Consider the following 56,601-nt stretch of genomic DNA (forward strand, 5'->3'; position numbering starts at 1 on the left):
ACCGCGAGAAAAACGCACGCAAGCATGAGGCATATGCCGAGCGCTACGGTGCGCGCCAACAGACCGATAGCTACTCCAGCAGCGACCCCATCTGAACCGCCCACGACAGCAGCTTCGTTCGTGCGCCGGTCATTGAATAGGTGACAGAGACAGCCGAGCGGTTCGTCGATGGTGACGTATTCCCATCGCCTTCGCACACGACCTGCGTGCTGGAATGGCCGTTGGCGCGCTCCACCTACTTGCATCGGCGCAGTCAAAAGCTGTTGCCCTAATCCGAACCGGTGTACTCCAATTCGCGCAGACCCCCACGTCCGTAAGGAGTCCAGCCGTTTCTTAGGACAACGATCGGCGCCGGTCAACAAGTCCGCCAACCGCCCCCAGCCACCGCAGCCGTCTCATGTAGAGCGATATCAGGCAGCGGATCCAATGGGGCTGCGAAACCAGGAGCTGAAGGTGGATCCGCCCTGTCCGCTCAACACCACTCCGCCAATGCAGTGCAGCTTGGCGCTACGGATCCGGATACCAGCCGGCCAGTACATTCATGCCCCCGCCTCTCTAGCTGACCGCCTGCTGCTATCCGCGGCCCAACGAACTCGCGACTTAGCCCTCGCAGGCGACGCCGTCGTTGTCCCGGTCCAATTTCGGGCGGTATCCGGGGTCGCCCTTCTTGATGTTGTAAGCCCCGTCGGCGTGTGCTTCCTTGCAGCTGCCATATGGCGGATCGGCCTGTGTCGGTGTGGCCGCATTGGCGCTGAAAGGTACTGATGCAGAGATGATTACGCCCGCCAAGAGTGCCCCGATGATTGCATGATTGACCGCGAGCTTCATTGCCCCGCCTACCCGTGATTCGATTGTGGTCAGCGGAATGTACGCCCACTCAACTTGATTGCGGGTGTTTTCGGGGAGAAGTGTTTGGCGCCGTTCGTGTGCCAGTTTGTTCGCGTATCCGTCCGGAAGCCCACAATTACCGGCCTCAACGCGGGTCCTTCAGCCACGAGTCCGCTACTTACTTCTGGGTCTCGGTGCAGATTGTGAACTTGCGCACCGCGTGCGGGAAACCGCCGGTGGGGCAGCCTGCATTGGTGGTGGTGTTCAAGATGACGCTCAGTGGCTTCTCGCGGTTCGGGTGCGAGCGGTCGTCGCACCTGACGCGGGTTGCTTCGTATTTGCCGATGCTCAGGCAATTGCCGCGAGCCCAGTAGTAGTCGAGGCAGGCCGTCCACTCTCCGCCATCGGCGGTGTTGGTGTCCCAGTATCTTTGCTCGGTGTCGCTGACACAGTCGGTGTGCTTTCCGAACCTGTTGTATCACAAAGTAATTGTTGTCCGGTGCCCCGCATTCAGCCTTAGACAACTGCATGTGAGTCGCCGTCGTATGCAGGTGAACACACGTCCCGGCAGGGTAGTCCGGATTGACAGTTAGGGTGTCGGCAGGAAACCGGCTGTCGATCTTGGAGAAGTTCGTATTGACCGTTTTGGCGGCGAGCTCCGAACGGAATTCATGTCGCACCTTCGCATAGACCAGAAGTCCGAAGCTCGCCATGGCGCACAACGCCAGTGCTGCCACGACACTCAAAGCTGCGATGCCCAGCACTGTTGGCCACCGACGACGACCGGGCGCACTCGCGGTACCCGGCGGCCCGTTCCAGGAATCTGCCACTCACTTCTACTTCTGTGTTTCGGTGCAGATCGTGAACTTGCGCACCGGATGCGCGAAACCACCGTGTAGGCAATCGGTATTCGTCGTCGTATTCATCTTATGGGCTACCGAACGGGCTGGTGGGCGAGGTCGATGCTAGACCTGACGGGGTCGTAAAGGTGCGAATCCTGTTTGTTTCCAGTAAGTCTGGTGAATCCACCATCTTGGGCGAGCTTGCGAATGTCATCAGTGAGCACGCTAGGCGGGGTTGTGGCGATCAGGATTTTCATGGGCTGGCTGCTGGAGAAACACACGCCGAGCACCGGCCAGTCTGGCGGTGGCGGGTCGGGCATGTCCCCCGTGTAGCTCCGTGGATATGTTCCGGATAACAGTATTTCGGGTTGCCAGGTACCGGAGTGCAGCAGTTTTTCGGCATCCGCGTACGGCTTAAGGACGAGTTGCTCGCGCGTCACTACTAGTGCGTCGTCAATGCGGACGGTGCTCGATGACGCGGTGACGGTGACCGTCTTGGCCGCTTCCGCATGCGATGAGCGGGAAGAGCGACAGTGCTACCAGGGCCTTACGGTCGCGTCACCCTAAAGATTCTTCACTACGTGCTCGGCGGAACGCGACTACTACTCGGGCGGTACTCAAGGCCCAGGGAGAACCCACCGTCTCCGGGGACAGCCGAGAAGACGCCAAGAACATCTTTGCTGGCTATTAATAGTGTTTGCGCGGTAGCCGGCAACGTCCGTCAGCGGAGCTTCGTCGGGCAGCGAGCCAAGGACTGCCGCGGAAACGTGCCCAGCCTAACTGAGAGTTTTCTGCTAGTCCCGACTTTGGCATCAGAGGCACAAATGATAATCGAGGCACTTGCCTCAAATTGCCCAGTGGCAGAACAGCTTATGCCGAATCCATGATCGGGGGTGTTCGCATCCCCATGGACAGTCTGGTGATCGAATCTTTGCGCCAACAGCGTCGAGACGACGAACTTTGGATAAAATTTGAGGTGGTCAACATCGGACTTGCTGTCGCATTCACTCCCTATGATTGCAGCAACAGTCCAAATGATCCTTGAGGAGTCCCATGGGCGCTAAGCCATCGAGATGGATAGATGCGTGGGACGTTGCGCTGGGTATCACGACGCTAACCGCATCAGCCGTCGCGGCAGGTCTTTCTCAGTTCGCGAAGGACACATCCGGTGTGCATCCGTGGTGGCTTGCCGGCCAAATTCTGGCGGTGTTGGTGACAGCAGGCGCCCCCACGGTGTCTGCGATTCGCGCGAAGCGCGGGGAAGCTCGGGCTCGGGCGAACGATAAAGACACACGCATCCAGAGTCGAGTGGAGATGAACTCTGGAATCGAACCGATTGCGCGAAAGTTGGGAGAGTTCGCGGCGGCAACGACGAAGCGGGACAGGGACTCACTCCGAGGGCAGGTAATCACGTTGACGATTGCGGCGGCAGATCAACTCCTCGGTAGCCAGCATGAAACAAGGTCGTGTTTCTTCAAGTTGGTTACTGGACCGCCTGAAGAATTGCAGCCAACCAATTACCACCACGGAAGGATTGGTTCGACGCGATCGGTGTTCATCGCGGGGACCGAAGAGGGCGACTCAGCCATCAACATCGTGAAGAACAACACCTATCGACTCTGTAGAGACGCGCGCAGTGATCCTCCGCCAGGATGGCGTCGCGATCGGGAACGGGACTATCTGTCGTTCATTTCTGTGGCCGTGGTGGCTGACAAGAATGCATATGGGATGTTGACAGTCGACTCTAGACTCGCTGACGATCTTCATGAGGATGATGTGAACGTAGTGCGGGTGCTCGCGGCGCTCCTTGCGGTCGCACTCGCACGTGACTGATGACCGGTGCGCGGTGCGCGGTGACTGATGACCGATGACTGGCGCGCGGTGACTGATGACCGGTGCGCCGAGCGCGTGCGCGGTGACTGGCGCGCGGTGCGCGGTGCGCGGTGACTGGCGCGCGGTGCGCGGTGCGCGGTGACTGATGACCGATGACTGGCGCGCGGTGACTGGCGCGCGTGCGCGGTGACTGGCGCGCGGTGCGCGGTGCGCGGTGACTGGTGCGCGGTGACTGATGACCGATGACTGGCGCGCGGTGACTGATGACCGGTGCGCGGTGCGCGGTGACTGATGACCGATGACTGGCGCGCGGTGCGCGGTGACTGGCGCGCGGTGACTGATGACTGATGCGCCGAGCGCGTGCGCGTTGACTGATGCATCATTGTTGTCAGAGTGTTCCTATACGTTTGTGGAACATAGAAGCCGTACTCTTAGACGGTGGAAGGAGCGCAGCATGGCAGTCATCATCGACCCGCAATCGGATAACCGTGCCGAGCGCATGTTGGAAGATCCCGATGCCTACTTCGCATCTGAACGTGAGCGCATAAGGCTTCAGGTTGAGGAAGAGATGCGACGGGAAGAACGCACCGGGCGCCGTCGCGTCCGTCGTACTGGACCGTAGATCTCGCGCCGAGTCGTCGTATGCGTCGCGGTTGCAACAACGCATGTCTGCTCGTTTTCTTGATGTATCTGCAAATCCTTTGCACTCTACTCACGGAAAAATGTCGGGCGAGTGCTGCACCGTGACGGTCGGAGTTGTCCGTCGCACAGTCACTCGTCGTGTTGCAAGCGTCGCCAAACCAGGAAGTCGTCTCGCCGCTGACAGCAGCGGCACGGCAAGCCGGGCACCGATCGGATCGGTTTAAGCCACGTATTCGGCAGCCTATGACGCTGGTGTCTGACACCTCCGCGGCGCTAAAGAGTGACTCGCTGGGCGAAGCAACCACCGAGCAATCGCGAAGACCGCTCACCATCAAGAGGGGCACGTAAAAGAAGCGCGCCTAGCGCGATTGCACTCGCTGACGACTTTCTTGGGATGCCGTCAACCAGGAGCAGCTTTCGCCACCAGGCTAGCCTTCACCGATCTTTCGCTACCTCCGCTGTGGACCCTCGCGTGCGAGACAGGCAGTTCGAACGTGTCTGCCAGTGGTATCGACGAACGACCCGCAGTACCGGAACACGCTTCGGCGAGTCTCGCTCTGGGACTGCCGGCTGGGCAGCTGGCGCGCAGCTGCCGGTATCGATCTAGTCACCCCGAGGCCATGCGGGGTAGTTCTGGACCATCGAAGCGAAGGCGTACGACCAGCGATACGTGCGTCACCAAGGCCGACGTAGATGCACTCCTAGTGGAGTCCTCCAGGGCTCCTGCCGGCTGCTGATCGCCGACACCGACAAACTGAGCGCCAACGCTCGCCGCGTGATCAACGCCGAGGAAAAGCCGGCTGGGTTCGTCGGGCCTAGCGATCTGCTCGCCGCTGGCGTGGGCTGGCCTGCACGTGACTACCAACGCGAGGCGATCGACGCCGTAGTAACCGGGTTCTGCTCCACCGACAGCGGTCGATTGATCACGGTGTGCGACACGGGCAAGACACTCACTGCTCAGTTCATCACTATGGCGCCCAATGCGCAGCGCCCCTCGTCCTAGTGCTTGTCACTGTCTCTTCTGAAGCAGTCGATGCGGTACGCCAGACCAGAGCCAAGCAGAGAGTGAGGTGCTGCCGGTGTGGCTCCTGACGAGACAGCGTCGCGCACCGAGGGCACCACGGTGTGAGACCCGGTGAAACATGTCAGCGACTTGGGACTGCCGATCACTACCCTCCCACCGACATCGCCGCGTTTCTACACAGACGGTCCGGCCGCCATGCCGTATTCAGTATCAGTCGTCCCCGCGGATCACCGAAGCGTCGCATCGACCGGGGGCCTGCGTTCGACCGCGTGGTCACGAACGAGGCACGGCGGTCGGATCAAGACGGACCGGCGGTGGTTCGTGACCGTCACACCGAAGGTCTTCACCGCGCGCGTCATCAAGACGGCCAACGAACTCGATTTTGAAGTCGCATCGATGGACGACGGAGCCAAATTCGGCAGGATGTTTCATCGGCTCGGATTCAGCGAAGCCATCCGTCACAACCTTCTCACTGACTACCAGGTGACTGTTGCGTCGATGACAGCACCTGCAGTGCTGTACGTGGAGGCGGGCACACTCCTCGCGCACGACAGCACGGAGATCACCGACGCCCGAGCCTAGCCGGACAGCTCGGCCGGACGAAGGCGATGCGCAAGTACGATCTCCGGCGCCTCATTAGCTTCCATTCCGGGGTGGCTCGCGCTCGGGAGTTCGCCTCCGAAACGTCCGCCGTGATCGATTGGAAGCCTGCCTTCGGCTCGATGTCAGCCGGCGAAACGCGCGCTCTGCTGCACCACCTGATTCACTTCGACGACGGCGAGCGCGGTCCGTTCGCCGATGGGCGGTATTGGGCTGAGGGAGTGGACACACCCGCTCTCGACGGTCGCGCTCATCGACCCGCGGCATTCCGAGGTAGACATCGCGCAAGCCGTCGGCAGTGAGATGCGCAAGACCGACGACACAGTGGTCGGCACTGTCGTCATGTCTGTGCTCACTGACGCCGAGGCCCCACCCCGAAACCGTGCTGGATGCGTCCGTCTTCAAACCAGTCGGGACGTGATCAAAGCACTACGGGTGCACCGCACCTACGGGACAAGATCCAGCTCGACCTGCCGGCGCATCGAGTCCTAGCTCTAGCCGGGCAGGGCGTCCAGAAGCGCTTGCCGGGCAGCACCCAGGCGCCCCTTCGGTCCACAGGCTGCGCTGAATCGTGACCCACGAGCAGCGCCGGTAACCGTCGAGCGGATGCGACTGCTACCGACAGCTCGTCGAGTACGTGGAAACGAACAGGAGCGCACAATGTTTTTGCTCGAACGTCGCCGACGATGAGCACCAGATGCGAAAGCGGGGCAGCATCCAGCGGCGCGTCTGGGACAAGCTCAGCGAGGAGCGAAGCCGCGCCTCGCAGCTTCCGAGGTTGACGTTCGATGCGCGAGGTGGCTGGCCCCGGGGGACTGAGTCCGCCGCTTGAGTAGTACGTGGCTGCACATGCGACGCGCTCATTCCCCATGTGTACGTATCTCTAGACGGCACCGCGCTCGGGCGTGTGTGGCGCTGCCTGGACGATGCGCGACGAACGCTGGTGCCGACTGGAACAAGTTCCGGGATGGACGCAACAGGCTGGGCCAGCGCTGAGCGCAGCGCCAACGTGGCTTGCGGTGACCGCGCGGCGATCTCCATCAGATCTTCATCACCGACGACATCGGCCTTGCGGGTGGACGCCACGGGCTATCCGGATTGTCGCCATGCCAGCGCCTGTCACAGCTTCGAACGCATCGTCAATATGACCGCGCGCTGTGTGGCTGTGCCAGTCATTGACCGCCACGAGGTGCTCGAGCGCCTCGGTGCCGCGCCCGCGCAGCCTCGTGAGCCCAAAATGGGTCACTTCATGGCACAACGTGCACAAGCAGATCAGCCTCTTGAGGACTTGGACGTTTCCGGCCAGGAAGATCCATCGCTCATGGGCTTCAAGGTAAACCCCTGCGGCCGAATCGCGTTCGCCCCCGCATGCTTCGCATCGGTATCCCGCCCTCCGATAGATCATCAAACGAAGCCGCTCCTAATCACGCGGTGAGACACAAGAGCGCACATTCGTGAACCAGCACGAGGACGGCACCAGATCGACAAACAGCCCGGAACCGAACTCTCGGTCCTCGCCGGGAAGCAACTCCGGTAGCGGCATCCATCGGGCCAGATCCTTATCGGAGCCAGTTGGTGCGTACCAGCTGCGGGCCCTCTGATCCCACCGTGCCCCTAGCTTTTTCGCGTCATCCTTCTCCGCAAAAGGCACATCGAGCCAAAGCCTCGAACTATCGCTGACAGCAGGCATCTATCCGCCTCGGGATCACCACTGCCAGCGGGTCGGTAAAGGTGCCCTCGGCCATGACAGCAGGATAGTGAACACCAGCGCCAGCCCACGACTTTCAGACCGCCTTGGCGTGCAGCTCGGGGTTTAGCTGGATAGGCCCAGAAGTCTCCGGGATTTGGTCGCCGCGTGTGGGGTGTGAGGGTTTCAAGGACACGATCCGCGGCCAGCTTGCCGCTCCCAGGCTTGCATCTGGGGTGTGTTGCGGCGTTGGCGCAATACATCGGCCCGTATCCATAGTTTTCCCTGTTGACCTGCGTAAATGGTCAACAATAATGACGATTTGTCTGCCTTCCTGCAGGTTTTCGTCGCCGCCTCGTAACAGGGGGGTGCCTCTGCGCGCCCGCCGCCCTATACGCGTAAAAACATAATGTTATGTCGCGATACATCGATAAGAGCCTATACGTAAAGGGCTCATCATTAGCTTAGCTAAATACATATACCTACCTGCTGTTTCCTTGAATATGCAGATACTCAGATTGGGGCGGCTGTGAGGGCTCCGCAGAGGCACCCCCCTGTTACGAGGCGTGAGCGCTTCGCCGCAGGTGTACATGGAAACTGTTCGCGAGGTTGACCATTTACACAGGTCAACAGGGAAAGTTGTGGGTTCGCACCGGCACAATTACGGAAACGGCGGCGCCGAGATGGAGAAATTGGAGATGGGGCAGAAATAGATGCCACAGGGGGACTGGGCGGACGGGGACAATGACGGGAAGACCGCGGCGAGGCCATTCATGAACGGTTGATCAGCCTTGGTGGAACTCCTGCGCGGCCCAGTATCTGCATACCTGACAAGCGTTGCCAGTGGCGTGGATGCGCTTGATGCTGAGCTACTCACAGCTCCCTTCTGCGAGGCAGTCGTAAAGGCGGTCCGCAAGATCGTTTGGTTCTGTCAACTTGAGATGGTCCCGGCGGAGAACGCGCTGGGACTGCGTGTCAGCGCGCCGTTGAACGACGTTGCCCTGTCGTTGATGTTGCCGCAGGTGGTTAAGGGACGGTGCGGGTGTGGCGGTAGGCGGTGGGGGTGGTGTTGAACCAGCGTCGGCAGGATCGGGTGAGCACGCTGTGTTCGGCGTAGCCGAGTTGACGGCATATCTGGCTCAGAGGCAGATCGGTGTCGAGTAGTAGACGGTGGGCGATGTCGCGGCGGGTTTGATCGAGCACGTCGGCGAAGGTGGTGCCTTCGGCGGTTAGCCGGCGGCGCAGGGTTTTGGGGTGCAGGCCGAATTGTTGTGCGGCCAGGGAGGCAGTGAGGGTTCCGGTGGGCAGTAGTTGGCGGATGACGCTGGCCAGGGTGCCTGTCAGTCGGCGGCTGTGTTGGCCTGTGGTCGTGGACAGGTAGCTCAGGGCGAGTTGGTGGGCGAGGGGGTCGTGGGCGAGTGGCCGTTGCAGATCGGTTGCGCGCACGGTGAATCCGGCGATCGGTTCGTTGAATTGTGGTGGGCAGCCGAAGTAGTTGCGGTAGTCGGCTTTAGGGCCCAGCGCTGGGTGGGGCAGGTGCACGGCCACGGGTCGGTAGGTGGTGCCCAGAAACAGGTGCAGCGCGCGAAGTGTGACACCGAGAGCCAGTTCGATGGCCTGGGCTTGCGGGGGTCGTGGGGTGAGTAGGAAGTCGAATTCGAACCGACCCAAGGTCGAATCGGGATGGGTGCTGATGCGGGTGGTGATGCCGGGACTGTAGGCGCTCATGTAGGTGTCCAGGACGGTGAAGGCGTCGGCGACGGTGGCGGCGGTGCGGGCCGCGAACCCGACCGGGCCGAGGATGTCGATGCTTTGGCGCCGTGCGAGCTGGCGACCGAAGTCAGTCACGTTGAGGACTACGGCCGCGTCCTCTACGGCTGCGATCGCGTTGCGTAGCGGGATGTATCGGTCGCGCTGCCCGATGTCGCTGGGGTCGAGGTTGGCCAGTTTCAGCACGGCGGCGGGGTCACCGCCCAGGGTGCTCACCAGCGGTAAGAACCCTGTCAGTGACGACCCTCGGACCAACAGCATGTCCATGAGAGTCAAGAAGATGTCCAGATATGTCAAGACGGCGCGGGTGGCGTGCGGCAAGGATGGTCGGGGCCCGGTTCACCGCCGACGGTGACATGGACACGGGCCGGTGGTGTTTCGGCGCACCCGGTCAGCCGAGCGGTTTAGGTGAAGGGGTCCGAATTTGAAGGTTTCTGGTTCGTGGTGGCGGTGGTCGAGTGTGGTTGCCGTGTTGGCGCTCTCGGCGGCGATGACCGCATGCAGCGGCCATGACGGATCCGATAAGCGTGGCGAGGTGAGCATGGAGCAGGTCCGGGAGATCGCGAAAAAGGCCTACATCTATGGCTTCCCGATGGTGGACAACTACCGCATCCAGTACTCCTACTTTGTCGATCGGCAGGATCAGAACTACAAGGGCGCCTGGAACCAGGTCCATAGCATCGCTCGGGTCGCCACCCCCGCTGACACCGCCATTCAGACCCCCAACTCGGACACGCCCTATTCTTTCGTGGGCGCGGATTTGCGGGCAGAGCCGTTGGTGCTGACCATCCCGCCGATCGAGGCAGGCCGCTACTTCTCGGTCCAGTTCATCGACGCCTACACCTACAACTTCGCCTATGTGGGCAGCCGCGCCACCGGCAACGGCGGCGGCACATTCCTGCTGGCCGGGCCGGGGTGGCACGGTGAGAAACCTGCCGGTATCACCGAAGTCGTCCAGTCCGACACCGATTTCGCGTTCGTCGCCTACCGCACCCAGCTGTTCGGTCCCGACGACATCGACAACGTGAAGAAGATCCAGGCCGACTACCGGGTGCAACCCTTGTCGGCGTTCCTGAATCAGCCGCCGCCGGCCACACCGCCCGCGATCGACTTCATCAAACCTCTAACACCCGAGCAGGAGAAGACCTCACCGGAGTTCTTCAACATCCTGAACTTCACGCTGCGCTATGCCCCGACGAAGCCCTCGGAGAAGGAGCTGCGAGCCCGCTTCGCCACTATCGGCATCGGAGGGGAGGCCACCTTCAACCCCGACACGCTGACACCGGAGACGCGGACCGCCATCGAGGACGGAATGGCCGACGCCTGGGCTGAATTCGACACCCTGCAGAAAGACAAGATCAACACCGGGCAGGTGACCACTGCCGATCTGTTCGGCAGCCCCGAGGAACTCGGCGACAACTACCTCTACCGGATGGCCGGGGCGGTGCTCGGGATCTACGGCAACACCAAGCAGGAGGCGATCTACCCGTACTTTGCCACCGACTCCACCGGGGCACCGCTGGATGGGGCCAACAACTACACCTACAGGTTCGCCCCCGGACAACTGCCACCGGTCAAGGCGTTCTGGTCGCTGACCATGTACCGGCTGCCCGAAATCCTGCTGGTGGCCAACCCGATCAACCGATACCTGATCAACTCACCGATGCTGCCCAACCTCAAAGCCGACCCCGACGGCGGATACACCCTCTACATCCAGCACACATCACCGGGTCCGGACAAGGAATCCAACTGGCTACCCGCACCACAAGGCCCGTTCAGTCTCGTCGAACGGCTCTACTGGCCCGAGCAAGCCGCTCTCGACGGCACCTGGAAAGCACCCAAACCGCAGAAGGTCTAGAGTCCGTGTCGCGGCCATCACCGTTCGGCATCCAATGTGCGGCGACGCTGGAATCAGGGCTGTTCCGTGTTCACGTTCAGCGCACCTGAAAATCGCTATATTGTGCGAGTTTCGCTGCCAGGCAATCAGTATGAAACGGCATATTGTGGCGGTATGAGCGCAGTTCGGGGGTATCGCATGGCTGACCTCGTCGGCGGGGGCGTGTCCAGCGCAGAATTCACTCCTGTGGGCGACGGACGATTCCGGCTGGGAGTCAATGACGAGGACGGTTACGTCACAATCGAATTCGTGGAGCCGCTGGCATTGCACGCTGAATGCATGCCCGAGGTGTGGCCCACAGTCATCGACAGCGACGGCTATCTGACCAGAGAGGCCGCTAAGCGGGTGGCCGAACGGCTCCACAAGCTGCTCCCGTTGCCTAACGATGGAGTCGAGCACACCGACCGCCTGGAGCACGAAAGTGAGCCCACTCTCGGGCTGAGCATCTACAGCCCATACAGGCGTGACGAGACATTTGGGTCTTGGTTCGATCGTATTGGGCGGCAGTTGATCACGAGTGTCGTCAACCTCACCGAACCGCAGGCTGGCCAGTCTCCCTACCTGTTCCGGGTCTTGGACAATCGCTAGCCAACAACTAATTGAACGGCCCCTCTACCTGGGCGGGCGGGTCACGAACAAAGAGCCCCGCCTGACATTCCGTTGGTGGTAGACAGTGGACACCACGAAATCGTCTCGCGCCACAAGTAGATATGCACGCAGACACTGAGTCATAGTTGGTTGACCGGGACTCGCCAACTTATCCGTAGTGCCGGTACCGCCTACGCGTGGCGGTGGCGTCGAGTTCGGCGATAGTGGCGGCCCCAGCTGTTTTGGCAAGACATAAGGCAATCTTGGCAGCGGCGAGTGCATCGGAGCCAGCTTCGTGATGGTTGCCGAGTTTGATGTCGTAGTGTTCACATACGTTGGGCAGTCGGTGTTTCGGCAGCTCCGGCAGCAGTATCCTGGACCACTCCATGGTGCAGTAGTGGGTGGCGACATCAAGACTGCGGCTGCACGCGGCCAACGCTTGTCGCAGGACATTCATGTCGAACTTCGCGTTGTGGGCGATGACCGGCAGCCCATTGCTCAATAAAGCGAGCAGATCCGGAATCCGGTCCTCGAACGTTGGTTCCGCGGCAACCGTGGCTGCGGAGATTCCGTGGATTTGGACGTTACGAGAGTTGAATTGCCTGTGCCCGGCCGGCGGGCGACACAGCCACGAACCCTGTTGTTTGATCCGCCCATCGCGTACGGTAGTCCAGCCAATAGCGCAGACCGAGGCATAGTTGGGGTTGGCGGTCTCAAAGTCAATAGTAGTGAAATTCATTGCGGTCTAACTCCTTTTGCGTTTCAGGACGAGGCGATCAGCTAGATGGTTGAGTCGCCGTCGTCCCATGACAGTGTTGGTGTGGGGCAGGGGAGGCCGAGTTCGCCTGGGGCGGCGAGGATATCGAGATTGCGCAGGCACACGCCAAGTTGGCCTTTGTAGGCCAAGACCCATCGCCCGACCCCGACCATGGGCGCGGAGGTAGCGACTACAGCGGGTCCGATCACGTCAAACCAGCCCGCGTAGTCCTCGAATGTCGCGCGAACAACGGTCCCGTGCTCTAGTTCACGGGCAGGATCTGGCGGCCCCTGAGCGGGTGTTGAGCGCCCAGAGACGTCAAAACGCAACACATCACTGGCAGGGCGGCCATTGGTTTCGATTGAGAACACACTCAATACCAACTCGCCATGACAGGCGCGGCGGATATTCCCCCATGTGCAGTACACCCCGAACATGGGACTCTGAAATGTGGCTCCTATGCGGGCGCCCACCGTCATCTCGCTGATCTGCAGCTTCATTTCGGCTACCGGCCGGCGGGCAGGTGGGGTAAGGAGCCGGGCAACCTCTTCGTTGGCATGCGTCACGCCGCAGAGTATTTATGGCCTGAGCCACTTTTTCGGGAAAATGGCGAACATCACGGGCAACGTTTCCATCTTGCACATGGCGCGTACCACATTGGGCCACAACGAATTTGAAAGTCAAGTAGTTAATTTGAAAGTTCAGATGCGGGTTCGGCCGAGCTGAGCAGCAGGTACCTTGGGATGAAGTGGGTGTGATTGAAGATCCCTGTAGCGCCCAGGCAGCACGGACGCATCGTCAGCGTCGTATTGCTTATGGAGTTGAGCTGGAACGCTTTTCATGGTGTAGACGTAGTCGGCGGACATCGCGCTCAACGCAGCCAACGCGGTGGGCGGCCACCGCCGCCGGAATCGACCGGTCCAGCAGCACCGCCAACTCGTCGGATGAGAACTTGGGTTCGTCTTCCCACGGCGCATGGTCCCAGCCAGTGTCGTAGGACCCAAGAAACGGTGCCTGGTCCATTGAGCTTCCCGATTCTTTGTACCGTGATGCCTAACAGCGCCAACGCAAGTTCTCGTCAGCTCGCTATGGACCTGACGAGCGTCGCCAACGTTGCCCGCAACGCTAGCGGGTTACGGGGCATCGGCGGTGGCGGTCGTGTAAACGTCGGGTGTCAATCGGCCTGTCGGCCCGCGGGCAATTCGGTTCCGCCGGATACGTGCGTAACAAGCAATAGTTGATTTTCCACAAATTTCTCTTGTGAAAACCAACTCTCTATGCCGCAGATCGTCGGCAATTTCGTTTGAGCGCAGAGAATTCCGGTGATTCGTGAGCCTGTCGATCAAGCGTGGTTTCGACAGATTTCACGTCTCGGGAATGCCGGTGATCAGATCGGGCTCGCGGGATCCCTTTCGGTCGACTCCACTCAATCATGTTCCAGTGGAATCAAATTGGGTGCCCGAGTGGAGTATCTAGCGTCCAGCCAACCCGCTCAGATGAGACTGATAGTCCCAATTATTCACCGATGCAATGGAATTGATCACACGTAGCGTGCGGGATGTAACACTCAAGGTGGAGCCGATGGTGAGAGTATGAGCTGGTGCATGAGGAAGCCGCGGTCGCGCAAGCCCGGGTATTGCTGGTATCGCTCTACGAGAACATCAATGAGGTTTCGCGGACTATGGCGAAGATTGAACACCAAATCCGGTACCGGCCGCGCCGCCCGGTGCTGTTGCGTCATCAGCGTCGCCGCATGGATGAGTTGCGCAGGGAATTGTATGAAGCGCACCGTCTCGTCGACGGCCTACATGAGCGATTTCCTTCTGCACGAGGCGAAGTGAGTACTGGCTCGAAGATAGGGGGGAGGCGTGTTGTGGAGTCGGAGGCGGTGGGTAACTACGGGGCGGAACCGCTCGACATCCAGAGGCGCGGTTAATGTCAGCCCACGGGGTTGCGGGGTATGTGAGCGGTTGCCGGTGCACGCTATGCGTCGAAGCGCAGTACGAACGGGAGGGGGAGATCGCAGCAGCCGAACGGCGCCGATGGGCGGAGCTCGCTCCGCGCTCCAGACGTTCGGGTAAGGGGTCCCGTGTGCAGAGGCGGGCCGTTCAGCGGATGCGCGCTATCGCCGAGCGGCAGGCCAAACACCAGCAGCGGCGTCACCGCGCAATCGAGGCTGCGGAATACGCGTGGTTGCTGGCCGACGACCGCAGCGCGATAGTCCGAATCCGTCGGCGTATCGGAGCCTTGGTGAGATACGCCGGCGCGGGTGCGCTCGATGAGTTGCTGTGGCGTCAGCTGCAGGAGACCCGTCAGCTTGCCGAGAAACATGAGGCCGAAATCGAGGCGTACTTACTGATAGACCCAAGATGACTTGGATGTGCGCGCTGTACGCCCACTTGATCTTGTGCCCGTAGCTGCTCACGAACTATCGAGGCGCGGCGTCTGGATGATCCGCCTCGCGGCGTAGGGGTTGGCTCCGGAGCGCTATCGGCCAGCTCCAGACAGTCTGTTTCAAAGATGTAGGCGGGGAAGTTGCGGTGCCAGGTGTTCAAGGGCGTTCTCGAGCATGTGATGGACAGGCGCGTGGCTCAGGGGTTTGGAGGCAAATCCAGATAGGGTGAATGAGAGGTTGGTTCCATCGCCTGCTTGTGAGAGTGTCCAGATACCTTGAAATGTACGGGGATTGGTGGCGATGGATGTGAGCCGGAAGGCAAGCTGCTCGTTGGGGCGGACGTTAAGGAATTGACAATCGAAGTGGCCGGTGAAGGCTGTCTCGGGTATAGCTGCTGTCTTTATGGACAGCGAAAACCCGGCCTGTGGGGTAATCGGCCCGTCTAGTTCCAGGACCCAGTCGGTCAGAACGAACTCTTCTGATGTAATGATATTCCAAACTGTCTCTGGCATATGGGGATAGAACCGTCGTGCCGTGAAGGAGCGGTTGTATCGGGTGTCCATATGCCGACTCCTATGATGTGTGTCTAACGAGAATTGTCAGTGTGCCGCGCCGCGGACGATGAGTGGTAGCCGTCGGGTGCCGCTGGTTGGCAGTCCTTCTAGTCACATCGTGGACCGAATCAACGGTTCCGGGTTTGAGTGCGCTGGCCCAAAGGGGTTACTCCTGGCCGATATCGAGCTGCGTGAACTTTCCGCTCTCGTCGGGGACAAATCGGAAGAACGTTCGGAAGTTCCCCCATGTCTCGCTGTGGAACTGCCCGGTTACGGTGTGTCCGTCTTGGCTGACCTTCTCGATCGTGGTGAAGTATTCGTTGCCGATTTCGGCGCTGAACGCGCTGAAATCGCGCGGTGCTCCGTCATCGGTCAAGCCGGGCTCCTCTACGAACGCTGCTAACCAGCCGTCGCTATCTTTAGTCTGCCAAGCAGTGAGTGCTTTGCGCACTGAAGAATCGGTCACCAGCTCTAAATTTTTTGTGGGAGATGACATAACAGCCTCCTTGATTTCTGTTTGAACCTCTTGGGCAGGAACGGGTGTGGGGTCTATGTGGTGACTGCGGCGCGGATGTCGGTGGCCTGGATGTCGACTGTTTGTGGTCCGTTGCCGGTTACGAGACCAATTTGTCTGTCTGGCAGCAGGATCAGTGAGGTCGGGACTGGCGCTGTTTTCACGGTGAATCCTGCTTCGCGCAGGCCTTCGTCGACGAAGTACTCCAGCCGGGTCGGCCCTGGAGGGATGTGAACGTATCCCTGGTCGAGCATGCCGGTTTCGCCTTCCCTGCCGACGGTGGTGACTTCGGCGGCCAGGAAGGCGTTGTCCTGGACCCTGTACGGGGTGCCGTTCTGATTCACACGCCAATTCGTTGAGGTCAGGGCGATGGGGGCGTGACAGATCAGGGAGATGTAGACGCCGTTCTCCCGCGCCAGGTGCAGCACTTCACCAAGCCAGCGGTTCTTGTGAAAGTCGACCATCGGGGCATGCCCGCCGGGTGCGTGGATGAAGTCGAAATCGGCGAAGCTGAAACCGTCTGCGGGGTCGCGGTGTCTGCGGATCAGCTCGGGCAGCGAGGCATATGGTTTGGGCTGCAGGGCTTGCACCCGGCGTACCAGCTCGGGGCGGAACGCGAGGACTTCGGCGTCGGTGCAGGGCAGCGGATCGGTGATCGGCAGTCGGCCAAGGTGTCGCTCCAGAAGCTGCAGTTCGCGCTCCCGCCGTTCCACCAGGCCGGTGTATTGGTGGCGGTAGGCGTCGATATTGAAATGGGGATCGGAGAACTGCTGCACCGAGTCGACATAGACCTCGGTCATTGTGTCGGTTGCGTGCCACGGGATCGAGAATCCGTTGGTGTCGATCTGCGGCACTTCACCGTCAGGGGTGGCCAGTATGAACTCGTAATCGTTCTCGAACTCGGCGAGCACCTGTGCCAGCTCGACGTGAAAGAACCCGATCGGGATTGATGGCACAGAGACAGGCTGGGTCAGCGGCAGTCGGCGTGCCGACGACAAGATGATCAGTGCACGGCGCTTGGTGGTCGCATTGGGCATGAATAAGCTCGACTCGTTCCTGGCTGGTGTGGCGGCGAAGGTGGTTTCTGTGTGTGGTCTAGTTGATGGTCGAGAGAATCCCGCCGTTGACGTAGAGTGTCTGCGCGGTTGTCCAGCGGCTTTCGGGGAGCACCAATAGCCTTGCTACGGGCAGGATGTCGGCGCCTCGCCCGATTTGTCCATTGATGCTCATGGATTGCAGCCAGGCAATGTTCTCATCGGATTCCGCCGGGTAGAAGAAGCTCGTCTGCAAGGGTCCGGGTGCGATGCAGTTGACGGTGATTCCGCGGCCACCCACTTCTTTGGCGAGTGCCTTGGTGAAGTGTTCGACGGGGGCCTTGGATCCTGCGTAGGCACTGTAGGTGGGGGCCAGTGCGCCGACCATGGCGGTGATAAAGCTCAGGATGCGGCCGTCATCGGCCATTCGGCGCGAAGCCTCGCGCATCATGAAGAACACCGTCTTGGCGTTGGTGTTGAAGACGGCGTCATACTCGTCTTCGGTGATGTCGGCCAGGGGTTTGCGCACGATCATCCCGGCGGTATTGATGAGGATGTCCCATTGTCCGAACGCCTCGAAAGTGAAGTCGATCAGTTTGGTGCAGTTTGCAGGCACCGCCAGGTCGGCCTGGAAGCTCACCGCCTCGCCCCCGGACTCCTGGATCTGACTGACCACCTCGGCTGCCTTGTCCTTCTTGTTGTCGCTGCGATAGTGCACCACAACCCGGGCCCCATCGTGGGCGAGCGTCCGGGCGAGCGCGGCACCCATATTCGCTGAGGCACCGGTTACCACGGCCACTTTCCCGGCCAAGGGCCGCTCCGTGGGGCGGTACGGCTGCACTGTCTGGATCGAATCCGGAATCTCTACCATGATTAGTCCTTTCGTATGTAGTGCTTGGTGACGGGTTAGGCGATGCCGGATAGTGCCTCAGCCAGAGGGGTGAGCACCGACGGGTCCAGCGGGAGTGGCAAGTAGATGACGGCGGCATCCAAGCCGGCGGCACCGAATGCGGCGATTTCATCTGTCAGGAGCGAAATGTCGTCACGAGAACCCGATGTGAGCCACACGTGGGCTGAGGTCAGGATCTCCGAGGGGTCGCGCCCCAGCTCCATGCAATATGTATGCAGCACATCGCGTTTGCGAGCGAATTCGAGGGGTGTGCCGGTGGGGAAGTTCCAATGCTGCGCGTACCGCGCGACGAGAGGCAGCGTCCGCTTTTCTCCGTTGCCGCCGATGAGAATCGGTGGATGGGGACGCTGTGGCCCCTTGGGTTCGCAGTAGGCGTCGGTGACGGTGTAGTACTGGCCGCGGAAGCTGGTGGTCTGCTGGGAGAGCAGGTCAATGATGATGTGGCAGGCCTCGTCGAAACGGTCGAATCGTTCTGTCAGCGAGCCAAGTTCGATCCCGTAGGCGTTTGATTCGTCCTCATTCCAGCCTGCACCTAGGCCCAGCTCGAGCCTCCCGCCCGAGACGATATCGGCGGTGGCGGCCATGTTCGCGAGCACTGCGGGATGGCGGTAGTGAACGCCGGTGACCAGGGTTCCCAGACGCAGCCGGGTGGTCTCCCGCGCAAGTGCGGCCAGCATCATCCAGCCCTCTAGACAGGGCCCACTGAGGTTCGGCACCGATTGCGTGGGGGATGTGATCGGGTAGAAGTGGTCGAACAGCCAACCGGTATGGAACCTCTCGATGCCGTCGGCTTCCTTCCACACCGCCAGGATCTCGGACCAGGTGGTGTTGTGGTTGGCGGTCTTGATGTCGAAACGCATTGCTGTGCACTGCCTCTCCGCCACCTGGATAGCGTCCGCCGTCGAGCGTAAAAGTTTGGAAGGTGTGGGGACCACCCGGCCGTGAGGCGGCAGGCGGTCCCCACACCTGGCTCACGAGGTGTGAGTGTCGAACCAGTCGATGAGTTGTTCTGGGTTGTTGGGGAAGTAGTTGTAGCCGTCCCAGCGTCTGGTCGAGTCTTCGATCCAGAACAGCTTCTTATCGGTTACAGGCATGCTGTCGAAGATTGTCTGAACGTCGCTTTCCCGGGTGAGCGCGTCGTTGCGGACCTGCACCAAGAAGGTTGGGATGGTCATGCTCTTGGCATAGGGAATCGGTGACATGTCGTCGAGTTTGAAGCTGGTGATCAGCTGGATCTCTCGCTCGATGTCATCGAGGCGATCAGTGATACCGAGGATCTCGGTGATGCGCTCGTAGAACGGGCGCAGCGAAACCGGTTGGGGGGAAACGATAGCCGGGATGCCTTCGAAAACCTCGGGGCGACGGTCGTGGGCGATGAAAGTGGCGTTCATCCCGCAGCAGCGGCTGAACAACACGAGCGTCATGTCCTTGGTGTCCGGGCGCGAACGCACGTACTGGATCGAGCCGATCACGTCGCGGGACTCGAAGATGCCGTTGCTGCCGACACCTCCGTTGCCGGTCCCGCTATGCCCGAAGTTGCGCATGTCGTACGTGAGCACGTTGTACCCGGCATCATGCAGGTTCTTGTAGTCGGCCATGAAGTTGACTTCGAAGTCATTGCCTCCGGCAGCACCGATCTGCTTCCACGGTTCCAGGTGCGCGGGCAGACCGTAACGGTTGTGCCAGATCGGGTGGTTGGCGATCGCGATCTTCTTGGAGCCCTTACACGGGATGAACCAGGCATCCAGCGGAACCCCATCCTCAGACGGGAAGGACACCGACTCGTACTCCAGACCGTACTCGTCCGGCCAATGCAGGATCGGCGACCGGATCGGGCGCCCAAACGTCTCGGCGAGCTGCTTGACAAGCTGGTCTACCTCATCGACCTTCTCAGGCATGCATACCCTTTCACTTTTCTCGACTGGAATGTCAGTAAAGCACTGACCACTCCACCCTAGATCCCCTTCCCACAACCGAGAAACAAAAAATAGTTCAAGATCCACAACTTCTACTTGGGCATATAGTCCTATTTATGGCTGATCAGTCAACCGAAATCTGGGATAACCCCATCGACTTCCGGCGTCTCCAGCAATTCCTGTCCGTGGCGGAACATTCCGGGTTCACGCGGGCCGCGCAGCAGCTTCGTCTGACGCAGCAGGCCATCAGTCAGTCGATGACGAACCTCGAGAAGCAAGTCGGCGCCAAGCTGTTCGACCGCAGCGGGCGCCATATCGAGTTGACCCCAGCAGGGGAAGCCCTGCGGGACGGATCTGTCGTACTGCTCGCCGCTGCGCAGACCTTAGTGCGACAGGTCCAGAACACGGCAGCCGATGAGCCACGGCCGTTCGTGGTCGCACATACCCCCGCGATCACCGCCGAGGAAGTCCACCAGCTCCTCGTGCCCATTCGCTCGGTACTGCCCAACGTGTCGATCACCGCACTGCAGGTATTCCCGAGCGCCCTTGAGCCCGCGGTGGTTAATGGTTCAGCCGATATTGCGCTGCGGCGAGGGATAGCAATACCCAAGAATCTCGCCTCGCGGGTGATCGGTTATCACTCCCTGCGTGTCGCCGTCCCCCGGGACCACCATCTGGCAGAACGTGACTCAGTCTTTCTGAGGGATCTGCAGAACGAGCGGATCATCGTCTGGGCACCGCCGGGAGTCTCCAACTACACCGACTTCATCCTCGGCACATGCCGTTCGGCAGGTTTCGAGCCCGCATTCACCATCAACCACGTCCAAGGCACACCGCCGGTGACCGCGGTCCTCGACAACGACGGCGTCGCATTCGTCACCGCGCCCACCGGCCCCTGCCTTGCAGGCCAGGTTGTCGTCATCGACATCATCGATCCGCCGCAAGCGCCCATCCAGGCGATCTGGCTCCCGCATACCCATTCCGCGATCCGCGACGCGTTGACCAGCGGTTGAGCACGTCCACCAGGAATAGATCGCCACTGGCGAGTATGTCTATGTCCGAGGGGATTTCAGTCGCATGCCCGAGAGAGCCGGATCTGTCGGTAGACGCTCGGGGTTACGCCTACACGCCGCACGAAGGCTGTCTCGAAAAGCTCGGGGCTGAAGAATCCGAGTTGGGCGCTGATCTGCCTGATCGAATCCGTGGAGTCCATCAGGAGCCATTTGGCCCGCGCGACTCTTCTGTCCAGGAGAAGCTGGTGCGGTGTGGCGTGAAATGCGGCCGCGAACGCCTTAGTGAACTCCCGTACTGTCATGTCGACGTGGGCGGCAAGCTGGGGCAGTCCGATCATCGAATCAGGGCGCTCGTCTAGGTACTCGATCAGTGCGGCACGGGCAATCTCGTCGAGGTGACGGTACAAAACGGGCGTCCGGCCGTCGTCGCCGGCGAGCCTGCTGGATAGATGCTGCAACAAGATCTCAGTCAGCCATTCGATGGACAGTCGAGCGAAGATGTCGTCACGCCCAGCTATGGCGCCAATTTGCTCGACAATCTGATGGGCGAGCGGATCGCGTTGTCGGATAGTGGGTTTGAGATCGACCTTTTCAAGAAATCTGGATGGAAGGGTTAGTTGGCAGTACTCGACAGTGCTTCCTTGAGCGAGTGCGGAGTAGCGGTGGTTAGCCGGGATGATCCAGACATCGCCCACTCGTGGATTGGCACGTCCAGACGGTCCGTTCTCGAATTCGAGTTCCATGGTCCGTAATTGGCCACGACGATGCACGACGATGACGTGGCGCGGTTCGTGGAAGAACCAGTCAGTGGGTGTCACAACCCGCTCGGTGGCGAACACGTACTCAGCACCGACCGCGGTGAGGCTTTCCCGGGACTGGAATGCGCGAGGGGTAAGTGCCCGGGTTCCATCCCAGACCGTCAACTGACGGGTACCTGCTCTTGTGGCTGCTCTAGCGTTCGGCCACCGGCTGGGGGAGTGCGAGAAATCGTTGATGCTCTTCACGGCGCTCCTCATCGCGGGTGAGCCACTCTGCCGGCTTGCCCAAGCATGTGGGTGCAATCGTGTTCGGGTGCAACTCGTTTAACGATTGGGACGGACTCAACACAGCCTGCCGAATACCTGCGTGGTTAGTTGGCGGCGTTGAATGCGTCCACGTGAGGATATGTCGTGGCCGTTCTTGCGTGCCCATTCACGGATTGCCGTGCCGCGTCCGGCGGTCGATAACGGCACGATCCCGGCCTGTCGCAGATCTGCTGCGGATACTGACTGTCCGGGCGTGTTGGATCCAGGTGGCAAGTTGGTCGCGTAGCTTTGCCGCGTTCCTGGCAGCGCCCTCCAGTTGGGTGGCGGCCTGGCTTTGGCGATGTGTACACGCGAAGCAGTCCTGGAGGTGTCGAACTGATTTGCATAACCGCTAAGGCCAGGCCGCCTGCTGCGGTCCCACAACACGTCCCCACGTTTAGTGGCCGCGCCAGCTCAATGTACAAAAGCTATGTTGCACCTCGCCTTCACTATTCGGAGTCGTACTTGCGTAAAGCAATAGGGATGGGTGGCTTGTCTGCATGCGGGGGTGCGGTCTCAATGGCTCTTGCGGTAGGTGCTTGGAGTCGTGCCGACTCGATGCTTGAAGGTTGTTGCGAAATGGCTTGGTGTGTTGAAGCCAACAGCGATGGCGATCTCGGTGATGGGCGTCGAGGTGGTGGCGAGCAGGGACTTGGCTCTATGCATGCGGCGTTCGAGCAGGAATTGGTAGGGCGTTGCGTGGAACGCGGATACGAAGGCCTTGCTGAAGTCGGGGACGGGCATTTCGGCTATCGCGGCTAGCTGCGCCAGCGTGATCTCGGAGTCCAGGCTGTCTTCGAGGTATTCGACAAGCAGAGCTTGGGTTCTGTAATCCAGGGTCCGGCCCGTGGAACGGTGGGGGAGCGAGGCGTAGTGGTCGCCCAGATGTAGCCGCAGCGATTCGATCAACGATTCGGTGAACAGCCGGGCCGCTACATCGTCGCGGTCTGCCAGCTGGCTGACACGCTCGATCAGCTGGTGCATGAATGGATCTGGATATGCGATCCGCGGCGGGACTGATCGATCGGCTAGAACGGCGGTCGGCACCGTCACCAAGCACAGTGCGATCTCGCGTCCCCGTGCGATGGCTGTTGCCCGACGGTCGGCGGGGATCACCAGCACATCCCCGGCCTTAGGAAGAGCGCGGGTTGACGGGCCACCGTGGATGAGAAGCTCTTTGGTCTGCACATAACCACCCCGGTACACCACTACCAAGTGATGGGGATGGTCGAGATGCCACTCGCTTGATGCCCCGATCTGCTCGGTGACAAAGGTCAGTTCGAGCGTGTCTGCCACGGGTACTCCTTTCCTGGCACGCGCCGCGCAAGGGGTTAGCGGGATGTTTCGTGAACGCAATTCCCGTTGATGAAGGTCATGTCGACGGCTGTGTGCCCGATCGCGTCTTGAGGGAGGCGAAAGGGATCGCAATTGAGGACGATGAGGTCGGCAGTGTGGCCGATACGGATTGCTCCGGTGCCGTCGCGATGGTTCAGATAGGCCGAGCCAGCGGTGTAGGCGGTGATGGCGGTGCCCAGCCCGATCCGTTGCTCAGGCAGGAATGGTTTGTCTGATGTGCCGACGGCTCGGCGGGTGACGGCGACGTGGATCGCTTCCCACGGATTGGGGCTGCTCACCGGCCAGTCGCTGCCCGCGGCGACGACCGCTCCCGAGCGGGCCAGCGCGGCGAAGGGATATTGCTGGGCAGCCCGGTCGGTGCCCAGGAACGGGATGGTGAGGTCGTCCATCTGCGGTTCGTGGGTGGCCCACAGCGGCTGAATAGTGGCCGCGGCACCCCACTGCTGGAACCGGGGAATATCGACTGGCGCAACGACTTGCAAGTGCGCGAGGTGATGACGGTTATCGGTCCATCCGTTGGTTCGGCGGGCCGCTTCAACGGCGTCGAGAGCCTCACGCACCGCCCGGTCGCCTAGGGCGTGGAAGTGCACCTGAAAGCCCAGCTGGTCCAGTTCGGTCACACAGCGGCACAGTAGGTTCGGGTCCACGAAACTGAGCCCGCGGTTTTGTGTGTGATGGCCGCAGCAGTCAAAGTACGGTTCGATCATTGCGGCGGTAAAGTTCTCAGCGATGCCGTCCTGCATGATCTTGACGGTGCTGGTGTCAAATCCACTCTGGCGATGAATTTCCCGCCGCTCGCACAGTTCCTCGATCTGTTCGGTGTCGCGAGTACGGTCCCACCACAGGGCGCCAACCACTTTGGCTGTCAGCTGTCCAGTAGCGATCGCGTCAAGGTAGGCACCGGTGACATCAGGCATGAGAGGGGAGTTTCCGAGCAGGGCGTCCTGCCAGCCGGTGATCCCGTAGCTGTGCAGGAGTCGCTGGGCGGCAAGCAGGCCAGATAGCCGCTCTCGCGCGCTCAGGGGCGGGATATGCTGCGCGACAAGGCCCATGGCCCCTTCTTGAAATACGCCGGTGGGAGCGCCGGTGTGGTCGCGTTCGATGCGGCCGTCGGTAGGATCGATGGTGGTGCTGTCGAGCGATGCCCGTTGCAGCGCGCATGTATTGGTCCAGGCCCCATGGTGATCCCGGTTGACCAGATAGACAGGACGGTCCGGCACGACGGCATCGAGTAGTTGGCGCGAAGGCATTCCTCCGTCGAATAGTTCCATTGACCATCCGCCCCCGGTGATCCACTCCCGGTCCGGGTTTGTGCGGGCGTAGATCGATATCGCCTCTAGGCATTCGTTGACCGTGGTGGCGGAGGTGAGATCGGCCTGCTGGCTTTCGATTCCGGCCACTACGGGGTGGACGTGTGCGTCAATGAATCCCGGCAGAACTGCTCGGCCCGCTAAGTTGATTACTTCCGTGGTTCGCCCGCGCGCCGAGCGCGCGGTCTCGCCGAGTGCGGTGACACGGCCAGACCTCACCGCTACCGCATTGTGCCGCGTGAACGGACTGTCCATGGTGTACACGGGACCGTTGATGAACAGAAGATCCGCTGGCGGTGTCAAAGGTGTTGCCTGCCTTTAGGAGTCAAATCCCAGGCCCATCGTGTCGAGGGCCCTGAGGAGCAGATTTCGTTTGCCTTGGTGATGGTCGGCACGGTCCAGCGACCATCGGGTGGCGCCGATCCCCAGCGCCGCCAGTGGCTCGGGTGGAAACGGTAATGGCATGGTTGAGACCATTTGCAGTTCAGTGCGCTCGGTGTGGGTCCCCTCGAGGCGATCGAGCATGACGTCGGCGGCAAATCGGGCGGCGGCTACTCCCAGACCGGTGAAGCCGGCGGCGTAGGCGACCTTGCCGCGGTGTGCGGAGCCGAAGAAGGCGCAGAACCGGGTGGAGGTGTCGATCGCGCCCGCCCATCGATGCGAGAAGTGAACGTCCTCGAGTTGAGGGAACGTGGTGAAAAAATGCGAAGCCAAACGCCGGTAGGTTTCGGTGCGATTCTCGTAACGCGCTTTGAGTCCGCCGGCGAAGTGATAGACGGCGTCGTAGCCGCCCCACAAGATCCGGTTATCCGGGGTCAGCCGGTAGTAGTGGAACTGGTTGGCCATATCGGAGATGCCCTGTCGATGCCGCCAGCCCACCTGGTGCAGTTGGCTGTTGGTCAGCGGTTCGGTCACTAGCACGTAGTCGTAGACCGGTACGGTATGCAGCCGGTATCGGCGCAACAGTGACGGAAACACATTGGTGGCCAGGATGACTCGGTCACCGGTGACCGATCCGTGTTCCGTGCGTATCTCCAGGCCAGCACCGTTGCGCCGCTTGATCGCCATGGCTCGGGTGTTTTCGAAGATCTCGGTTCCGCCATCTGTTGCCGCGCGGGCCAATTCGGCTGCGAGCTTGGCTGGGTGCACCAGCGCTGTGGTGTCCGTCGACCACGTTCCGGCAAGATAGGTCGGCGAGTGAATTTCGCTCTGCATGGTCTGCCGGTCCAAGAACCGGTTGCCCGGAGCGTTGACGGTCTGGGTCAGTTCGTTGGCCTGGTAGGGCTCTACCGCGACCGTGATCGACCCGGCCCGGTCGAAATTGCAATCTAATCCCAGGGTTTCGACGGCGTGCTCGATGCCATCGAGGTTCTCCATCCCGAGCCGCTCGAGCCGTTCCATCTCTGTGGGCCAGCGGCGACGGCCGTTGGCACTGCCGTGGGTGAGGCTGGCTTCAACGAATCCGCCGTTACGCCCTGATGCGGCCCATCCCACCGTGTGGGCCTCGATGACCGCGACGGTGATTCCCGGGTTGCGTTGCAGTGCCCTCAGCGCCGACCAGAGCCCTGTGTAGCCGGCCCCGATGATCACCAGATCGAAATGGCGCCGTGGCGCGACCGACAGTGGCGGATAGCTTGCAGTCTCAGGTAGGTCATCGAGCCAGAACGGAGCGAGTGCCGAGCCTGCCAGGGCCCGAGCGACCAAACCCGGCGCCGGGGGCTGACGTTCAAATACGGTCTGCATGCCCTGACCTCAAAGACTTGCCGCGGTCGATGTGCCGTCTGCCAGTGGGCTAGGGGCAAGCACGATGGCGTCACTGTCGGTTCCGGCAGCGCCGCGGAAATACGGTGCGCGGCGAACCCATTTCGACCACGCCGATATCACCAGGCCGATAGCGATGATTCCGGCTGGCACCGCGACGAGGAACTTGCCGTTGGCTGGATCGAAGGCGAAGTCGGCGTCCTGCACCCAGTACTGCTGGGCGAGGTAGCCGCCGAGTCCCAGGAGCGTCAGCGCCGACACGGCGGGGACGACGACCGACCGAAGTGCCGCCGCGGGGCTGGTTTTCAGGTCGCCACGGAAACGGATGGCGCAGGCGAGACCGCCGAGGCCGTAGTACAGCGACACCAGCAGGCCCACGGATGTGACGGCCGCATTCACGATGGTGCTGAGGGTTCCTATGGTGACCGATAGTGCGGCGATCAGTGCGGCGGCCGTCATGATCAAAAGGGTTCCGGCTGCCGGTGTTGCGTAGCGGGGGTGCAGGCGGGCCCATACCTTGCCTAGTGTTTGGTCGCGCCCCATCGCGAGGGTCGCCCGGGCGGTGGGCAGGACTCCGGCTTGCAGCGAGGCGACGGTGGAGAACAGCAGCGCAAGTAGCGCTAGGCCGGCGATCGGCTGTTCGGCCAGTTTGCCGGCGTAATAGGTCAGGCCTTGTGGTCCTTGCTCGACGATTTCGGCGGGGGTCAGTACTCGCTGAAACGCGATGGCTGCGAGCGTGAACATCGCGGCTATCAGGCCCAGCGCCAAGAACCCGCCCCTGCTGGCGTCGCGCGGGTTCCGGGTTTCCTCGGTGACGCAGAACGCCGCGTCCCAGCCCCAGTAGAAGTAGACGGCCACAACCATGCCTGCCGCGAGTACCTTCGGCGATTCGATGCTTGCCGGGGACAGCCATGCCCACTCGAACGGATGCGTGCCCGCGGCGATGCCGTAGATACAGAACCCTGTGAGCACTAAGTATTCGAAGATGATCAGGTAGCGCTGCAGAGCAGCGGCGATGTCGGCTCCGCGGATCGCGGCCAGGGTCACTGAGAGCAGGACCGCCAGCCCAACAGCGGTGGTCACGGGGGTGGAAGTGGGGTCCAGGGCCAGAGCACCCACCGACGTCCAGCCGAGTTCGTTGAGGAACTGCAGGATCACCGCACCGCACACCTGGCTCCCGTAGGCCAGGAAGACCGTGGTACCGGCAACAGCGACCCAGCCCGCCTGAAATCCCAGCCACGGACCGAGCGAACGGCCAACCCACACGTAGCCGTTGCCGCAATTGCGCTCGACCTGGTTGAGCCGGGAGTAAGCCAGCGCTATGCCCAGGATCGGCAGTAGCGCCAGCAGAAGGATGATCGGGATCGCGGGTCCGACCACGGCACCGATTACACCGAGCCCGATGCCGATGCTCATGGCCGGTGCGGTGCTCGACATCGCGATTACGGCGCTGTCGACCGGGCCGAGGACTTTGGGCATCCTGCTGGGTCGGCTGGCGCCGGGGTCGCGGACGGGGCTGATCTCTGGATCCATCGCTGCTCCTTGGTGTCGGGACCTGACACGTCATCGAGATCTGAGACATCCAATGCGACGCAGCGCGATAGCGTCAATGGTGTTGACGTAAGGGAGTGTGGTGCTGGCTTCGGGGGTCTTCGACATCACGACCGTTGCTCTAGCATCCGTTGCATGGATGCCGTATTCGAAGCCGAGGCGATCTGGCGTGTATTGCCCACTGATCTGAGATCGGCTCTGCACGCACAATCAACCGAACCGCTCGCCGACGAGCTTCTTGGGAAATGCAGCGCGGTTGTCGAAAAGCACGGTGTTCCAGTGTTCTGGCGACCGGATCCCGACACATTCAGCCAGTACCGGCTACATCCCGCCCTGGTCGAATATCTCAAGACTGCGAAATCGTGATACGTGGTCGGAGGGACGTTCAGCGCGGTATCGATACGGGGCTTCAGCGCCGCGTCCAGCCGTTCTGAGCCACCGGCCCGGAAGCCTCTAGTTGCTCGCTTTATTTGTTCAGGGCGTCGCGGGCCTGGTCGTGAGCTAGCAGGGCCACACTCAGGGAAAGCCGCGAGGCCGGGTCATCGAGGCTATGGCCCAGTATGGCCTCCAACTTCGCCAGCCGGGGGTATAAGGCGGTTCGGTTCCGGTGCGAGCGCCGGGCCAGCTCACTTTTGCTGCCGCCGACGGCCAGGAAGGTGCGCAGCAGGTCAACCAGACCCGGGGCATGCTGCGCTTCGTAATTAAGCAGCGGCCCTAGTTCGGACTCGGCGAACTCTTGGAGACGGACATCGTGACGCAGTGCCAGGAGCAGGCCTTCTAGCCGGATGTCGGCCTGGGTGAAACAGTGCCCAGGCCGGCGGGCCTGATTCACCGCGGCATCAACCACCATCCGGGCGGTCCGCACTGAGCCAGCGACTCCCAGCACGGTGGGTGTCTGGGCCCCGGTGGCGCACAGTGCCTCTGACCGAACCCCGCTGAGCCGTTGTGCGAAGTCAGCGACGGCACGGCGCAGACGCTGCTCGGATGCCGCCCCGATGAGGGCCACGACATGGCTGGACCCCAGGAGCCCGGTCACGGCGTCGGCACCCGACTCGGCCAGACACTGGCGGACTTCGCCGCCGAGGTTGAGCAGCGTCCGGTCGCTGGGCGTAAGCGATCCGGAGTCCGCGAAGCGCACCGCCAGACCCACGAGTACCCGTGGTGAGGAGATGCCCATGGCGGTCAGCCGGTCACGGGCCTGTGCTTCGCTGTCGAGTTGCCCGTCAAGGATTTCCGAAAGGAGCCCGGCTTGGACCTGCAGCCCGATCATCATGTCGTCGCGCCGCATCATGCGGGCCAATTCGAGGGACCGGGCGGCCCGCTCCAGCACAATGCGTGCGCGTTCTTCCCGGTCGCTAGCCAAGATGACCAGCTGGCCCCAGCGTTGGTGACCGGATCCGACCGCCCTGCTCATCCACCGCTCGGCAACGCTTGCGCCGGGTTCTCGTTCGCGCCGGCCAGTTTCCTCAGCGGTCCGCGAGCGCTGTTCCCAGTTGATGAGCAGCACCTGCGCGGGGATGGCCGACGACGCCGAGGCCAGTACGCCGCGTGACAGGTCCTCTAGTACGACTGGGCTTCCGGCCAGTTGTTCTGCGGTGGTCACGATCCTTTCGAAGCCGGCCCGCGAAAGGTTGAGCTCGGTGAAGACTTCGTTGACCTGGTCGGCGAACCGGTGTATCTCTGACTGTTCGGTCACGATGCGGCGGTGGACGCGTTCGGTCACCTCCACGAATCGCACCGGACGGTGCAACACGATCACGGGCAGTTCCGACTCCCGGGCCGCCTTCAATGCGGTAGCTGGGATACGCGGAAAGCTGGGGCTCAGCTCGACCATCAGGCCAGCTGCTCCGGCTTGGACGAGCTGGTGAACAAACTTCGTGGAGGCACTGGGTGCCCGGCTCATACCGATACCCGTAGTAAGCACCAGCTCGTTGCCGACCAAGATCGCGGCGACGTCATCGATATCGGCGACATGTACCCAGCGGACAGGTCGGCCCATGTTCAGTTCACCACTAAGAACTTCCGGATCGCCAGCTGCTACGACATCCAAATCGACGATGTCCTGGACGGTGACTTGCATGCTTTCAGGCTAGCGAAGTGAGGCGACACTATGTCGTATGTATCGATAAGCGAGCGACTAATTGTTGCTGTTCAGGGGTGAGTCAGGTGGGGGAGGATGTGCCTTATGGCCGTATCTGTCACCCACCCGCCGACTGAAATCCACCACTGGATCGGCGGTCGCCGCGATCATGGCGTGGGCGCCCGCCGCGGTGACGTGCGCAACCCTGCTACCGGACGGGTCACCGGCCAGGTGGTGTTTGCCGATCCGAGCGATGTGGATGTTGTGGTTGCCAGTGCCCGCGGCGCGCTGACAACCTGGTCGAAGACCTCCCTGAGTACGCGCACCCGAGTCATGTTTGCTTTCCGTGAGCTGCTCAACGAGCGCAAACATGAGCTGGCCGCGATCATCACCGCCGAGCACGGAAAGGTGCTCTCCGATGCGCTCGGTGAGGTGGCGCGGGGCCAGGATGTCGTCGAATTCGCCTGTGGGATCGCGCACCTGCTCAAGGGCTGTAACTCACCCTCGGTGTCAACCGGAGTGGACGTGAAGAGCCTGCGCGAACCGCTGGGCGTGGTGGGCATCATCAGCCCGTTCAACTTCCCGGCGATGGTCCCGATGTGGTTCTTCCCGATAGCGATTGCGGCCGGTAACACGGTGGTACTCAAACCCAGCGAGAAGGATCCGTCCGCGGCGATCTGGATGGCTGAGTTGCTGCGCAAGGCAGGATTGCCCGACGGTGTCTTCAACGTGTTGCACGGCGACAAGGTGGCCGTCGACGGTCTCATCGAACATCCCGAGGTGGCGGCCATCAGCTTCGTCGGCTCAACACCTATCGCCCGCTACGTCTACGAGAGCGCGACCCGCAGGGGTAAACGCGTGCAGGCCCTCGGCGGTGCCAAAAACCACATGGTGGTGCTGCCAGATGCGGATCTGGATTTGGCCGCCGACGCGGCGGTCAACGCCGGATACGGTTCGGCCGGAGAGCGCTGCATGGCCATCAGCGTCGTTGTCGCTGTCGGTGACATCGGCGACGACCTGGTCGCCAGGATCGCTGAACGCACAGCGACCATCAAGGTGGGCGAGGGAACCGGCGACGCCGACATGGGCCCATTAGTGACCGGCGAGCATCGCGACAAGGTTGCGACCTACGTCGCCGCCGGCGAACTCGACGGGGCCAAGGTTGTGCTGGACGGTCGGACAGTGGACGCGGCGGGGGAAGGCTGCGGATTCTGGCTGGGCCCCACCCTCATCGACCATGTGCAACCAAACATGAGCGTCTACACCGACGAAATCTTCGGTCCGGTACTCAGCGTGGTCCGGGTGCAGACCTACGAGCAGGCGCTTGCCCTGATAAACGACAACCCATACGGCAACGGCACTGCCATCTTCACCGAGAACGGCGGCGCGGCAAGGGCATTCCAGAGCGACGTACATGTGGGCATGATCGGGATCAACGTCCCGATCCCGGTGCCGGTCGCGTTCTACTCCTTCGGCGGTTGGAAGGCATCGCTGTTCGGCGACACGCACGCCTACGGCACCGAAGGAGTCCACTTCTTCACCCGCGGCAAGGTGATTACCAGCCGATGGCCCAATCCCGCCAGCATCCGCCCCGCAGGCCTCGAGCTTGCGTTCCCCACGACCCGATGAGCAGCCGCGTCTACGAACTTGACCGGGCCCATGTCTTTCACTCCTGGTCTGCTCAAGCAGAACTCACGCCAATGGTCATCGCCGGAGCCCAAGGATCCTGGGTGTGGGACGAGCACGACAACAGGTTTCTGGACTTCTCCTCCCAGCTCGTCTACACCAACGCAGGACATCAGCACCCCAAGGTCCTGGCCGCTATCAAGGCGCAGGTGGACCAGCTGTGCACCGTGGCCCCGCAACACGCAAATGCGGCGCGTTCGCAAGCGGCACGGCTTATCGCCGAGATCGCACCGGCCGGCATGAACCGGATCTTTTTCACCAACGGCGGCGCCGACGCCAACGAGCACGCCGTGCGGATGGCCCGTCTGCACACCGGACGGCCCAAGATTCTCACTGCCTACCGCTCCTATCACGGCGGCACTCAGACGGCCATCAACCTGACGGGGGACCCGCGCCGGTTCCCCAATGACTCCGGCAGCAGCGGCGTCGCCCGCTTTTTCGGACCGTTCACCTACCGCTCGGAATTCGGGGCACGGACCGACGAGCAGGAGTGTGCTCTGGCGTTGCGGCACTTGGGCCGTGTCATCGAGGCGGAGGGTCCCGAGACAATTGCGGCGATTCTGCTGGAGACGATTCCGGGCACCGCGGGCATCATGGTGCCACCAGATGGCTACCTCGAGGGAGTGCGGGAACTGTGCAATCGTCACGGCATCTTGCTCATTCTGGATGAGGTCATGGCTGGGTTCGGGCGTGCCGGACGCTGGCTTGCACTGGACCACTGGGGTATCAGCCCGGACCTCATCACCTTCGCCAAGGGGGTCAACTCCGGGTATGTGCCGATGGGTGGCGTGGTGGTCGGCGACGCCGTCTACGACACCTTTGCTCACCGCCCCTATCCGGGCGGTCTCACCTACTCCGGGCATCCGCTGGCCGCAGCCGCCGCAGTCGCCACGTTGCAGACCATGGCCGCTGAAGACATAGTCGGCAACGCCGAGCGCATCGGTGCCGGGATACTGGGTACGGGGCTGCGCGAGCTGGCTGGCAGCCATCCTTGCGTGGGCGAGGTGCGCGGTACGGGGGTGTTCTGGGCCATCGAGTTGGTGGTCGATCGCGACACCAGGGAGCCGCTACATGCGGGCGGCTCGGTGGCAGAAGCCACCGCGCGCATCGTGGGCGAATGCAAGTCACGCGGCCTGCTTCCATTCGCCACCGCCAACCGCATCCATGTGGTCCCGCCGTGCACCATCACCGAGGCAGAGGTCCAGCTGGGTTTGGAAATCCTCGACAAGGCGCTGACCGCCGGCGACGATCTGACTGTCCGGTGATGGCCGACGCCAGCCGGGCACCCGGCGTCGGTACCGAGCACATCAATGCCGCCGCGTGGGAGCTCGACCTTGAAGCATTGACCGAAGGCGTCATCACCGGTGAGCCCCGTGCGGGCGCCCAGGCGATCTATTCGATATTGGGCGTCGAGATCGGAATCTGGGAAATGACACCCGGCGCGGCCTCTGATGTCGAGGAGGATGAGATCTTTGTCGTCCTCTCCGGGCTCGGTTCCATCCAGCATGAGGACGGCTCCATCACCCCGCTGCACCCGGGCAGGCTGGTCCGGCTGCATGCCGGGCACCGCAACACCTGGCATGTAACTCACACGATTCGCAAGGTCTACCTGACACCAACAACCAGCCCCGCCGTTTCACCGGAGCAGAGCACGAAGGGGCCCCTATGAGCCCGGTACAGAACTATGTCAACGGCCACTCCCTGGCCTCGGCGACAAGTGAATTCATCACACTGATCGACCCGGCCACCGGTCAGCCTGACGGTCTGTCACCGATCTCGACCACACAGGGGTCGATGAGGCCATGACGGTAGCCGCGGCTGCTTTCCAGCAGTGGCGCCGTACCGCACCGTCGCAGCGCCAGCTCCTATTGCTGCAGTTGGCCGACGCCATCGCGGCTCACCGCGACGAACTCGCCAGGCTGCAGAGCCGTGATACCGGGCAGCCGCTGCGCTATGTACTTAGCGAGGAAATCGACCAGGGGGTGGACCAATTGAGGTTCTTCGCCGGCGCCGCCCGCTTACTAGAAGGCAAGTCGAGCGGGGAGTACCTGACCGGGTATACCTCGAGTGTTCGCCGCGAACCCATCGGTGTGGTCGCGCAGGTAACCCCCTGGAATTACCCGTTCGCGATGGCGATATGGAAGATCGCACCTGCCCTGGCCGCCGGAAACACCATCGTGCTCAAGCCCAGCGACACCACACCCCGCTCCACCGTGCGGCTCGCGCAGATCGCCAGGCAGATCCTGCCCGCGGGGGTACTGAATGTCATCAACGGCGATGCCAGCACCGGGCGCGTCATGGTCGAACACAATGTTCCCGCGTTGGTGGCAATCACCGGTTCAGTGCGGGCCGGCATCGAGGTGGCGACTGCCGCGGCTGCCAGGCTCAAGCGAACGCACCTGGAATTGGGTGGCAAGGCACCGGCGATCGTGATGGCCGACTGCGATATCGCCGCGGCGGCAGCAGGAATCGCGGCCGCAGCGTTCTTCAACGCCGGTCAGGATTGCACAGCGGCCACCCGGGCACTGGTCGATGAGCGGGTCTACGAGCAATTCGTGGACGCGTTGGTCAAAGTAACTCGGCAGATCCGCCCCGGCCCGCCAGAGGACGAAGACGCCGACTACGGCCCACTGAACAACGCAGCACACCTGGACAAGGTCAGCACGGCCCTTGGCGAGTTGCCCGACCATGCTCATGTCTTGACGGGCGGCCACCGGGTGGACACCGAAGGATTCTTCTTCGCGCCTACCGTCATCGCCGGAGTGGACCAAAACGATGCCATCGTGCAGAACGAAACCTTCGGCCCGGTCCTTACGGTGCAGCCGTTCACCACCGCGGAACATGCGATCAGCATGGCCAACGATGTGGCGTATGGGTTGGCCGCCAGTATCTGGACCAAGGACCACGGTATGGCCGAAAGGCTCACCCGTGAACTGGATTTCGGATGCGTATGGATCAACACGCACCTCCCGTTCGTTTCCGAGATGCCACACGGCGGTTTCGGCGCTTCCGGCTACGGCAAGGACCTGTCCGGATACTCTCTGGAGGACTACACGCGCATCAAACACGTCATGAGTGCGCACTACTGAGGCCGCCATACTGTGGTGCGCGGCGGGCTAGCGGTGTTACGTGGCGCCCGCCGCGAGCACGAGTTGCGACCACCGCCGTGCGGTCGGGCCTGAATCAGTTGGCGCACCGATGTTTCCGCCAAAGCTGGCACAAATTGACAGGCTCAGCACGGCGGGCCACTATAACGTCAACAGTGTAGACATAAGGGGTGACGGGTGCAGCGTGAATACGGTCGCAGTCCCCGTGTCACACGGGGACTGCGACGACGCTCAACCGCGGGCGGCTATCAGCTCACGGCCGAGCGAATCATTGATGCCGCGACGAATCTCCTTGAGCGTCGCGGCCCAGAAGGGCTGAGTGCCCGTAAGCTCGGCATGGCTCTTGGCGCCGATCCAACGGCGATCTACCGTTATTTCACCGGCATGGACGACATCGTGCTGGCGGTCGCTGACCGCCTCCTGGGCAGGGCGATCGCAGGTTTTGTTCCCGACAGCGACTGGCGTCTTGCGTTGCGTGACCTCGCCTGCCGGGTACACCGCGTATACGTGGCCCACCCCCACGTGGCGCAGGTAGCGTTCTGTCGCGTGACACGACGGCCTAACGAGTTGGCGTTCGTGGAAACCGTGCTCAGAATTCTGCGCGAGGCGGGATTCACCACTGATGAAGCGGTGCTTCGTTATCGGGCCTTGGCCGACACCATGCTCAGTTTCGCGGGACAGGACGCCGGTGCCGAAGTATTGCCAGCAGAAGTCCTTGAAGGTGACGATTCGGCGTGGCGCGCCGCTTACAGCGAGGTGAGTTCCGATACCCACCCCTACATCAAGGAAGCGCGCGGGCTGCTGGCCGAGCAGATGCCGATAAGTTCCTTTGTCACCGCATTGGACTTCCTACTGGCCGGATTCGGTAACCCGCGCAACAACTGATACGCCACGGCACGCTGCGGTTACGTCTGCCGCCACGCGTCGGCTTTCAGGGGCCGGCTAGGCGAAGGGGAGCGCGGGTCCCGGGCTGCCCACTGAATTCGGACAGACTCCGAGTATTAAACATATTGATGCCCTTGATGTTTCACCTAGACTCCAAGAATCGTCGGTCTGATGTCCTTTGCAGGCCGGCCATGAAGCACGCGATCCAGGGGCGTGACGCAGCTGAACAGTCTGGGCTGCACGGTCAAGAGCAAACTGGATTTCCGACGGGTTAAAAATACGAACCTGCTCACGGAAAGCGCCTTTCGGTGTTTTCGGAGCTTATGTCAACGGGGTAGACGCTAACTCCGGTCTGGTCTTCTATTTGTCCTTATCGCGTTAGGAATCGAATAGCGGCTCAGCGCTGGCCTTCCCGAAAGGAACTCAAATGAAATCAGTTGGTCTCGGGCGGTTTAGGCACGGAGCCTTCATGCGATGTGTCTGGATCGTTGCGAGCGTTACCGGCTTACTTATCGCTGGAACCGGAACGGCGGCAGCGGGTCTGGACGATGAACTCAGCTTGGTGGACGGCAAGGGCCGGACTTTGACGATCCAGCAGTGGGATACGTTCCTCAACGGTGTATTTCCGCTGGACCGCAACCGGCTTACCCGTGAGTGGTTCCACTCCGGCCGTGCGGTGTTCGCAGTCACGGGACCGGATTCTGAAGCGTTCGAGGGCACACTGGAACTTGGCTACCAGGTGGGCTACCCGTGGTCGTTGGGCGTGGGTCTGAACTTTAACTACACGACCCCGAATACGTCGATCCTCTATGGCATTCCGAGCGTATTTCCCAATGGCGGTCCAGAGGCCTCTTACGTACAGACCACGAATCTGCTACCTAGTGCGGGTATCAACGTCGATCTGGGCAACGGTCCGGGAATCCAGGAAGTCGCCACGTTCTCCGTTGCGGTTACTGGAGCGAAAGGCGCTGTTGCAGTGAGTAATGCGCATGGCACCGTGACCGGGGCCGCGGGCGGCGTGTTGCTGCGTCCTTACGCCCGGCTCATCAGTGGGGCGGGGGACAGTGTGACCACTTACGGTGAAACCTGGGACATGAAGTAGCCCGCGAGTACCGAGCATAAGTGCCACCCTGACATTGGGCTCCACGGTCGTCGCCTAGTCATTTTGAGCCCGCCATGTGGCATAACTGGTATTGGTCACGTCGCCATCAACCAGGTGCGGACTGCATTGTTCGATGTAACAGTGCTTGCGCTCGACGCGACCGTGGACACCCAATGCAGCTCAATTCAGTGCTGGCCGGGCGTGATCGGCGGTGCCGCAGCGCACATAACTAGATTGGTGTGCCTGCCCGGCGTGCTTTCCGGGAGGCGCAGGGATGCCCGAACTTTCGTATTTACACGCAGGTTTCGAATTCTGGTGTGCCAGTTTCGGTGTCCTGATTAGGGTCCGTTCCGGGTGAGTTTTCCGAGGTGAGTCACCTGGAAGTTGCCGACTTGGGCATCTGGACTCGCTGCGAGCGGCCTCGGGCACTGTGTGCGGTAGTGACACGGTGCCCGGCGGCGTCTAGCCTGACGGGCAAACAATAAGCGGTTCGAAGGGATTGGTTGTCACTGTGTCTGATGGAAGCAGCAAGCGCCGTGCGTTGATCATCTTGTCCTCTGCCCGTAGATTGCCGCTGAGCTCACCGAAGTCAGTGCCCTCGATCCCGATTGGCTTCTTCCACGTCGAGCTGGGGCAGGTGCTTGCCGAGTTCGAAGACGATTACGAGTTCACGCTCGCTACGCCCGATGGGGAGTTGCCGCAGATCGACACGAACGGCTGGTCTATCCCCTGGCATGCGACCGATCAGATGACTTGGGTTTACGGGAACTCCGTTGCGGAGTTCACCGACCCGAGTTTCACAGTTGAGGGCTTCCGGGCGAAGTACCCGGAGCTCGTGGATCGGCGGGCCCGGGAGCTCGACCTACTCAAGAGGCACCTGGGGAGGCTGCCGGTCACCGAGCCGTTGGCCCACACCGACGCCGAAAACCTCGCCTATCGGCAGGAAGTGCTCCCGCAGATCCAGACATGGCCAGTGAAAAAGTACTTCTCGCTCCCGGAGCTGGTACGCAAGCACCGCGATCCCGACGACGAGTTCAGTTTCGCCGACTTCGATTTCATTCATGCGCCGGGTGGTCACGCCCCGATGGTCGATTTCCACAAGAACCCCTGGATGGGCGAGGTGCTGCACATAGCCAGGGAGAACAAGGTGTACATCTCCCTGATCTGCCATGCGCCGATTGCCTTGACCTCCACCAATTTTCGGGTCGACGAGAACGAGCAGCCTTATGCGGTGCGCGAGAACTCGTTCTGGGCCGCCGAGGTCACCACAGTGAGTACCACAGGCGAAACCGGCATGCTCGACTACGGCTATGTCAATATCCCCGGCGAACTCACTCGCCTGGAGTACTTCGTGGACGAGGGATTACGCGAGGCCGGCTTCAACGTCATCGCCGCGACGGTGCCGACCTCACTGTTCCTGCTGCCGAGCCCCGAGCTCGGGCTGGTCACGGGCAACGGCCCGCAGACAGTCGACATCCAGGCGTCCGACATCCGCGGCAGAGTCACCAGATAACCGCGTGTTCGTGAAGTGCAGATTGCAGAAAGTTGCGGCGACGCCGCCCGAGATCTACCAGCGCAAGTTGTGAATCTTGAACTTTCTTTTGTTTTCCCGTCATGAACGCCAGGGCTAGCGTGGAGGCGTTCTCGGGCGTAACTGACATATGAAACCTCGAAAATGGAAGGGCCACCAAGCCGATGGAATGGATCAGCTGGTTGAGCAGCCCGCGGAGACGATCAAATGACTGATACAGACGCAGCAGCCGGGCGGGTGGCGATCGTAACCGGGGGTTCGCGCGGTATTGGGCGTGAATGCGCTGAACGGCTCGCCGCTGACGGATACGCCGTCGCAGTGGTATTTGCGGGCAATCAGGCCGAGGCCGACAGCGTTGTGCAGGCCATCGGTGATCATGGTGGCCAGGCATTGGCGATCAAGGCTGATGTCGCGGACGAGGCAGATATGGCCGAGGCATTCACCACCGTCGAGCGGGAATTCGGGGGTGTTGATGTAGTGGTGCACGCCGCCGGTGTTATGACGCTGGCGCCCTTGGCGGATATGAGCCTTGAGGACTTCGACCGCATGCACCGGGTCAATGTACGGGGAACGTTCATCGTTGATCAGCAGGCTGTGCGCCGGATACGGGCGGGAGGGGCCATCATCAACTTCGCCAGTTCCGTGGTTGACCTGGCGCTGCCCACCTATTCGGCGTACGCGGCGAGCAAGGGGGCAGTCGAAGCTATGACGCTGATCCTGGCCCGTGAGGTCCGCGGGCGCCGGATAACCGTCAATGCGGTATCGCCTGGCCCGACGGCAACGGCGCTGTTTCTTGATGGCAAGGACGAAGCCACTATCGAACATATGGCGGCCCAGCCACCGCTGGAGCGCCTCGGCACACCCGCTGACATCGCTCAGGTGGTCACGTTTCTGGCCAGCCCCGGCTGCTGGATCAACGGTCAGGTGATCCGTGTCAACGGCGGAATCATCTAAGGCGCAACCAACTTCGCAGCGGCGCTGCCCGTGAAGTCCCGTCGGCCCAACTGCTCGCCATAAAATTTTAGGAGACCTATGTCCAAGATCATTATCATCAGCGGGGCCTCGAGCGGATTCGGCGCTCTGAGCGCCCGCGCGCTCGCAGATGCCGGCCACACCGTCTACGCCGGGATGCGTGATACCGGCGGCCACAACACTGCCCAAGTTACTGCCGCCGCCCAGTACGCCCAGGACCACCGCGTTGACCTGCGCACCGTTGAGCTAGACGTTTCGTCACAGGAATCTGCCGATGGTGCCGTTGCTTCGGTGCTTGCCGACAGTGGGCGCCTGGACGTTGTGATCCACAACGCCGGGCACATGGTCACCGGCCCCGCTGAAGCGTTCAGCCCAGAGGAATTCGATGCCATCTATGACACGAATGTCCTTGGAACACAAAGGCTTAACCGCGCCGCGCTGCCTGTGCTGCGCTCGCAGGGGCAGGGCCTGTTGCTCTGGGTTGGCAGCACTAGCACCCGCGGCGGCACCCCGCCCTACCTTGCCCCGTACTTCGCGGCCAAAGCAGCCATGGACGCCTTGGCCGTAAGCTACGCCGCCGAGATATCCCGATTCGGTGTGGAGTCCACCATCATTGTTCCGGGCTCATTCACCCACGGCACCAACCACTTCGCCAACAGTGGCCGCCCCGCTGATACGGCAACTGTCGCCGCATACGAACAGCGCTACCCCAACTTGATGCAGCAAGTCAGTGAACGTCTAGCCGAGCTTGCGCCACCAGATGCCGATGTCGCCGACGTCGCCGCCGCGATCGTCGACGTCGTCGCAATACCTCACGGCAAGAGACCATTCCGTGTTCATATCGACCCAGCCGACGACGGTGCCGCTGTCGTCAATGCAGTCGCCGACCGGATCCGCACCGAATTCCTCACCCGGATCGGGCTGGCTGATGTACTACACCCAACAGGCACCGCCAGCGCCTAGAAGCCAAGCTCGATCGTTGCAGGCCAGGTGTCGCGACGGGTAGTTTCGTCGTTGCGGCACAACTTGATCCGGAAAATATATGGAAGTTAGGGAGGCTATTTTGGTTTCGCCCACAAAAGATCTGGAGTTGGTGTCCGACGATGCTGTGCGGGCTGCGTTGGCTGCCTGGCAGGCACGTGATAGCGCCGGTTGGCTGGCAGCCTTTGTAGACCAGCCCTCTTTGACCGATGACGGCCAGCCTCGCGACTTCAGTGCGTTCAGCGCTGAAATCGGCAACGAGTACTTCACCGACATTGAGCAGGTCGACGCTGAGGGACGCACCGTGACCGGACACTTCCACAGCGAAACCTGGGGAGACTTCCGGACCTTTTTCCGCTTCGTTCTCGGCAGTGAAGGTAAATTCGAACGGTTGGAGATCGGACAGGCCTGACTGACCCCGACCGGCAAGCGGTAGCGGCCCGAAGGCAGGCGCCACCAGGTGCTGTGAAGGCTATTCTGATGCCCCGATCAACCCCTGCCGGTATCGCCAAGAACCCACTCACATTTTCGGCAATAGGTTGGCCGCGTGTGTGAGGGAGTCGATGATCTCGCCTACAGGAGCGATATCGCGGGCGCGGTGAGCGCGGAAATCCCAGGAAACGCTGCCTCCGCCAGCCGGGATGACAAAGGCGCCCCCAAGTTGTGCGATGTCGCCGGTCGATTGGATGGGGTATGTCCCTTCCCTAGCCAGCCGCAGCAGATGCGGCAGATTGGCCGGTCCAAGCGTGCCGATCCGGCTTCGCCACAACCCCATCGTCCGGTATAGCGTCTGGTCTGCGGTCGTGAGAATAGGGAACTGGGCGCCGGTGTTTTTACGGAAGGCAAACCCCTGGATGGGGGTGCCCAGGCCGATCAGCACCACAGCGCCGACTGCGTCGATCTCTGCCTGCCGGGCGGTCAGGCTTTTGGCCTGTTTCTGGGCGGTTGCGCTGCCGAACTGCTGCAGGAACACCAGCGCAACCGGCCTTTCCGTCCAGTACTCCTGTAGCTCATGCCAATGGTGGCGATCATCGAGAAGTCGCTCGTTCGCGATGACGTCAACGCGAGTCATGGTCTATAGACCTGCTTTCGCTGGAGTGCCTTGTTCTTCTCTTGCAGACAGGGTTCCACCCTTGCCTTGCTGCAGCGCGAGTCCCGGGTTGTGGGTGAATGGCGCTCGTCCTGTACCTAAAGTCCGGCGTGCTGCGTTGTGGTAGTAGCCCCAAGTATCGAAACCGAAGAAGAATGAGAAGACGCGATCCACCACCGGGGTTTTGACCAGCCTGGCGGCCAGACGTATCAGTAGGGTGCCGATCTTCGGGCGGATCGTCATCCTCGACAGATCCGAGATTTCCCGCACATACGGGGACATCAGCGGGATCGCCGCCCAGGTCAAAACCCGGGCTCCCACGCTGATCGGAAGCATCGGCCACAACGGGAATAGTGGCGGGTGCAGCAGGAAGTCGATCATCTCTTGGGCTGGCCGTGTGAATGCCACGATCTGCTCCTCGGCGTCTTGCACCCATTTCCGGACCTCCTCCGGAGTGAGTGGAAGCTCCCCCGAGGGGATCCCCAGAAGTTCCGCAACGATGTGCTGCTCAGCATAGAAGTCGCGTTCGTCCTGCTCTGTGGCATCGGGATCGCCGAATGCCTTGTATGCACGCCACAGGTGAGGCCAGCCCATCACATAGGTGAACTTCAGCGCTTCGACGTGGTTGGCGCGGTATGACTCGCCGGTCGACGGCAACTCGCCGTTGACACGGGAATGGCGGCGGAACAGATCCCGGCCCAGCCGATCGGCCATCGCGGTATCCCCAAACACCGCGCCCGAGAAGAACTGCAGACTGCGCCGAACCCGACCGAGGGTGTCTGTGTAGTAGACGGAGTGTTGCCCCACTCCGTATCCGCCGACCGGGTCCAGCGTGGCGATAAACAGCCCCGACATCGCGCCCATGCCGGACACAACCAGGTTGTTGTAGATCTTCCAGCTGATCGAGTCCGGGCCAAAGTACCCATCGTCGATACGCTCGGCGCGCGCCATCTTCAACGCCCTGCCACCATCGTCGCCATGCAGCCGAAGTAGCCAGTCCCACTTTGGATCATCTCCGGAATCCGTATCACCCATCCGGTGCAGAGCGTTCGTCTTAGGACTCATCCAATATCTCCTTCACACGTCCATCCGGCGCGAAGTAACACCGCTGAATAAATACGGGTACTGACAGTATCAGTAACAATACTTCCGGATATATGCAGACCACGGCAAGAGTTGGGACGGTTGACGCCCCTGGGGGCGGCTCGATGATTGGCGCGGGCGTTCAGGAAGCAGGAAAAGAATTCCCTGAAAGGCTTGCGTCTAATTGATTGGGGAGATCATTCCACCATTGACATAGATGGTCTGCGCAGTAACCCACCGCGTTTCCGGTGCGGCCAAAAACCTCATGACGGGCACAACATCCTCAGGGTCGCCGAGTTCGCCCGTGACCGTTTGTCCTTTGAGCCATGTCAGCGTGTCCTCGGTTTCGGCGCCGTACAGAAAGCTGGTCTTCTGGGGTCCTGGGGCAATACAGTTTACCGTGATTCCCCGTGATCCAACCTCTTTCGCGAAAGCCTTTGTGAAGTGTTCAACGGGTGATTTACTTCCAGCGTAGGCAGAGTAAGTAGCTGCCGTCACCGCGACTTGGGTGGTAACCATGTTGATAATTCTGCCGTTGTCGGACATCTTCGAGTATGCTTCTTGCATAAGAAAAAAAGGAATCTTTGCGTTCACTGCGAATGAGTTGTCAAACTCCGCCTCGGTTGTTTCCACGAGCGGCTTCCGCACGATTACACCTGAGGTATTAACCAGGATGTCCCACCTGCCAAAATTCTCAATAGCCACATCAACTAACTCAGTTATTTGGCTGTTGTCAGTCAGATCTGCCTGATGCGAAATGGCCTTGACGCCTAGTTTTTCAAGCTCTTGAACAACCCCGTCAGCTTCTTCGCTGCGCCGTGGGCTGTTGTAGTGCACCAGGATATCGGCGCCGTCTGAAGCCAAGGAGTGCGCAAAGAGACTGCCAAGATTTGCTGATCCTCCAGTAACTAGGGCGAGCTTACCTGCTAGTGGACCTGACATGTGAGACCTTTCGTATTCAATAGATAGATCAATACACTTAATCAAGATATCGGAACAACTCGCCCGGAAAATTGTCGTAAAATCTCATAACGGATGGCAATGTGAATAATTTCGAGAGCAACGCATGTGAGCGATTGGTCAAGATAAGGCATAGCGACCAGGGAGTCGGGCTAAGCCGCAAATCCACATACAATCAGCGTTCGAATCGCCGTGCCCGGAATGTTTTCCGCCGCCCGCCAGGAAGGTCATTTCTCTGCTTCAGGCGTTTCTGCGGATTGGACCTCCCTCAGTTTTGTCGACTGGGATGTCAGTAAGGTACACCGCCATGGCGCGGTCTGCCTTGGGAGTTCAGCAGAACAAATAGAAGTTTGAATACCACAAGCACAACTTGTGAGTGTCTCAGCCGAACATTCGGTACGTGACGCGCCCAGCACCTTCACAAGTTCCACCTAGCGAACGGACGCTCACGGTGAGCGGCCTGCAGCCTCGGACGGTCACGCCCTGTCCGTCGACCGGCGAAGGAACTGGCCTGCCCCAACGGGAGGCGGCGGCTGGCTGGCCTGCAAGCGGACGGTGCATATGTATGTAAAGCAGTCCCCAGTTCCGGTTGCTGCTAGCAACGACTCGAACGCCCGACCTTCTGATCAAGAACTGTTACCGCCGATAAGCGCTTTGCCACAGACGATTCCGCAAGACGGAATATCGGTCGATTCGGGTGACTCGTAAAAACGTCGTGCCGTACCTATTCCGATATCAGGCGGCGGATCGCGGCTGTGACCAGGGCGTGGTCGGGGTCAGTGACGGCCGCTCGCTGGCTGATCTCACGGTAAGAGGGTGCGCGCTCGGCGTATGGCCCATGACACCTACTGCCTTCTGAAACACCTGATACGCCGCACCGCGAATCGCCAGCGCGCATGATCACCGCAGATCGCAGTGGTGTGGCCTTCGTAGGCCACTAATGCATGGCAGTGGTTGCGTGTAGGTGGGCTTTGGCGAGTGCGAGTACCCATTGCGCGCCGGTCATTGTTGGTGGCGGGTTGAGCCAAGCCTCGCTGATGGCGGGTGCGGATTCCTCACGTAGCCAATTGATGATGGCCTGGGCGTGTTCAGTGTCATCGGCTGGTGGTTGGGTTGTGTCCAGGGGGATGTTTCTGTGTTGGGCTGTGAGGCTGAGCCCGTCTTGGATTTGTGCGGTCCATTCGTAGACGAGGTCGGATGCTCTAGTGCCGCGTGGCGTGGGCGGACCCAGATCGGGAAACTGGGCTTCGAGTGCTCGATGTAGTGGGGCCAGGAGTTGTAGCTCGCGGCGAGCCTTGCGTCGTGTTTCCCAGGGTGGCCAGATGATTGCGGCAAGGAAAAGCGGGGGCGCGGCCAGGCCGGGTGCTATCTGAAATAGTAGGTAGTGACTTGGCGGGACCGGTTTGGCTAGATGTAGGGCCAGGGGGGTCCATATTCCGCCGTGAATCACTGGGAATAGTTGGAATACTGATGCGGCCGTGAGGAATCGCATGCCTTTGCCCGCGGGGGACTGGTCTGCTGCGCGCAGTCCTAGCAGTATGAGATGGGCGAATATCGCCGCGGCGTAGGCGTGCGTGATGATGGTCGCTGCTATCAGTGGGGTCTGGTTACTGATGGTACCGATCGCATAGGGGCTGCGGTCGGGGATGGTCGCGGTTGCGCTGATGAGCAGGACGACAGTAAGCGTTAGTAACGCAGATCCGGTGATTACGCGAATGCCTTTGCGCAGGAAGGACTCTCGCGCAGTCGTGAGGCTTAGTGCGAATGCGTGCAGGCTCGCTGCCGGCACGATGATCGTGCCGGCAGCGAGCTGGAATGCCTGCAGCGTGTCCGGGAGTGCGGCCCAGATGTATTCGATATCCGATAGCACCCAGAACCACAGCGACGTGACGAATGCTGTGATGGCGGCGCCGGGGATTGACGGGTGCAGCCACAGGCGCCATATCCGGTAGATCACCAACGGGAAGGTCGCCACGAGCACGACGAAATGAAGAATCTGCACGTCAGTTCAGGGCGTCATCGATGCGGTGCCGTGACAGCCTTTCTCCCTCGGCGGCAGCACGTTCCAGGCGGCGTAGCAGCAGGCTGGCGAACCTTTCGGCGGCGACTTCTTCGCGTGGCCAGGCATGGGTTTCATCGCAGGAGCGTTGCAGCATGTAGGCCACCAAATCAGTGGAGGCAGCCTGCATCTGGCTGTTGAGGTAATCGGCGACGGGTTGTCCGTGATGTCCAAGAGCGATGTGTCCGAGTTCGTGGGCAATCGTTCGCTCGCGTGAGAGCGCACCGGGCCGGATCCGCAGCACGTCCCGATCGGGGAACGACAACCACTGACCGAACACCCCCGCTGGCAGGACTTCATCCTCAATGGTGATCGACTTGCCGCGGTGCAGCCCCCAGGCTTGGATCAAATCCTGTACCGATGAGGTTTCAGTTGGGGCATTCGCGAGCACCTCGTTCACTGCAGACCGGATCTGGGAAGCCGCCAACCATCCGGTGCGCGCCAGTATTTGGCCCAGAACAGGATCTTGCCGACCGCGCACCTGCTCAAGCTAGCAAATCAGCCGCGCGTTCGGCAAAGGCTGCGCGAATCGTCCACAAGAGAAAGTTGTGGATAGCCCAGTGTCGTCCTCCGAGAGTTGTGCTCCCGCAAGTGTTCAAAGGTGGATGATCGGAGCCAGACGACAGTCTGCTTGGCCAACTTCCAGTAACTGCGGACGCACGGGGACCCAGGTTCGCTGCCCTTCTGGGCTGTTCTTGCCGCAATGGCCTCTCGATGGCTAACTTGTGGGGATGTCGGGTTGGCGGAGTCATTGGCGTCGGGCGGGCCGGTCCTCGGCTGACGGCGAACAGTTGGCGGTTGTTGCTGCGGTAGACGCGGTATTGGCCGGGCTACCGGTCTCGAACTGTTCGGTGTCTTCGGTGGCCCAGGCGTGGATGAACGCGGCCGGTCGGTCGTTGACGATCCAGGATGTGGTGTTGCCAGCGGGGGTGTTCGGGCGGTGGTTGTCGTTGCCGGATCGCGACGTTGTGCAGGTGGGAATTGGTGTGGTGGGCCGAGATCGCACGATCGCGCATGAACTGGGGCACATGGTGCTGGGACATCGGGGCCGCCCGGTGACCGAGTATGTGGAGGGGCTGGTGCAGGCGGCGTCTTCGGACTTGATTGCGCATATGTTGCAGCGGGCGTGCTGTGATGACAATCAGGCCATCTCGGGAGTGTGGCGGCAGGACGAGGTGGCTGCCGAGTGGTTCGCGGGGCTGTTGACGCGCCGGGTGGAGGCCGGCTATCGGCGCAGGCCCGGGTGGGGCCATGGCCTTGACGACGCCATCGGATGACGCTGTCGTCGGTCGTCGCGGCCTGGGATCAGTTGCCTCCGGGATTGGGGTTTCTACCGGTCGCCAACGCGGTGATATTGGTAGGCCTACTGCCTGTGATGGCCTATCGGGTGTGGCGGTGGCGGCAGCACCGCTCACCTGCGACGGCGATGACAGCGGTCGCGGCCGGCGGGTTGTGGCTGTGGGTTCTGCTGAGCTGGTGCTGGGAGTTTCTGCCGCCGGTCATACAAGCTATGGAGATATGCGGTGGCCCGGGTGTGATCATGGTGTCTGTTTTGCAAGTGTTCGTCGTCAGCCTTCGCCGTAAGATCCAGTCGCGACAAATGTGGCTTGTCGCGGCGGCCGGATCGAGTGTGCTTGCCGTGATGGCTGCTGCGATGATGGTCGGCAACGCCACATCGCTGGATCTGCTTTCCTATCGGTTCGATGTGGCCGGCCACCCAAACAATGCGGGTCTGATAGTGGCACTTGTTGCCGCGAACCTGTACATCGCGGCGGTGCTTGTGCAGGTGGTCTGGCTCGGCCTGCGTAGCGCCGAAAACACCCCTACAGGGTGGGGAGTGGGACTATTGGCGGTCGGCTCAGCATCATGCCTGGTATCGGTGGCCCATGACGGTATCGCCATGCGCAGCACCGCCGCCGGCGATCCTGGGTTTGTGTGGTTCAAGGCCGTACCGGCAGTTGTCGCTGTGCTCTGCATCGTGGCCGGGTTCACAGCTCCGCCGCTAGTGCTGTACTTACAGGCGCGCCGAAAACTGCGCCAGCTCAACCCGATCCGCCAACACCTGATCGATGCTTTGCCGAACCTGGATGCACCACTTGCCCCAGGCATCAGCCACACAGATGTGGTTCACGAGTGGTGCAGCCAAATCCAGGACGGGCTCACCCTCACCGCACAGCAGCGCTACACGCCATTGTCGGGCGCCGTGCCGCCGACGATGTTGAATGAGCGGGCCGACGCAGTGGCCGGCTGGCTGGCGGGCATTCCGGAACCAAACCTGAACTGCCAGTGGCTGACCACGCCAGAAGCGGTGACCGGACAGGCCTGGATGTTGGCGATCGCCGCGGCGTACCAGCGCTACGTCTCGGAGGTGGGTTTGTCGGGCAGTCCTTCGGCGGTGCGTAGGTGATTGACCATGTCGGCAACGACTTGGCGCGCCCCTTCTGAGAGGCCGTAGCTGCGTTCGGCGATCTCGCGGACTTTCGAATCACGCAGCTGCACAATCAAATCTAGGTCTTCATCAATCTTCTTGGCGTAAGTGGCGTCGTAGAAGTAGGCGGGGCTGACCTTGAAAAATGCCGCTAACGCGGTGACAATTTCGGGTTTGGGGTTGGTGCGGGTGCCGTTGCGCAGGTGCGATAGGTAGGGCACCGAGATCTTGACATCGTGTTCGGCGATCCCGGCTACAACCTCAGCGAGGTTGTAGGGACCGCGCCCCGCCGGGTGCACGGTCTCCATCAGATGAGCTATCCGCTCCGAAAACTGCACCACAACTCTTGCCTCTGCGTATCTGCTTGCGTACCGGTCTTGTCCCCACAGTATCTGCCCTTGCGGAATCTACTGTAGCCACCTTCGCTTGATGTCTCAAGGACATCACTTGACAGTCACGTTTTACTAACCGTACAGTTCTGTTAGCTGTAGGGGTTCCCGCAGTCGTATATCGCACACCCGCTTCGGCGCTATAGGTCACGGGAAGGCCTGTCACACATGTCAATAACACGATCACCACTGCAGCGCGCGACCGGCGTCGCGGCAGCCCTGAGTGTTGCGATCGCAGCGGCGTCTGCCTCGACTCTGGCGGGTCTGGCTAGCGCTGATCCGCAGGTGATGCCCGATCAGCAGCAGCAGTTTGTGACCGATGACGGCTGGACTGTTGGGTTGACGATGACCAATGAGGTGATCGATCACATCGACAACATCGCCGGGGCGAGCAACTCGTGGCAAGCCCGGGTGTCCTATCGAGCCGAGGCCACCATCAGCGGTGCTGGTGCGGCGGTCATTCAGGACGCACAGCTGGAGACCGGGTACTTCGTGGGCTGCCGCACCGATTCGTCCTCGGGTGTGGAACTCGGCGGCGACCTGGGTTTGACGCTTAGCCAGCAGCTGTCCGGGCAGGCTTACGGCGGGGCTTATGGCGGTGGCCAAGGCGGCTCGGGAGGTGGCGGTGGCCAGGGTGGCGGTTTTGGTGGTGTCTCCGGTGGTGCCTCGGTGGGAGCGCAGGAGCACATCGGCGGCTATATGCGTGTGCTGCTCAAGCCGGGTGGTTTGGCGCAGTTGCCGATGGACCGGATCAATTTCCGCAACATGCACGCCGTCTCCCAAGTACGCAACCAAAACGTCGAAGCGGACGGCTGCGGCGGCCAGGTCAAGATCCAGTCCTTCGCGACGTTCCGGATTCGCACCGAAAACGGCAACGACACCCAAACCGTCTACGGCGAGCCGAAAGATCTGTGATGACAAAGGTTTCCACAACGTCATTTCTGCGGCGTTTGATCCTGTTGGGCCTGACGATCCTGGCGGCCACGTTGATGGTCGTACCCACCGCCGGGTCGAAAATGACCGTCGGTGTGGCAGCGGCCGATCCGGCGGCTCCGACTCCACCGCCGTTGCCTGCGCCGCGGGAGATGCCCGCTGATGCGCCGCGTATCAACAACATTGGCGGCGCCAAAGTCTCCTCGAGCACCCCACAGGGGGAGGGCAACGGCATGGGACAGCCGTTGGCTGCCGCACGTGAGCTGTCGAATTTCACGGTGCCGATGTTCGCCAAGGACGGCATATTCTTCCCGACCACCTGGGCCGGTAAGAACATCGCCATCCACCTACCAGGCGAAATGACCTTGCAGGCCGCGGCCTGGACCGGGGACGGCGGCGCCACCTACGCCTCTAATGATGTCGACTACCAGGTGGTCCCGTTCTCCGGAGGCGGCGGCGACATCGTCATCCGCCGCAAAACCATCTTTTCGCCCTCGGATATGGCCGTCGGGGTGAAGATCCCCGAAGGCACCCACCTACGCCAGGGCGCCAACGTCGTCTTGGTGGAATCCGACGCACACCCCGGCGCCCCATCACGGGTAATCGGCACCTTCTCCATCCCTGTCGCCCGTGACACCAATCGCGCCGCGATCGACGTGACTCCGGGTATCGGGCCGGGCTTTCCGAAACAGACCAACATCCTGATCAACCTGGGCCAGGCCAACATTTTCGCGTTCCCCATTGAGATCACCCTGTCCTACCGCGCCTCCAACACCCCCACCTCCGGTGCGCTGACTGCGGACTGGGACGGCATGCCCAACGGAGTCAACGCACCCCAAGTCATCACGGTGCCAGCCGATTACGTCACCGACGTTGAAGGCAAGTACCGGCCTGCAGGCGTTGACCCCGTGCTGTACGCCGAGCGGCACAACGGCATGTGCCCAGGCGGCCCAAGCCAATACCGCTCACCCGACGGGCGCACCGCAGACTTCACGCCCGCATGCATGCGGCAACAAATGTGCCTGGACGCCGCACCGCGGGGCACCTCGGTCGACGTTTGCAACAACACCCTGTTCGCCAACATGTCCACCAACTGCACCGCCGCATTCGGACAGACGGGCGACCAGTACGACACCTGCCTACGAGTGGCCAGCGACGAAGCGGCCTGGGTCAAAGCCAACATGCTCACCGGAGCACTCTGCCAACCCATAGCGCCCAACACCAACACCCGCAGATTGCCCTCCAACAACAACGCCTACTGCGGCACCATCAACTAGCCCGGGATACACATCATGAACTCCACTGACAAAACATGCAGGGCCGCACAGGCTTTCGCGCTCCGACTACTTCGCCGCTTTTCCAGCGCCGGAGCTGTTATCGCGGTCGTCGCCGCAGCGATTGGGTTGCCGGTCATCGCCCCCGACACCACAAACGGGGCCAGCCCCGTAGTAGCGATTGCCCGGGCAGACTGCCCACCAGACTGCGGCGGAAACCCTGGTGGCGGCAACCCGTCGGGCCCGCCAGGCGGCGGCACCGAATTCGTCCCACCCTCCATGCCAGCCATGCCGTCCTACGAAGCCGGCCGCGGCTACCCCGCATCCGACCAGAACAACGGCGTCTCCATCTACAACAGCGCAGCACCACAGCCCAGCCAGGCTGCTCAACCCAGCCAAGCGCCAGTCCAAAACCAAGACGGCACCTACAACCGGGCCGCCAACGGAGAGCAACAACCCAACAAATACCAGCAAGCCCCCAACAACCAAGAAATTGACAAAGACTGGCGAAAACTCAGCGATCAGTTGAATCAGCAAGGGCAGCAACAGGAACAGAACAACGCACAGAACAACCAAGATAATGACAAAACATGCGAGTCCGTCATCGACTCAGTGCGGCAACAGTTTCCTGCGGATTTGTTCGAAGCGACAGAGGAAGAGCTAACACAGGCACGCGAAGATCAGCAAGAAGCCGAACGCAACAACGATGGAAAACCGGTAGCGCGAGCGCCCGCAATCCTCTCGGAGGAACACCTAGCTCAAATGGCTCAATATGGACAGGCGTTAACAGAGGCCATCAAAGCATCCGGACTCCAATGCCCCACAACTAACGCCTCAGGACCTGGCAAGATTCAGCCGCAGAGCCCAGCGCCTCAGCCTGGACCAGATGAATCAAGCTACGGACAGTACCAGTGCGATTATAATTTCCTGTCTTCTTACCAGTGGACAAATTCCGCTGACCTGGTGCAAGAAATTCTGAAGAATTTTAATGCCTACTTTAGATTCACCACAGATGGACCCTTCCCGCTCCATGAGGGGGAAGATATTAACCTTGATGGCCCATTCGGCAGGAAAGAGCCGCTCAAGATTGTGAGCATTACCGACAGGAGTATCTCATTTCGATCGCTGCCTGGCCATGACGAAGGCGACAACAGATTCATCACCTTTAGTTTCAACCAGGTGCCGGTGAACCCTGCACTGGCGCCGGACTACCGCGATTGGCACTTAAGTGTCCACGGGTGGGGAGGGGTAGACCCGCTCTCGGGCCCTGCTATTCCAGGCAATGGGACCTTTACCTGCGGGGTTATATGGTCGACATTTGCCTCCAACCTGGGCAGTAGGCTCCCAGCGGCCAACCCTAATTATGGACTCGGGCCTGCGATCTAGGCGCCGGGGAAGTCGCCGCTGATAAGTGCACGGAACCGACGTGATCTCACCGCGCACGAACGGTGGGCGCGAGCGTCACGCTCTTGGCTTCGTCCTCAATGGCGGCGTCATCGGCCCACAACGGAAGTGGGGCCCACGATCAGGTCGGCCCGCGGCGTGGAAGAAACAGCGCAACGTGAAGATCCAATCATTCGCCACGTTCCGGATCCGCACCGAGAACGGCGGCGACACCTCCGACCATCTACGGCGAACCCAAAGACCTAACCCAGCCGCCGCCGAGCACCAACAGTGACAGGGACGCGAATATGAGCCGCACCATCGCAGCGCCACCGTTGCCAGCGACGTTTGATCGGGTTTACGAGGTAGCTGAGAGTCCTACTCTCCTAGTAAAGAACCTGTTGGCTGTTTTCGACATCTCCTCATCACCGGGCGACGTGGCGGGAGGTGACCGGGAATGTAGGGGCGATCGGTGCCGTAGTTGCTGTGGCCGCGGTGGCGTGCTCTTCGCACCAGTCATCGCCTGGCGCGACTAATTCGACGGCTTCCTCAACAGCGGCACCATTGTCATCGGTGACGGCCAGCGCTGCGAGGTGTGCAGCCAATGACACCCCACTGGTGATCTTGGATTCCAAGGCGGCCGACGAGCCCAAGTTGGCAATACCTACACCGCAGGGGTGGGCGTATACGGCGGCGATGAATTCGCCGGTGATCCGCGGGGCCATCGCCAACACAGCACTGCGGGCCAACGGATTCACGCCGAATGCAGTGGTGACTCTGGAGGATTTGACCGGCAAGGTCGCATCCGCGCAGCAGGGGGTCGACGCCGAGCCCGACGCCGAGCGGTACGTGAAGGAGTTCTTCGAGCGGCTGTTTCCGGGGATGCCGGTCATGCTGATCGACCTGCGGTAGCTACGCCGTTCGGCGGGGCTGCACATCGCCTCCGGTATCAGCCACGCCCCGGGTGTCGGCGTATGCGCACAGGCGCGCACCGCGACCTGCTGCCCCTTACGGATCCTCACGTTCAATGCTTGTCGCGTTATGCCTAGATTCCGCTGCGGCCTCGGTCACCTCGCCGATGCTCAGGTCACGCACGTCGACCCCCGCCGAGGTGATGGTCGTGGGCGTCGAAGACAGAACGGAGACGTATCAGGGCCTCCTCTTTTTCGCCTTCCTCTTCGTACCAGCCGTTGGCGACTTGCTCAGCGATCACGGCCTCGGGGGTGAATTCCTTCCCGAACAGGCAGTCGCCCACTGCGTAGTCGAAGCCGACGTCGTGGCTGAAACCGGCGTCCGTCAACGGGGTGATGCCGTTCTTTTCGCAGTAGGCGATTAGGCCCGCGGCGATATGCCAGGTGGTGCCATCGAACCAGAAGACACCGCTGGCGTGCGGGAGGGTGTTCTCGGAGGGCGTCTCGGTCAGGTTGAGGAACTCGTAGCTCTCGGGCTGGTTCGCGACCAGTGCCACCAACTCGTCGGGCAAACCCCGGAAGATTTCGGCCTGCCCGGCGTAGTCGCTGTCGTAGAAGTTCAGCGCGCTCTCGTGTTCGAAGGTCAGCAGTAGGACCTTGCCGTCGTCGGCGAAGAACCACCCCGACGACTGGCCACCGCCATCGTTCCACGCATACCGCGTGCCGCCTGGAACCTCGACCGAATCGATGTCATTCCACTGGTCGATGATCGCCGCCCGGCGACGAACCTCTTCGATCGGCGTTTGCTGCAAGTCCTCCCACACACCCATGTGCGAATCCTGTCATACGCCTGCCGCGCACCACGACGTCCACTGAGTGAAATCAAGTTCCGTAGCAGCGCAGCGTGATCCGAACACGCATTAGCTGGCGACGTGGCGTTCGACCAGATCGAGGAGGCTGAACGCCTCGCGGAGATCAGCTGGGGGTGTGCGGAGACGCTGGCGCTGGGCGGCCGCCGCTCTGCTCCGAGCACGGAGGGTGATCGATCCGATGACCCACCGTTGACCCATTCACCGCGACGGACCCCGAACGCTACGACGTAAAAAGCCAGGTCAGCGCGATGAGCGTAGCTACGCGAGCTGGGCGAATACTCGATCTTGGCTTTTACACACCAGCGGTCGGGGGTTCGAAACCCTCCGCGCCCACCGTTGCTTTCCCAGCTGGCCAGGAATAGGCAAAGGTTTTCACGTGCTCACGGCCTAACCGCTGGCGGGCTCGTCGGAAGCAGCATCACTCGTCGCCGTGTAGCGCTGCTCATCACCCGACGCGTCGGCCTCCGCGATCATGTCCTCCCATGGCCAGCGCACCGTGGCGAAACGGCGGTAGAGAAGCAGTTGGTGGTCGACAACCCGAACGCGGCCCTCGGCGTACGACAGGACCAGTCCGCGCCCTTCGGAATCGACTTGAAGTCGTTCGATGTTCCCCAGGGCCGTGGTGAGGTTGCCCCGCTGAATCCGATCCTCGCGAGCGTGCGCGACGGTGTAGATGTCCTGCTGCGGGATTCCGCCGGTCAGCTTATCGTCCGGCTCGTCGAGCACCGCCGCCAGCGCGTGCGCGTAGATGCCCGTGGCGTTGTTCCGGCGGCGAATACCGTTTGCCACGTTCTGTGCGAACTTCTGGTAGACGGTGTTCAACTCTTCCGCGTAGAACATCGCGGCGGCCTCGACGTGGGCCACGTCAGTGACCGACTGCTTCGTGAACTTGCGCTCGACGATCCCGGCGGCGTCCAGCGTGTCGATTGTGATCCGCTGCAAGATTCCGGCGTTGCCGTAGCTGATGTCGACGAGTTTCTCGCGCACCTCGTGGGACATGACGACGTTCAGCGCCTCGCACCCCCGGTCGAGGATCTTGAGCAGATCAGGGGTAGTCCAGACGATCGACACCTCGCGCACGCGACCCGTTAGATCTGGGTTCAAATGGAGCAACATGTTGTTGTCGCTCCAGACGCCAACCACCACGATGTAAAGGCCGAGGTCCCACATCGTCTTCAGATCGAAGGCAAACTTCTGGCGCTCGGTCTGGTCGAGATAGTGAAAGTCCTCGATTACCAACCGTCGGCCGGACTCCTTGATGAGTTCGCAGATGAAGTCAAGGTCATTGATGTTCTGGCGGAGTGATTCCGTCGTAGTCTCGCTGGCCTTCTGGCCTTTGATTCCGAGCTTGGCCTTAACCTTGCCGATCAGGCTGATTCCGATTTCAGTCTCGGCCTCTACCGTGCCCTCTAGCGTGTTCGACTTCTTCGCACTGGTTTCGAGCTTCACGCCGAGCTGGCCGAGTGCCTCGCGGTAAATGTCGGTGACGGTCTTCTCAAGACGGCACTGAATCTTGATCGGGTCGTCGAGGATCCGCTGACGCAGCCATGACTTCCCGCTCTTCGAGGCGCCGCGGATCGCGATATGGTTGTCGCGCTTCAAGTACGACGCGATCTTCGAGTCGAGATCTCCCCGATCGACGTATGAATCCTTCAGGATCTCCGTCGACACTCCGAACACCTCGGTGGACTGCTTGGCCATGACCCTGACGATAGCCAAGGAACGCGACGACACCGTAGCGCGACATGGCTGGACCGAGGCTCAGGCGTTGCCCCTTGACCTGCCCAGCAGGGCATCGCGCGCTGAGGCCAGCACGTCGCGCGGCAGCGGAAGCGTCCGCGCCGACCGGGTGGACTTCGGTGCGCTGCCAGCCTTCAGTCGGATACCTGGTCGAGTCAAACCCCGGCTAGGGGCCAAGACGCGCGATAACGCGCCAACACAGGACATCATTGGCCAAGGCAAAAACCTGCTGTGATGTGGCGTTCTCGGAGACAGAACACCACGGCGGCAGACGCCCTAGAGGCTCCGTAGTTTACTTACACACCAGCGGTCCGGGGTTCGAACCCTCTGCGCCCACCGTCAACCTGCTAGATCGGTTACGGCCCGAAACACGTTGTAGGACAAGCTTTATTCGTCGGCAATGACTGAGGCTTGGTTCAGGGATCTCAGTCCAAGTCGGCGAGCGCCTTGCGGGCGGCGTCGAGTTCGGCTTCGAGTGCGGCGACCCTGGCGGCCTGCTGGGAGCGCGCTTCCTCGATTACCGCGTCGATTGGAGTGGCGAGATCCTCGTGCAGTTCCTTGGCCGCGCGGGAGACGGCGGCGGCCGCGACGGCGAGGTTGCGGGCCAGATAGGTGCTGCCCTGCTTGAGCTCGGCGTGCCATTCGCCGTCGGCGGTACCGGTGACAGTGAGGGTTAGTTCGAGAGTCTTGGTTCTCTTGCCTGTCGTCTTTTTGGCCGTCGCCTTCATCGGTTTCTCCTCGGCGGAAGTTTCAGAGGCCGACGCGTCGGGTGCTGGCATATCCCTAGGTGAGGTGATGTCGACAGGACTGATCGGGACGTCGGAAGTGTCGAGGTCGGTGTGCAACACTTCTGCCGCCAGAGTGTCTACAGTCATCGTCACAGTGAGCTCCTTCTGAAGTTCGCGCGCAGGGGCGGGCCGTAAGAATCATTAGAACACATGTTCGATATCCTGGGGCAACTTGCCTCGCGCACTAACTCATCGCCGGCAATTACTCTGGGGTGGCTGGGTTCAGTCGAACCGTCCCGCGCGCGCCCGCCTCTGCTAGTTAGCAGGCAAACGTCTCGACGTTGCCCGTCAGCAACCTTCCGTTTTGGTGCCGGATGCTGCCCATCACCTGTTTGTCGATCATCATCAGCGACATTTCCGCAGATGTGGCATCTGTATGCGACCAAGCCCTCTGGTGTGTTGTCGGATGTCACTCCCTCTGCTGGTCGGTATCGCGCCACGAACGTTTCCTGTAGCTATGCTGGCGTCCTTTTGCTCTAAACTGCAGTCACCTCGGCAAAG

The 56,601-nt window shown here is 61.3% G+C and carries 55 protein-coding genes and 2 pseudogenes; 27 read left to right on the forward strand and 30 right to left on the reverse strand.

From position 1 onward, the window contains the following. Nucleotides 1–600 precede the first annotated feature (600 nt). Nucleotides 601–828, reverse strand: a complete 228-nt coding sequence (locus AB0H22_RS16935) for an excalibur calcium-binding domain-containing protein (protein ID WP_180751569.1) — start codon at nucleotides 826–828, stop codon at nucleotides 601–603. Nucleotides 829–1,762: 934 nt separating this feature from the next. Beyond that, nucleotides 1,763–2,110 carry a hypothetical protein gene (locus AB0H22_RS16940; RefSeq protein WP_358147527.1) on the reverse strand — a complete coding sequence of 116 codons (348 nt, stop codon included), beginning with the start codon at nucleotides 2,108–2,110 and terminating at the stop codon, nucleotides 1,763–1,765. 613 nt (nucleotides 2,111–2,723) lie between these two features. Between AB0H22_RS16940 and AB0H22_RS16945 the strand changes: the two genes are divergently transcribed. From AB0H22_RS16945 to AB0H22_RS16960, 4 genes are all read left to right on the forward strand, one after another. Next, nucleotides 2,724–3,503 (forward strand): GAF domain-containing protein, encoded by a 780-nt coding sequence (locus AB0H22_RS16945; protein WP_358147529.1) that lies wholly within the window; start codon nucleotides 2,724–2,726, stop codon nucleotides 3,501–3,503. 454 nt (nucleotides 3,504–3,957) lie between these two features. Next, nucleotides 3,958–4,125 (forward strand): hypothetical protein, encoded by a 168-nt coding sequence (locus AB0H22_RS16950; RefSeq protein WP_358147532.1) that lies wholly within the window; start codon nucleotides 3,958–3,960, stop codon nucleotides 4,123–4,125. A 795-nt stretch (nucleotides 4,126–4,920) separates the two neighbouring features. Further along, nucleotides 4,921–5,148 carry a hypothetical protein gene (locus tag AB0H22_RS16955; protein ID WP_358147534.1) on the forward strand — a complete coding sequence of 76 codons (228 nt, stop codon included), beginning with the start codon at nucleotides 4,921–4,923 and terminating at the stop codon, nucleotides 5,146–5,148. A gap of 342 nt (nucleotides 5,149–5,490) precedes the next feature. After that, nucleotides 5,491–5,751 carry a hypothetical protein gene (locus AB0H22_RS16960; RefSeq protein ID WP_358147536.1) on the forward strand — a complete coding sequence of 87 codons (261 nt, stop codon included), beginning with the start codon at nucleotides 5,491–5,493 and terminating at the stop codon, nucleotides 5,749–5,751. 143 nt (nucleotides 5,752–5,894) lie between these two features. On the opposite strand, the gene AB0H22_RS16965 is transcribed toward AB0H22_RS16960, so the two are convergent. The 3 genes from AB0H22_RS16965 to AB0H22_RS16975 form a co-directional block, all read right to left on the reverse strand. Next, on the reverse strand, nucleotides 5,895–6,113 hold the full coding sequence (locus AB0H22_RS16965) for a hypothetical protein (protein ID WP_358147538.1): 219 nt from the start codon (nucleotides 6,111–6,113) through the stop codon (nucleotides 5,895–5,897). A 1,076-nt stretch (nucleotides 6,114–7,189) separates the two neighbouring features. After that, nucleotides 7,190–7,459, reverse strand: coding sequence for a DUF5710 domain-containing protein (locus AB0H22_RS16970; protein WP_358147540.1), 270 nt, complete (start codon nucleotides 7,457–7,459; stop codon nucleotides 7,190–7,192). 1,023 nt (nucleotides 7,460–8,482) lie between these two features. Next, nucleotides 8,483–9,523, reverse strand: coding sequence for an AraC family transcriptional regulator (locus AB0H22_RS16975; protein WP_358147542.1), 1,041 nt, complete (start codon nucleotides 9,521–9,523; stop codon nucleotides 8,483–8,485). A 193-nt stretch (nucleotides 9,524–9,716) separates the two neighbouring features. On the opposite strand from AB0H22_RS16975, the gene AB0H22_RS16980 reads away from it, so the two are divergent. Both AB0H22_RS16980 and AB0H22_RS16985 read left to right on the forward strand, forming a co-directional pair. After that, entirely contained in the window at nucleotides 9,717–11,084 is a 1,368-nt protein-coding gene (locus tag AB0H22_RS16980; protein ID WP_358147948.1) for a DUF1254 domain-containing protein, read from the forward strand. A 153-nt stretch (nucleotides 11,085–11,237) separates the two neighbouring features. Continuing rightward, a complete protein-coding gene (locus AB0H22_RS16985) occupies nucleotides 11,238–11,711 on the forward strand; it encodes a hypothetical protein (RefSeq protein ID WP_180751557.1) in 474 nt (157 codons plus the stop codon). Between the two features lie 169 nt (nucleotides 11,712–11,880). On the opposite strand, the gene AB0H22_RS16990 is transcribed toward AB0H22_RS16985, so the two are convergent. From AB0H22_RS16990 to AB0H22_RS17000, 3 genes are all read right to left on the reverse strand, one after another. Next, a complete protein-coding gene (locus AB0H22_RS16990) occupies nucleotides 11,881–12,450 on the reverse strand; it encodes an exonuclease domain-containing protein (RefSeq protein WP_358147545.1) in 570 nt (189 codons plus the stop codon). 41 nt (nucleotides 12,451–12,491) lie between these two features. Further along, entirely contained in the window at nucleotides 12,492–13,034 is a 543-nt protein-coding gene (locus tag AB0H22_RS16995; RefSeq protein WP_358147547.1) for a hypothetical protein, read from the reverse strand. Between the two features lie 247 nt (nucleotides 13,035–13,281). Next, nucleotides 13,282–13,491, reverse strand: coding sequence for a hypothetical protein (locus tag AB0H22_RS17000; RefSeq protein ID WP_358147550.1), 210 nt, complete (start codon nucleotides 13,489–13,491; stop codon nucleotides 13,282–13,284). 1,068 nt (nucleotides 13,492–14,559) lie between these two features. Between AB0H22_RS17000 and AB0H22_RS17005 the strand changes: the two genes are divergently transcribed. Beyond that, entirely contained in the window at nucleotides 14,560–14,841 is a 282-nt protein-coding gene (locus tag AB0H22_RS17005; RefSeq protein WP_358147552.1) for a hypothetical protein, read from the forward strand. A 141-nt stretch (nucleotides 14,842–14,982) separates the two neighbouring features. On the opposite strand, the gene AB0H22_RS17010 is transcribed toward AB0H22_RS17005, so the two are convergent. The 6 genes from AB0H22_RS17010 to AB0H22_RS17035 form a co-directional block, all read right to left on the reverse strand. Then, nucleotides 14,983–15,426 (reverse strand): SRPBCC domain-containing protein, encoded by a 444-nt coding sequence (locus AB0H22_RS17010; protein ID WP_358147555.1) that lies wholly within the window; start codon nucleotides 15,424–15,426, stop codon nucleotides 14,983–14,985. 157 nt (nucleotides 15,427–15,583) lie between these two features. Next, complete coding sequence (locus AB0H22_RS17015) at nucleotides 15,584–15,913, reverse strand: hypothetical protein (RefSeq protein ID WP_358147557.1); 330 nt, start codon at nucleotides 15,911–15,913, stop codon at nucleotides 15,584–15,586. A gap of 53 nt (nucleotides 15,914–15,966) precedes the next feature. After that, nucleotides 15,967–16,968: a hypothetical protein gene (locus AB0H22_RS17020; protein WP_358147559.1), complete on the reverse strand. Its 1,002-nt coding sequence runs from the start codon at nucleotides 16,966–16,968 to the stop codon at nucleotides 15,967–15,969. A gap of 58 nt (nucleotides 16,969–17,026) precedes the next feature. Continuing rightward, nucleotides 17,027–17,836, reverse strand: a complete 810-nt coding sequence (locus AB0H22_RS17025) for an SDR family oxidoreductase (protein WP_358147562.1) — start codon at nucleotides 17,834–17,836, stop codon at nucleotides 17,027–17,029. A 35-nt stretch (nucleotides 17,837–17,871) separates the two neighbouring features. Beyond that, on the reverse strand, nucleotides 17,872–18,735 hold the full coding sequence (locus AB0H22_RS17030) for an LLM class F420-dependent oxidoreductase (protein ID WP_358147564.1): 864 nt from the start codon (nucleotides 18,733–18,735) through the stop codon (nucleotides 17,872–17,874). Nucleotides 18,736–18,846: 111 nt separating this feature from the next. Continuing rightward, nucleotides 18,847–19,773: an alpha/beta hydrolase gene (locus AB0H22_RS17035; RefSeq protein WP_180751549.1), complete on the reverse strand. Its 927-nt coding sequence runs from the start codon at nucleotides 19,771–19,773 to the stop codon at nucleotides 18,847–18,849. A gap of 134 nt (nucleotides 19,774–19,907) precedes the next feature. Between AB0H22_RS17035 and AB0H22_RS17040 the strand changes: the two genes are divergently transcribed. Continuing rightward, a complete protein-coding gene (locus AB0H22_RS17040) occupies nucleotides 19,908–20,804 on the forward strand; it encodes a LysR family transcriptional regulator (RefSeq protein WP_358147566.1) in 897 nt (298 codons plus the stop codon). A 56-nt stretch (nucleotides 20,805–20,860) separates the two neighbouring features. Here the strand turns inward: AB0H22_RS17040 and AB0H22_RS17045 are convergent, their stop codons facing one another. The 6 genes and pseudogenes from AB0H22_RS17045 to AB0H22_RS17070 form a co-directional block, all read right to left on the reverse strand. Next, nucleotides 20,861–21,727, reverse strand: coding sequence for a helix-turn-helix transcriptional regulator (locus tag AB0H22_RS17045; RefSeq protein WP_358147950.1), 867 nt, complete (start codon nucleotides 21,725–21,727; stop codon nucleotides 20,861–20,863). A gap of 177 nt (nucleotides 21,728–21,904) precedes the next feature. Next, nucleotides 21,905–22,136 (reverse strand): annotated as a pseudogene (locus AB0H22_RS17050) (histone-like nucleoid-structuring protein Lsr2); the annotation flags it as partial. Nucleotides 22,137–22,384: 248 nt separating this feature from the next. Further along, a complete protein-coding gene (locus tag AB0H22_RS17055) occupies nucleotides 22,385–23,164 on the reverse strand; it encodes an AraC family transcriptional regulator (RefSeq protein ID WP_358147568.1) in 780 nt (259 codons plus the stop codon). Between the two features lie 35 nt (nucleotides 23,165–23,199). Further along, complete coding sequence (locus tag AB0H22_RS17060; RefSeq protein ID WP_358147570.1) at nucleotides 23,200–24,837, reverse strand: amidohydrolase; 1,638 nt, start codon at nucleotides 24,835–24,837, stop codon at nucleotides 23,200–23,202. Nucleotides 24,838–24,852: 15 nt separating this feature from the next. Further along, nucleotides 24,853–26,277 carry an FAD-dependent oxidoreductase gene (locus AB0H22_RS17065; RefSeq protein ID WP_358147572.1) on the reverse strand — a complete coding sequence of 475 codons (1,425 nt, stop codon included), beginning with the start codon at nucleotides 26,275–26,277 and terminating at the stop codon, nucleotides 24,853–24,855. A 9-nt stretch (nucleotides 26,278–26,286) separates the two neighbouring features. Continuing rightward, on the reverse strand, nucleotides 26,287–27,828 hold the full coding sequence (locus tag AB0H22_RS17070) for an APC family permease (RefSeq protein ID WP_204836919.1): 1,542 nt from the start codon (nucleotides 27,826–27,828) through the stop codon (nucleotides 26,287–26,289). 153 nt (nucleotides 27,829–27,981) lie between these two features. On the opposite strand from AB0H22_RS17070, the gene AB0H22_RS17075 reads away from it, so the two are divergent. Further along, nucleotides 27,982–28,212, forward strand: coding sequence for a hypothetical protein (locus AB0H22_RS17075; RefSeq protein WP_358147574.1), 231 nt, complete (start codon nucleotides 27,982–27,984; stop codon nucleotides 28,210–28,212). Nucleotides 28,213–28,312: 100 nt separating this feature from the next. Here the strand turns inward: AB0H22_RS17075 and AB0H22_RS17080 are convergent, their stop codons facing one another. Further along, entirely contained in the window at nucleotides 28,313–29,926 is a 1,614-nt protein-coding gene (locus AB0H22_RS17080; protein WP_358147577.1) for a PucR family transcriptional regulator, read from the reverse strand. Nucleotides 29,927–30,031: 105 nt separating this feature from the next. On the opposite strand from AB0H22_RS17080, the gene AB0H22_RS17085 reads away from it, so the two are divergent. The 10 genes and pseudogenes from AB0H22_RS17085 (at nucleotide 30,032) to AB0H22_RS17130 (ending at nucleotide 40,602) form a co-directional block, all read left to right on the forward strand. Next, nucleotides 30,032–31,555, forward strand: coding sequence for a CoA-acylating methylmalonate-semialdehyde dehydrogenase (locus AB0H22_RS17085; protein WP_358147579.1), 1,524 nt, complete (start codon nucleotides 30,032–30,034; stop codon nucleotides 31,553–31,555). After that, a complete protein-coding gene (locus AB0H22_RS17090; protein WP_180751542.1) occupies nucleotides 31,552–32,877 on the forward strand; it encodes an aspartate aminotransferase family protein in 1,326 nt (441 codons plus the stop codon). The genes AB0H22_RS17085 and AB0H22_RS17090 overlap by 4 nt, the downstream gene beginning before the upstream one ends. After that, complete coding sequence (locus AB0H22_RS17095) at nucleotides 32,877–33,281, forward strand: cupin domain-containing protein (protein ID WP_358147581.1); 405 nt, start codon at nucleotides 32,877–32,879, stop codon at nucleotides 33,279–33,281. The genes AB0H22_RS17090 and AB0H22_RS17095 overlap by 1 nt, the downstream gene beginning before the upstream one ends. Further along, a pseudogene (locus tag AB0H22_RS17100) lies at nucleotides 33,278–34,701 on the forward strand (aminobutyraldehyde dehydrogenase). Before AB0H22_RS17095 ends, AB0H22_RS17100 begins: the two are co-directional and overlap by 4 nt. A 195-nt stretch (nucleotides 34,702–34,896) precedes the next feature. After that, the gene (locus tag AB0H22_RS17105; RefSeq protein ID WP_134147430.1) at nucleotides 34,897–35,604 is read left to right on the forward strand and encodes a TetR/AcrR family transcriptional regulator C-terminal domain-containing protein; all 708 of its coding nucleotides are present in this window, start codon (nucleotides 34,897–34,899) and stop codon (nucleotides 35,602–35,604) included. 469 nt (nucleotides 35,605–36,073) lie between these two features. Continuing rightward, complete coding sequence (locus AB0H22_RS17110) at nucleotides 36,074–36,706, forward strand: MspA family porin (protein ID WP_180751538.1); 633 nt, start codon at nucleotides 36,074–36,076, stop codon at nucleotides 36,704–36,706. A 511-nt stretch (nucleotides 36,707–37,217) separates the two neighbouring features. After that, the gene (locus AB0H22_RS17115; protein WP_358147584.1) at nucleotides 37,218–38,219 is read left to right on the forward strand and encodes a hypothetical protein; all 1,002 of its coding nucleotides are present in this window, start codon (nucleotides 37,218–37,220) and stop codon (nucleotides 38,217–38,219) included. 225 nt (nucleotides 38,220–38,444) lie between these two features. Next, nucleotides 38,445–39,191, forward strand: coding sequence for an SDR family oxidoreductase (locus AB0H22_RS17120; protein WP_180751534.1), 747 nt, complete (start codon nucleotides 38,445–38,447; stop codon nucleotides 39,189–39,191). Nucleotides 39,192–39,269: 78 nt separating this feature from the next. After that, on the forward strand, nucleotides 39,270–40,172 hold the full coding sequence (locus AB0H22_RS17125) for an SDR family NAD(P)-dependent oxidoreductase (protein WP_134147436.1): 903 nt from the start codon (nucleotides 39,270–39,272) through the stop codon (nucleotides 40,170–40,172). Nucleotides 40,173–40,272: 100 nt separating this feature from the next. Beyond that, on the forward strand, nucleotides 40,273–40,602 hold the full coding sequence (locus AB0H22_RS17130) for a hypothetical protein (protein ID WP_180751533.1): 330 nt from the start codon (nucleotides 40,273–40,275) through the stop codon (nucleotides 40,600–40,602). A 108-nt stretch (nucleotides 40,603–40,710) separates the two neighbouring features. Here AB0H22_RS17130 and AB0H22_RS17135 read toward each other — a convergent pair whose 3' ends face one another. The 5 genes from AB0H22_RS17135 to AB0H22_RS17155 form a co-directional block, all read right to left on the reverse strand. Further along, a complete protein-coding gene (locus AB0H22_RS17135; RefSeq protein ID WP_134147438.1) occupies nucleotides 40,711–41,262 on the reverse strand; it encodes a peroxiredoxin-like family protein in 552 nt (183 codons plus the stop codon). 3 nt (nucleotides 41,263–41,265) lie between these two features. Beyond that, entirely contained in the window at nucleotides 41,266–42,345 is a 1,080-nt protein-coding gene (locus AB0H22_RS17140; protein WP_134147440.1) for an oxygenase MpaB family protein, read from the reverse strand. Between the two features lie 198 nt (nucleotides 42,346–42,543). Further along, nucleotides 42,544–43,305, reverse strand: coding sequence for an SDR family oxidoreductase (locus tag AB0H22_RS17145; protein ID WP_134147442.1), 762 nt, complete (start codon nucleotides 43,303–43,305; stop codon nucleotides 42,544–42,546). Between the two features lie 955 nt (nucleotides 43,306–44,260). Then, the gene (locus tag AB0H22_RS17150; RefSeq protein ID WP_358147589.1) at nucleotides 44,261–45,325 is read right to left on the reverse strand and encodes a hypothetical protein; all 1,065 of its coding nucleotides are present in this window, start codon (nucleotides 45,323–45,325) and stop codon (nucleotides 44,261–44,263) included. Nucleotide 45,326: 1 nt separating this feature from the next. After that, nucleotides 45,327–45,863, reverse strand: a complete 537-nt coding sequence (locus tag AB0H22_RS17155) for a hypothetical protein (protein ID WP_358147592.1) — start codon at nucleotides 45,861–45,863, stop codon at nucleotides 45,327–45,329. A 394-nt stretch (nucleotides 45,864–46,257) separates the two neighbouring features. Between AB0H22_RS17155 and AB0H22_RS17160 the strand changes: the two genes are divergently transcribed. Both AB0H22_RS17160 and AB0H22_RS17165 read left to right on the forward strand, forming a co-directional pair. Beyond that, nucleotides 46,258–46,659, forward strand: coding sequence for a hypothetical protein (locus AB0H22_RS17160; RefSeq protein ID WP_358147952.1), 402 nt, complete (start codon nucleotides 46,258–46,260; stop codon nucleotides 46,657–46,659). After that, on the forward strand, nucleotides 46,656–47,789 hold the full coding sequence (locus AB0H22_RS17165) for a hypothetical protein (RefSeq protein WP_358147594.1): 1,134 nt from the start codon (nucleotides 46,656–46,658) through the stop codon (nucleotides 47,787–47,789). Before AB0H22_RS17160 ends, AB0H22_RS17165 begins: the two co-directional genes overlap by 4 nt. Here the strand turns inward: AB0H22_RS17165 and AB0H22_RS17170 are convergent. Continuing rightward, the gene (locus AB0H22_RS17170) at nucleotides 47,738–48,151 is read right to left on the reverse strand and encodes a helix-turn-helix transcriptional regulator (protein WP_180751530.1); all 414 of its coding nucleotides are present in this window, start codon (nucleotides 48,149–48,151) and stop codon (nucleotides 47,738–47,740) included. The genes AB0H22_RS17165 and AB0H22_RS17170 overlap by 52 nt on opposite strands. Before the next feature lie 336 nt (nucleotides 48,152–48,487). Between AB0H22_RS17170 and AB0H22_RS17175 the strand changes: the two genes are divergently transcribed. The 5 genes from AB0H22_RS17175 to AB0H22_RS17195 all read left to right on the forward strand — a co-directional run bounded on the left by AB0H22_RS17175 (nucleotide 48,488) and on the right by AB0H22_RS17195 (nucleotide 52,701). Beyond that, entirely contained in the window at nucleotides 48,488–49,114 is a 627-nt protein-coding gene (locus tag AB0H22_RS17175; RefSeq protein ID WP_358147955.1) for an MspA family porin, read from the forward strand. Beyond that, nucleotides 49,114–50,409 (forward strand): hypothetical protein, encoded by a 1,296-nt coding sequence (locus AB0H22_RS17180; RefSeq protein ID WP_358147596.1) that lies wholly within the window; start codon nucleotides 49,114–49,116, stop codon nucleotides 50,407–50,409. The genes AB0H22_RS17175 and AB0H22_RS17180 overlap by 1 nt, the downstream gene beginning before the upstream one ends. Nucleotides 50,410–50,424: 15 nt before the next feature. Then, on the forward strand, nucleotides 50,425–51,792 hold the full coding sequence (locus tag AB0H22_RS17185) for a hypothetical protein (protein ID WP_358147599.1): 1,368 nt from the start codon (nucleotides 50,425–50,427) through the stop codon (nucleotides 51,790–51,792). 40 nt (nucleotides 51,793–51,832) lie between these two features. Continuing rightward, nucleotides 51,833–52,084 carry a hypothetical protein gene (locus AB0H22_RS17190; protein ID WP_358148003.1) on the forward strand — a complete coding sequence of 84 codons (252 nt, stop codon included), beginning with the start codon at nucleotides 51,833–51,835 and terminating at the stop codon, nucleotides 52,082–52,084. A gap of 278 nt (nucleotides 52,085–52,362) precedes the next feature. Beyond that, on the forward strand, nucleotides 52,363–52,701 hold the full coding sequence (locus tag AB0H22_RS17195) for an LpqN/LpqT family lipoprotein (RefSeq protein ID WP_358147601.1): 339 nt from the start codon (nucleotides 52,363–52,365) through the stop codon (nucleotides 52,699–52,701). Nucleotides 52,702–52,876: 175 nt separating this feature from the next. Here AB0H22_RS17195 and AB0H22_RS17200 read toward each other — a convergent pair whose 3' ends face one another. After that, nucleotides 52,877–53,530: a hypothetical protein gene (locus AB0H22_RS17200; protein ID WP_180751513.1), complete on the reverse strand. Its 654-nt coding sequence runs from the start codon at nucleotides 53,528–53,530 to the stop codon at nucleotides 52,877–52,879. A 429-nt stretch (nucleotides 53,531–53,959) separates the two neighbouring features. After that, entirely contained in the window at nucleotides 53,960–55,273 is a 1,314-nt protein-coding gene (locus AB0H22_RS17205; RefSeq protein WP_358147603.1) for a hypothetical protein, read from the reverse strand. On the opposite strand from AB0H22_RS17205, the gene AB0H22_RS17210 reads away from it, so the two are divergent. Next, nucleotides 55,272–55,547 carry a hypothetical protein gene (locus AB0H22_RS17210; RefSeq protein ID WP_358147605.1) on the forward strand — a complete coding sequence of 92 codons (276 nt, stop codon included), beginning with the start codon at nucleotides 55,272–55,274 and terminating at the stop codon, nucleotides 55,545–55,547. The genes AB0H22_RS17205 and AB0H22_RS17210 overlap by 2 nt on opposite strands. A 190-nt stretch (nucleotides 55,548–55,737) precedes the next feature. On the opposite strand, the gene AB0H22_RS17215 is transcribed toward AB0H22_RS17210, so the two are convergent. Continuing rightward, nucleotides 55,738–56,091 (reverse strand): DUF6319 family protein, encoded by a 354-nt coding sequence (locus AB0H22_RS17215; protein WP_358147957.1) that lies wholly within the window; start codon nucleotides 56,089–56,091, stop codon nucleotides 55,738–55,740. Between the last annotated feature and the right edge of the window lie 510 nt (nucleotides 56,092–56,601).

Origin of the sequence: Mycobacterium sp. NPDC050853, from assembly GCF_040653875.1 — a bacterium.
Taxonomy (GTDB): Bacteria; Actinomycetota; Actinomycetes; order Mycobacteriales; family Mycobacteriaceae; genus Mycobacterium.

Excerpts from the sequence above, each read along its gene's own strand:
- AB0H22_RS16935 (WP_180751569.1), bottom strand. The coding sequence starts at position 828 with ATGAAGCTCGCGGTCAATCATGCAATCATCGGGGCACTCTTGGCGGGC.
- AB0H22_RS16945 (WP_358147529.1), top strand. The coding sequence starts at position 2,724 with ATGGGCGCTAAGCCATCGAGATGGATAGATGCGTGGGACGTTGCGCTG.
- AB0H22_RS16950 (WP_358147532.1), top strand. The coding sequence starts at position 3,958 with ATGGCAGTCATCATCGACCCGCAATCGGATAACCGTGCCGAGCGCATG.
- AB0H22_RS16965 (WP_358147538.1), bottom strand. The coding sequence starts at position 6,113 with ATGACGACAGTGCCGACCACTGTGTCGTCGGTCTTGCGCATCTCACTG.
- AB0H22_RS16970 (WP_358147540.1), bottom strand. The coding sequence starts at position 7,459 with ATGCCTGCTGTCAGCGATAGTTCGAGGCTTTGGCTCGATGTGCCTTTT.
- AB0H22_RS16980 (WP_358147948.1), top strand. The coding sequence starts at position 9,717 with ATGACCGCATGCAGCGGCCATGACGGATCCGATAAGCGTGGCGAGGTG.
- AB0H22_RS16985 (WP_180751557.1), top strand. The coding sequence starts at position 11,238 with ATGAGCGCAGTTCGGGGGTATCGCATGGCTGACCTCGTCGGCGGGGGC.
- AB0H22_RS16990 (WP_358147545.1), bottom strand. The coding sequence starts at position 12,450 with ATGAATTTCACTACTATTGACTTTGAGACCGCCAACCCCAACTATGCC.
- AB0H22_RS17000 (WP_358147550.1), bottom strand. The coding sequence starts at position 13,491 with ATGGACCAGGCACCGTTTCTTGGGTCCTACGACACTGGCTGGGACCAT.
- AB0H22_RS17010 (WP_358147555.1), bottom strand. The coding sequence starts at position 15,426 with ATGGACACCCGATACAACCGCTCCTTCACGGCACGACGGTTCTATCCC.
- AB0H22_RS17015 (WP_358147557.1), bottom strand. The coding sequence starts at position 15,913 with ATGTCATCTCCCACAAAAAATTTAGAGCTGGTGACCGATTCTTCAGTG.
- AB0H22_RS17020 (WP_358147559.1), bottom strand. The coding sequence starts at position 16,968 with ATGCCCAATGCGACCACCAAGCGCCGTGCACTGATCATCTTGTCGTCG.
- AB0H22_RS17025 (WP_358147562.1), bottom strand. The coding sequence starts at position 17,836 with ATGGTAGAGATTCCGGATTCGATCCAGACAGTGCAGCCGTACCGCCCC.
- AB0H22_RS17030 (WP_358147564.1), bottom strand. The coding sequence starts at position 18,735 with ATGCGTTTCGACATCAAGACCGCCAACCACAACACCACCTGGTCCGAG.
- AB0H22_RS17035 (WP_180751549.1), bottom strand. The coding sequence starts at position 19,773 with ATGCCTGAGAAGGTCGATGAGGTAGACCAGCTTGTCAAGCAGCTCGCC.
- AB0H22_RS17040 (WP_358147566.1), top strand. The coding sequence starts at position 19,908 with ATGGCTGATCAGTCAACCGAAATCTGGGATAACCCCATCGACTTCCGG.
- AB0H22_RS17065 (WP_358147572.1), bottom strand. The coding sequence starts at position 26,277 with ATGCAGACCGTATTTGAACGTCAGCCCCCGGCGCCGGGTTTGGTCGCT.
- AB0H22_RS17070 (WP_204836919.1), bottom strand. The coding sequence starts at position 27,828 with ATGGATCCAGAGATCAGCCCCGTCCGCGACCCCGGCGCCAGCCGACCC.
- AB0H22_RS17075 (WP_358147574.1), top strand. The coding sequence starts at position 27,982 with ATGGATGCCGTATTCGAAGCCGAGGCGATCTGGCGTGTATTGCCCACT.
- AB0H22_RS17080 (WP_358147577.1), bottom strand. The coding sequence starts at position 29,926 with ATGCAAGTCACCGTCCAGGACATCGTCGATTTGGATGTCGTAGCAGCT.
- AB0H22_RS17085 (WP_358147579.1), top strand. The coding sequence starts at position 30,032 with ATGGCCGTATCTGTCACCCACCCGCCGACTGAAATCCACCACTGGATC.
- AB0H22_RS17090 (WP_180751542.1), top strand. The coding sequence starts at position 31,552 with ATGAGCAGCCGCGTCTACGAACTTGACCGGGCCCATGTCTTTCACTCC.
- AB0H22_RS17095 (WP_358147581.1), top strand. The coding sequence starts at position 32,877 with ATGGCCGACGCCAGCCGGGCACCCGGCGTCGGTACCGAGCACATCAAT.
- AB0H22_RS17110 (WP_180751538.1), top strand. The coding sequence starts at position 36,074 with ATGCGATGTGTCTGGATCGTTGCGAGCGTTACCGGCTTACTTATCGCT.
- AB0H22_RS17120 (WP_180751534.1), top strand. The coding sequence starts at position 38,445 with ATGACTGATACAGACGCAGCAGCCGGGCGGGTGGCGATCGTAACCGGG.
- AB0H22_RS17125 (WP_134147436.1), top strand. The coding sequence starts at position 39,270 with ATGTCCAAGATCATTATCATCAGCGGGGCCTCGAGCGGATTCGGCGCT.
- AB0H22_RS17135 (WP_134147438.1), bottom strand. The coding sequence starts at position 41,262 with ATGACTCGCGTTGACGTCATCGCGAACGAGCGACTTCTCGATGATCGC.
- AB0H22_RS17140 (WP_134147440.1), bottom strand. The coding sequence starts at position 42,345 with ATGAGTCCTAAGACGAACGCTCTGCACCGGATGGGTGATACGGATTCC.
- AB0H22_RS17145 (WP_134147442.1), bottom strand. The coding sequence starts at position 43,305 with ATGTCAGGTCCACTAGCAGGTAAGCTCGCCCTAGTTACTGGAGGATCA.
- AB0H22_RS17160 (WP_358147952.1), top strand. The coding sequence starts at position 46,258 with ATGAACGCGGCCGGTCGGTCGTTGACGATCCAGGATGTGGTGTTGCCA.
- AB0H22_RS17165 (WP_358147594.1), top strand. The coding sequence starts at position 46,656 with ATGACGCTGTCGTCGGTCGTCGCGGCCTGGGATCAGTTGCCTCCGGGA.
- AB0H22_RS17175 (WP_358147955.1), top strand. The coding sequence starts at position 48,488 with ATGCCCGATCAGCAGCAGCAGTTTGTGACCGATGACGGCTGGACTGTT.
- AB0H22_RS17180 (WP_358147596.1), top strand. The coding sequence starts at position 49,114 with ATGACAAAGGTTTCCACAACGTCATTTCTGCGGCGTTTGATCCTGTTG.
- AB0H22_RS17185 (WP_358147599.1), top strand. The coding sequence starts at position 50,425 with ATGAACTCCACTGACAAAACATGCAGGGCCGCACAGGCTTTCGCGCTC.
- AB0H22_RS17200 (WP_180751513.1), bottom strand. The coding sequence starts at position 53,530 with ATGGGTGTGTGGGAGGACTTGCAGCAAACGCCGATCGAAGAGGTTCGT.
- AB0H22_RS17210 (WP_358147605.1), top strand. The coding sequence starts at position 55,272 with ATGACCCTGACGATAGCCAAGGAACGCGACGACACCGTAGCGCGACAT.
- AB0H22_RS17205 (WP_358147603.1), bottom strand. The coding sequence starts at position 55,273 with ATGGCCAAGCAGTCCACCGAGGTGTTCGGAGTGTCGACGGAGATCCTG.
- AB0H22_RS17215 (WP_358147957.1), bottom strand. The coding sequence starts at position 56,091 with ATGCCAGCACCCGACGCGTCGGCCTCTGAAACTTCCGCCGAGGAGAAA.